Annotated in this window: 49 protein-coding genes and 1 tRNA gene (1 of these 50 running past the window's edge); 24 read left to right on the forward strand and 26 right to left on the reverse strand. The window is 61.1% G+C overall.

All coding sequences use genetic code 11. The annotated features are described in order from the left end of the window. Positions 1 to 336 precede the first annotated feature (336 nt). Positions 337 to 1,146 (reverse strand): Ntn hydrolase family protein, encoded by an 810-nt coding sequence (locus tag EPY72_RS13475; protein WP_135806750.1) that lies wholly within the window; start codon positions 1,144 to 1,146, stop codon positions 337 to 339. Positions 1,147 to 1,308: 162 nt separating this feature from the next. On the opposite strand from EPY72_RS13475, the gene EPY72_RS13480 reads away from it, so the two are divergent. From EPY72_RS13480 to EPY72_RS13500, 6 genes are all read left to right on the forward strand, one after another. Further along, the gene (locus tag EPY72_RS13480; protein WP_135806751.1) at positions 1,309 to 1,497 is read left to right on the forward strand and encodes a Sec-independent protein translocase subunit TatA/TatB; all 189 of its coding nucleotides are present in this window, start codon (positions 1,309 to 1,311) and stop codon (positions 1,495 to 1,497) included. Beyond that, on the forward strand, positions 1,484 to 1,660 hold the full coding sequence (locus EPY72_RS19485; RefSeq protein WP_168216042.1) for a hypothetical protein: 177 nt from the start codon (positions 1,484 to 1,486) through the stop codon (positions 1,658 to 1,660). The genes EPY72_RS13480 and EPY72_RS19485 overlap by 14 nt, the downstream gene beginning before the upstream one ends. A gap of 153 nt (positions 1,661 to 1,813) precedes the next feature. Further along, positions 1,814 to 2,533, forward strand: coding sequence for a recombinase family protein (locus EPY72_RS13485; RefSeq protein WP_135806752.1), 720 nt, complete (start codon positions 1,814 to 1,816; stop codon positions 2,531 to 2,533). A gap of 849 nt (positions 2,534 to 3,382) precedes the next feature. Further along, entirely contained in the window at positions 3,383 to 4,612 is a 1,230-nt protein-coding gene (locus EPY72_RS13490; RefSeq protein ID WP_135806753.1) for an AAA family ATPase, read from the forward strand. Then, positions 4,612 to 6,369: a 5-methylcytosine restriction system specificity protein McrC gene (locus EPY72_RS13495; RefSeq protein ID WP_135806754.1), complete on the forward strand. Its 1,758-nt coding sequence runs from the start codon at positions 4,612 to 4,614 to the stop codon at positions 6,367 to 6,369. Before EPY72_RS13490 ends, EPY72_RS13495 begins: the two co-directional genes overlap by 1 nt. Before the next feature lie 7 nt (positions 6,370 to 6,376). Beyond that, on the forward strand, positions 6,377 to 7,015 hold the full coding sequence (locus EPY72_RS13500) for a hypothetical protein (protein ID WP_135806755.1): 639 nt from the start codon (positions 6,377 to 6,379) through the stop codon (positions 7,013 to 7,015). A 60-nt stretch (positions 7,016 to 7,075) separates the two neighbouring features. On the opposite strand, the gene EPY72_RS13505 is transcribed toward EPY72_RS13500, so the two are convergent. The 4 genes from EPY72_RS13505 to EPY72_RS13520 all read right to left on the reverse strand — a co-directional run bounded on the left by EPY72_RS13505 (position 7,076) and on the right by EPY72_RS13520 (position 11,525). Next, entirely contained in the window at positions 7,076 to 7,459 is a 384-nt protein-coding gene (locus EPY72_RS13505) for a DUF8076 family protein (RefSeq protein ID WP_135806756.1), read from the reverse strand. A 67-nt stretch (positions 7,460 to 7,526) separates the two neighbouring features. Beyond that, positions 7,527 to 8,063, reverse strand: a complete 537-nt coding sequence (locus tag EPY72_RS13510; RefSeq protein WP_135806757.1) for a hypothetical protein — start codon at positions 8,061 to 8,063, stop codon at positions 7,527 to 7,529. 392 nt (positions 8,064 to 8,455) lie between these two features. Next, a complete protein-coding gene (locus EPY72_RS13515; RefSeq protein WP_135806758.1) occupies positions 8,456 to 11,122 on the reverse strand; it encodes a DUF1156 domain-containing protein in 2,667 nt (888 codons plus the stop codon). Between the two features lie 121 nt (positions 11,123 to 11,243). Then, positions 11,244 to 11,525 carry a hypothetical protein gene (locus EPY72_RS13520; protein ID WP_135806759.1) on the reverse strand — a complete coding sequence of 94 codons (282 nt, stop codon included), beginning with the start codon at positions 11,523 to 11,525 and terminating at the stop codon, positions 11,244 to 11,246. Between the two features lie 509 nt (positions 11,526 to 12,034). Between EPY72_RS13520 and EPY72_RS13525 the strand changes: the two genes are divergently transcribed. Further along, entirely contained in the window at positions 12,035 to 12,247 is a 213-nt protein-coding gene (locus tag EPY72_RS13525; RefSeq protein ID WP_135806760.1) for a hypothetical protein, read from the forward strand. Between the two features lie 11 nt (positions 12,248 to 12,258). Here EPY72_RS13525 and EPY72_RS13530 read toward each other — a convergent pair whose 3' ends face one another. Beyond that, on the reverse strand, positions 12,259 to 15,465 hold the full coding sequence (locus EPY72_RS13530; protein ID WP_135806761.1) for a DUF499 domain-containing protein: 3,207 nt from the start codon (positions 15,463 to 15,465) through the stop codon (positions 12,259 to 12,261). Positions 15,466 to 15,607: 142 nt separating this feature from the next. Here EPY72_RS13530 and EPY72_RS13535 point away from each other — a divergent pair, with 142 nt between their 5' ends. The 3 genes from EPY72_RS13535 (at position 15,608) to EPY72_RS13545 (ending at position 21,368) form a co-directional block, all read left to right on the forward strand. Beyond that, positions 15,608 to 17,362, forward strand: a complete 1,755-nt coding sequence (locus EPY72_RS13535) for a DEAD/DEAH box helicase (RefSeq protein WP_135806762.1) — start codon at positions 15,608 to 15,610, stop codon at positions 17,360 to 17,362. Further along, entirely contained in the window at positions 17,355 to 18,521 is a 1,167-nt protein-coding gene (locus tag EPY72_RS13540; RefSeq protein WP_135806763.1) for a hypothetical protein, read from the forward strand. Before EPY72_RS13535 ends, EPY72_RS13540 begins: the two co-directional genes overlap by 8 nt. Before the next feature lie 306 nt (positions 18,522 to 18,827). Then, the gene (locus EPY72_RS13545; RefSeq protein ID WP_135806764.1) at positions 18,828 to 21,368 is read left to right on the forward strand and encodes a DEAD/DEAH box helicase; all 2,541 of its coding nucleotides are present in this window, start codon (positions 18,828 to 18,830) and stop codon (positions 21,366 to 21,368) included. A 147-nt stretch (positions 21,369 to 21,515) separates the two neighbouring features. On the opposite strand, the gene EPY72_RS13550 is transcribed toward EPY72_RS13545, so the two are convergent. Together EPY72_RS13550 and EPY72_RS13555 are read right to left on the reverse strand one after the other, a co-directional pair. Continuing rightward, the gene (locus EPY72_RS13550) at positions 21,516 to 22,328 is read right to left on the reverse strand and encodes a hypothetical protein (protein ID WP_135806765.1); all 813 of its coding nucleotides are present in this window, start codon (positions 22,326 to 22,328) and stop codon (positions 21,516 to 21,518) included. A gap of 48 nt (positions 22,329 to 22,376) precedes the next feature. Beyond that, positions 22,377 to 24,008: a PKD domain-containing protein gene (locus EPY72_RS13555; RefSeq protein WP_168216043.1), complete on the reverse strand. Its 1,632-nt coding sequence runs from the start codon at positions 24,006 to 24,008 to the stop codon at positions 22,377 to 22,379. A gap of 240 nt (positions 24,009 to 24,248) precedes the next feature. Between EPY72_RS13555 and EPY72_RS13560 the strand changes: the two genes are divergently transcribed. Together EPY72_RS13560 and EPY72_RS13565 are read left to right on the forward strand one after the other, a co-directional pair. Next, positions 24,249 to 25,022 carry a helix-turn-helix transcriptional regulator gene (locus EPY72_RS13560; protein ID WP_135806767.1) on the forward strand — a complete coding sequence of 258 codons (774 nt, stop codon included), beginning with the start codon at positions 24,249 to 24,251 and terminating at the stop codon, positions 25,020 to 25,022. A 409-nt stretch (positions 25,023 to 25,431) separates the two neighbouring features. Beyond that, the gene (locus EPY72_RS13565) at positions 25,432 to 25,620 is read left to right on the forward strand and encodes a hypothetical protein (protein ID WP_135806768.1); all 189 of its coding nucleotides are present in this window, start codon (positions 25,432 to 25,434) and stop codon (positions 25,618 to 25,620) included. A gap of 675 nt (positions 25,621 to 26,295) precedes the next feature. Here EPY72_RS13565 and EPY72_RS13570 read toward each other — a convergent pair. The 3 genes from EPY72_RS13570 to trmY all read right to left on the reverse strand — a co-directional run bounded on the left by EPY72_RS13570 (position 26,296) and on the right by trmY (position 27,461). Further along, positions 26,296 to 26,368, reverse strand: a tRNA-Pro gene (locus tag EPY72_RS13570). A gap of 47 nt (positions 26,369 to 26,415) precedes the next feature. Next, the gene (locus EPY72_RS13575) at positions 26,416 to 26,862 is read right to left on the reverse strand and encodes an SLOG cluster 4 domain-containing protein (RefSeq protein ID WP_134671428.1); all 447 of its coding nucleotides are present in this window, start codon (positions 26,860 to 26,862) and stop codon (positions 26,416 to 26,418) included. Positions 26,863 to 26,864: 2 nt separating this feature from the next. Continuing rightward, positions 26,865 to 27,461, reverse strand: coding sequence for a tRNA (pseudouridine(54)-N(1))-methyltransferase TrmY (gene trmY, locus EPY72_RS13580; RefSeq protein ID WP_135806769.1), 597 nt, complete (start codon positions 27,459 to 27,461; stop codon positions 26,865 to 26,867). A 273-nt stretch (positions 27,462 to 27,734) separates the two neighbouring features. Between trmY and EPY72_RS13585 the strand changes: the two genes are divergently transcribed. Beyond that, entirely contained in the window at positions 27,735 to 28,898 is a 1,164-nt protein-coding gene (locus EPY72_RS13585; protein ID WP_135806770.1) for a tubulin/FtsZ family protein, read from the forward strand. A gap of 106 nt (positions 28,899 to 29,004) precedes the next feature. Here EPY72_RS13585 and EPY72_RS19490 read toward each other — a convergent pair whose 3' ends face one another. Both EPY72_RS19490 and EPY72_RS13590 read right to left on the reverse strand, forming a co-directional pair. Then, a complete protein-coding gene (locus EPY72_RS19490; RefSeq protein ID WP_167599459.1) occupies positions 29,005 to 29,169 on the reverse strand; it encodes an HVO_A0556 family zinc finger protein in 165 nt (54 codons plus the stop codon). Positions 29,170 to 29,242: 73 nt separating this feature from the next. After that, positions 29,243 to 29,674 (reverse strand): GtrA family protein, encoded by a 432-nt coding sequence (locus EPY72_RS13590; RefSeq protein ID WP_135806771.1) that lies wholly within the window; start codon positions 29,672 to 29,674, stop codon positions 29,243 to 29,245. A gap of 321 nt (positions 29,675 to 29,995) precedes the next feature. Here EPY72_RS13590 and EPY72_RS13595 point away from each other — a divergent pair, with 321 nt between their 5' ends. From EPY72_RS13595 to EPY72_RS13620, 6 genes are all read left to right on the forward strand, one after another. Further along, a complete protein-coding gene (locus tag EPY72_RS13595; RefSeq protein ID WP_135806772.1) occupies positions 29,996 to 31,705 on the forward strand; it encodes an ABC transporter substrate-binding protein in 1,710 nt (569 codons plus the stop codon). A 36-nt stretch (positions 31,706 to 31,741) separates the two neighbouring features. Further along, positions 31,742 to 32,683, forward strand: coding sequence for an ABC transporter permease (locus tag EPY72_RS13600; RefSeq protein WP_135806773.1), 942 nt, complete (start codon positions 31,742 to 31,744; stop codon positions 32,681 to 32,683). A 1-nt stretch (position 32,684) separates the two neighbouring features. Continuing rightward, a complete protein-coding gene (locus tag EPY72_RS13605) occupies positions 32,685 to 33,611 on the forward strand; it encodes an ABC transporter permease (protein WP_135806774.1) in 927 nt (308 codons plus the stop codon). Between the two features lies 1 nt (position 33,612). Then, on the forward strand, positions 33,613 to 34,641 hold the full coding sequence (locus tag EPY72_RS13610) for an ABC transporter ATP-binding protein (RefSeq protein ID WP_134671435.1): 1,029 nt from the start codon (positions 33,613 to 33,615) through the stop codon (positions 34,639 to 34,641). Next, positions 34,638 to 35,639, forward strand: a complete 1,002-nt coding sequence (locus tag EPY72_RS13615) for an ABC transporter ATP-binding protein (RefSeq protein WP_134671436.1) — start codon at positions 34,638 to 34,640, stop codon at positions 35,637 to 35,639. Before EPY72_RS13610 ends, EPY72_RS13615 begins: the two co-directional genes overlap by 4 nt. A gap of 112 nt (positions 35,640 to 35,751) precedes the next feature. Next, positions 35,752 to 36,963: a M24 family metallopeptidase gene (locus EPY72_RS13620; protein WP_135806775.1), complete on the forward strand. Its 1,212-nt coding sequence runs from the start codon at positions 35,752 to 35,754 to the stop codon at positions 36,961 to 36,963. A gap of 116 nt (positions 36,964 to 37,079) precedes the next feature. Here the strand turns inward: EPY72_RS13620 and EPY72_RS13625 are convergent, their stop codons facing one another. The 5 genes from EPY72_RS13625 to EPY72_RS13645 form a co-directional block, all read right to left on the reverse strand. Then, a complete protein-coding gene (locus EPY72_RS13625) occupies positions 37,080 to 37,556 on the reverse strand; it encodes a DUF7384 family protein (RefSeq protein ID WP_135806776.1) in 477 nt (158 codons plus the stop codon). Positions 37,557 to 37,757: 201 nt separating this feature from the next. Beyond that, positions 37,758 to 39,569 (reverse strand): LEA/WHy family protein, encoded by a 1,812-nt coding sequence (locus tag EPY72_RS13630; protein WP_135806777.1) that lies wholly within the window; start codon positions 39,567 to 39,569, stop codon positions 37,758 to 37,760. 93 nt (positions 39,570 to 39,662) lie between these two features. Then, complete coding sequence (locus EPY72_RS13635) at positions 39,663 to 40,499, reverse strand: RAD55 family ATPase (protein WP_134671680.1); 837 nt, start codon at positions 40,497 to 40,499, stop codon at positions 39,663 to 39,665. Between the two features lie 54 nt (positions 40,500 to 40,553). Next, on the reverse strand, positions 40,554 to 41,522 hold the full coding sequence (locus EPY72_RS13640; RefSeq protein WP_135806778.1) for a beta-ribofuranosylaminobenzene 5'-phosphate synthase family protein: 969 nt from the start codon (positions 41,520 to 41,522) through the stop codon (positions 40,554 to 40,556). Positions 41,523 to 41,573: 51 nt separating this feature from the next. Beyond that, positions 41,574 to 42,533 carry a glycosyltransferase gene (locus tag EPY72_RS13645; RefSeq protein WP_135806779.1) on the reverse strand — a complete coding sequence of 320 codons (960 nt, stop codon included), beginning with the start codon at positions 42,531 to 42,533 and terminating at the stop codon, positions 41,574 to 41,576. Between the two features lie 175 nt (positions 42,534 to 42,708). Between EPY72_RS13645 and ilvD the strand changes: the two genes are divergently transcribed. Then, on the forward strand, positions 42,709 to 44,418 hold the full coding sequence (gene ilvD / locus EPY72_RS13650; RefSeq protein ID WP_134671683.1) for a dihydroxy-acid dehydratase: 1,710 nt from the start codon (positions 42,709 to 42,711) through the stop codon (positions 44,416 to 44,418). A gap of 88 nt (positions 44,419 to 44,506) precedes the next feature. On the opposite strand, the gene EPY72_RS13655 is transcribed toward ilvD, so the two are convergent. Further along, positions 44,507 to 44,785 carry a hypothetical protein gene (locus tag EPY72_RS13655; RefSeq protein WP_134671684.1) on the reverse strand — a complete coding sequence of 93 codons (279 nt, stop codon included), beginning with the start codon at positions 44,783 to 44,785 and terminating at the stop codon, positions 44,507 to 44,509. A gap of 64 nt (positions 44,786 to 44,849) precedes the next feature. Here EPY72_RS13655 and EPY72_RS13660 point away from each other — a divergent pair, with 64 nt between their 5' ends. Continuing rightward, a complete protein-coding gene (locus EPY72_RS13660; protein ID WP_134671685.1) occupies positions 44,850 to 45,044 on the forward strand; it encodes a glycine zipper 2TM domain-containing protein in 195 nt (64 codons plus the stop codon). Positions 45,045 to 45,085: 41 nt separating this feature from the next. On the opposite strand, the gene EPY72_RS19835 is transcribed toward EPY72_RS13660, so the two are convergent. After that, on the reverse strand, positions 45,086 to 45,466 hold the full coding sequence (locus tag EPY72_RS19835; RefSeq protein ID WP_135806780.1) for a type IV pilin domain-containing protein: 381 nt from the start codon (positions 45,464 to 45,466) through the stop codon (positions 45,086 to 45,088). A 599-nt stretch (positions 45,467 to 46,065) separates the two neighbouring features. Further along, positions 46,066 to 47,292: an MFS transporter gene (locus EPY72_RS13670; protein WP_168216044.1), complete on the reverse strand. Its 1,227-nt coding sequence runs from the start codon at positions 47,290 to 47,292 to the stop codon at positions 46,066 to 46,068. Positions 47,293 to 47,562: 270 nt separating this feature from the next. Here EPY72_RS13670 and EPY72_RS13675 point away from each other — a divergent pair, with 270 nt between their 5' ends. Further along, positions 47,563 to 47,838, forward strand: coding sequence for a hypothetical protein (locus tag EPY72_RS13675; protein ID WP_134671688.1), 276 nt, complete (start codon positions 47,563 to 47,565; stop codon positions 47,836 to 47,838). 154 nt (positions 47,839 to 47,992) lie between these two features. Further along, positions 47,993 to 50,131, forward strand: a complete 2,139-nt coding sequence (locus tag EPY72_RS13680; protein WP_135806782.1) for a hypothetical protein — start codon at positions 47,993 to 47,995, stop codon at positions 50,129 to 50,131. Here EPY72_RS13680 and EPY72_RS20175 read toward each other — a convergent pair whose 3' ends face one another. Together EPY72_RS20175 and EPY72_RS13685 are read right to left on the reverse strand one after the other, a co-directional pair. Beyond that, positions 50,132 to 50,266, reverse strand: a complete 135-nt coding sequence (locus EPY72_RS20175; protein WP_280633727.1) for a DUF7503 family protein — start codon at positions 50,264 to 50,266, stop codon at positions 50,132 to 50,134. It abuts the gene before it with no gap. Between the two features lie 252 nt (positions 50,267 to 50,518). Then, positions 50,519 to 50,920: a type IV pilin domain-containing protein gene (locus tag EPY72_RS13685; protein ID WP_135806783.1), complete on the reverse strand. Its 402-nt coding sequence runs from the start codon at positions 50,918 to 50,920 to the stop codon at positions 50,519 to 50,521. Between the two features lie 336 nt (positions 50,921 to 51,256). On the opposite strand from EPY72_RS13685, the gene EPY72_RS13690 reads away from it, so the two are divergent. Next, positions 51,257 to 54,889, forward strand: a complete 3,633-nt coding sequence (locus EPY72_RS13690; protein ID WP_135806784.1) for a PAS domain S-box protein — start codon at positions 51,257 to 51,259, stop codon at positions 54,887 to 54,889. A 78-nt stretch (positions 54,890 to 54,967) separates the two neighbouring features. On the opposite strand, the gene EPY72_RS13695 is transcribed toward EPY72_RS13690, so the two are convergent. The 3 genes from EPY72_RS13695 to EPY72_RS13705 all read right to left on the reverse strand — a co-directional run. Next, entirely contained in the window at positions 54,968 to 56,179 is a 1,212-nt protein-coding gene (locus EPY72_RS13695; protein ID WP_135806785.1) for an ABC transporter substrate-binding protein, read from the reverse strand. A 184-nt stretch (positions 56,180 to 56,363) separates the two neighbouring features. Beyond that, positions 56,364 to 56,585, reverse strand: coding sequence for a hypothetical protein (locus EPY72_RS13700; RefSeq protein WP_135806786.1), 222 nt, complete (start codon positions 56,583 to 56,585; stop codon positions 56,364 to 56,366). 233 nt (positions 56,586 to 56,818) lie between these two features. Then, positions 56,819 to 57,671: the 3' portion of a tyrosine-type recombinase/integrase gene (locus tag EPY72_RS13705; RefSeq protein WP_135806787.1), read on the reverse strand. It continues 272 nt past the right edge of the window; only the last 853 of its 1,125 coding nucleotides appear in the window; its start codon lies beyond the right edge, outside the window; the stop codon is at positions 56,819 to 56,821.

Here is a 57,671-nt window from a genome sequence, read left to right on the forward strand (position 1 = left end):
TGTCATAGAAATAGCCACAGCCGACTCGATGCGGTGCAAACGGATGGGGCGATATGTTGGACTGAGTATGATTACAGAAGGCAGTGCAAGATATAGAGAATCTATTCAGCAGATGTCAGCACTCGTTTCTCCGCTAATCAAATGAATTAACTGGCAACACAGACTGTGGAAGTGAAAACCTCTACTCGCCGCCGACAATTTCCTCAAGTTCCTCTCGCAGCGCTTCTAACTCCTTATGGCTTGAGTCGCTAATCTCTGAATTCGACGAACTCTCTTGGAATTGCGGCGTGTAGTCTGGGTCGTCCTCGGACGGCCAGTTTGGGGAAACCATATCTTTCACCTAAGTGGATCTATGTCGGCATCGTTGATAGTATTTTCCCGAGCGGTACGTTCTGCCTCACGAACGTCTTCGATTACATTTTGGATGGTTTTGATACGGTCGGTGTCAAGGAAACTAACCTTATCGCCAACTACCGCAATGTCCATTTTGTCGCCTACACCCTGCGCTTCACCGGCCTGATTCTTTGCATCAGCTGCCAGCATTAGTGCATCCTCAAGATTTTCGGGATCGTATCCATTCCGCATGAACGTCAGACTCGCAGAGCCGGCACCCGAACCAATACACTGAAATCCGAGTGAACGGTGTCGGGTAAGACTCCCGTCTCGAAGTTCGAGTATCTGAGCGCCATGATCGTCATCGACGCCTGCGATGAGCATATTTGTTCCTCCCTGAATGTCCTGCTTAAGATCACTGATCTGTGACATAAATTCAGTGACCATATCGTCGCTCAGTGGAACACCTTGATTCGTTAATTGATTTAGGGTCAGGTCGTAGTCTGCCAGAATCTTATTGTTCGCCTCGTCACGAACAATCGCGTGAATCTCGTCAACGAAGAGTTCACCAACTGCTTGAACTGTATCAGGCGATTCCTCAATGATTCGATTCCCTACTCGATAGTAAAGTTCGTCTGCGTATGAGAGCGTTCCTGCAGCGACAGCTGCCACAGCGGGGTTTCCAGCGGACACCATCTCAAGTTTGCCGTCAGAATGTTCGTGCTCAACCGCCCCTGTCGTTACCATTCGGTCTGCTATTAATACTACAGCTGGATCATCGCCGTTGTATGCGGCACCAATTCCAACAGTCATTGTATATTATGTAAAAGCCAACTTAGTTAAATATGGCTTCTGAATTAACCGATTAACTTGTCCTCGGTACTGACCGATACGCGCCCTGTATCTTGCACGCGAGTCCTAACAAGACTGGGACAGGAACTGCGTGCGAAGCTTTCTATGACACGCTATGAGAGTATGCAACCAGGGTTCATTGGGGGAATCCCCGGGAGAATTGAAATAGGAGGAGTGTTGATTCTCGGAATATTACTCTTCGGTGCAGATCGAATCCCACGGCTCGCTCGCAGTGTAGGCGAATCGATAGGCGAGCTCCGATGCGGGCGGGAGACGATTGAGGATGAACTGCAGGACGATGACGAAGACTGAGGCACCGGTGTTGTTGTATCTGGAGAATACTGACGGGAGAGCGACGACTGGCGATATCGTTGATAACCTCCCCATCAACAAGCTCACACTACACTCGATCCTCCCCCACATGGAAACTGACGGTAAAGTGGGATGGCAGGGAGACTACGTGCGCCTGCAGTGAGGCGCGTAACACGTAATATGACCGCGGTCCGGATTCGTGTTACCCCTTTCGGAGTTCCGGACACACCCCCTCCCTGAGACAAGGAAAACTAATCTATTCCATACCGGCAAGGAAAGTGCCCTCTTTGATAAGAGCACACCGGTTAGATTGGGTATGGCCGAAACACCCTCCCAGAACACTGCAGCCTACGTCCGAGTCAGCACAGCTGACCAAGACGCCGAACGCCAACGCGAATCAATCCTCAACGAATACGACGAAGACACGATCGACTGGTTCGTGGACATCGAGTCCGGGGCGTCACTCTCCCGTGACCAATACAACGACATGCGCGAGTCCATCGATGACTACGACGTCATCACCGCAACTGAGATCGACCGGCTCGGCCGATCGTTCAGCGAGCTCGCATCTTTTGTGGAAGAGCTCCGGCAGAAAGACATCGGGCTCAACCTCACACAGCAACCCATCGACACGACTAACGAAGACGACTGGATGGCTGATATGTTGTTGAACATGCTGATAGTGCTGGCAGACGCTGAACGCAAGATGATTCAGGACCGCGTGCAGCAGGGTGTGGATAAGGCGATGCGAGATGGGAAGCGCGTTGGCCGCCCACCGTTCGGGTACGACGTCGAAGACGGGTTTATGTACCAGGACCCAGCAGAATACAACCGCGCCCAGAACTTCATCAGGGAAGTCAAGAAAGGACGTGCGAAGAGCACGACAGCGGATTATTTCGAAATTCCCCAGTCCGCGGTACAGTCCATCTTGAAGCGTTCACATCAAAACTACGAAATCCCGTTCGACAACGACTTGTGGACGATCGAACGAGCGAAGGTCGAAGCCGGGGAGAAACTGTTAGAACCGCTCGAATAGGACGACGACTCAGGCCAGGATCCACTTCTATGTGGAGACGAAGGGCCCGTGCCCGTAGATAATATAACACGAGGCCGGCCCGTCAACAAGCTTACTCTGGCCCCATTTCTCACTAATATGGTCGATGACGTGCCCGTCCATCCGTTAGTCCGACATCCATGGCTGACACACGCACGTACGTAAGGACGCGCGTACGTGATGATGTACGTGATCACGTACGTACCTGAGTACGTATGTCGATCTACCCGGACGAACCTACCTGTCTCGGTATTTACGAACACAAAAGAACAATCGAGTCTGTGCGTAACAGACACTGTACCGCAGCTACCCTGTTGAGTACGACGGAGAAAGCATGCCAGTTTGATGTGTCGAGGTACGTCAGTCTCATAAATCCAAGACTGGCCGTCGTGGTATGTAGTGTACGCTGAACCTATCGACCCACTAAGCAACTGAATATGCTACCTTTGAAGGCAGTAGGAGCGCGTCGACAAACTGCCGCCCGTAGGGGCGGCGTTCCCGGAAAGAGAGAAAGAGAGAGAGAGAGAGAGAGAGTGAACGGGTTCCGGTCCGTGGTGGGGCCGTGACCCACTCCCGGCCGTAATGGCGTGCGGCCAGTCACTCATCACTGCTCTCGAAGCAATCCGTATGGTTGGGACTGGATCACCTACCGTGAAGTGGAGGACGAACTGGATATTGCCCCATCAACGATGTCTGGTATAATCGACAGGAGGGAGCAATATCTCAGCGTCAATAAGAACGGTTAGATGAATATTGGCACCTGCGGGCCAATAGGAATCTGCGTGGCTCTTAAACGGGATTTTATATACTCAGGACTACCTGTATCCGATAATGAGTGACTCGTCGGACGACTATACGCTTGAGGATGCACAAGACGAAGTCGGAATTCTTCGCCGTGTAACCGACGACGTCGTCGAAGCGATCCAGAATGCAGAGAACGAAGACGTACTGGAGTTCCTGATCGAAGACGAGAAACTCGACGTGATCCACGACGGGAAGCGTGGGCTGGGTCGGGTTCGATGTGCTGTGCTTGAGTCCCCACTGGCTTCAGACCGCCTCAAGCGCGTCGTGAGCCTCCGGGGTGACGAAACACCTGCAGAGATACTCGTCCCAAACGACGTTGAGCGGAACGCGAAAGTCGCGCTGGAAGCGGGCAAGCCAGTCGTCCTGTATGGGCCAACCGGGACAGGGAAGACGACGTTTGCTAAGCAACTCGCTCGTGAAACCGGAATCGGATACACCCTCAACACTGCCACTCCCTCGTGGACGCCGTCGGACATCATCGGTGGAATTAGTCCGGATTACACCGGCGACTCGCTAAGCTACCGGACGAAACTCGGTTGCGTGTCCGAAGCCGTTCAGCGTGCTCGCCGGTTCGATGTCGAATACGGCGTCATCCTTGATGAGATTACGCGAGCAGACATATCGAAGATATTTGGTCCACTGTACACCGCCATCGAGAACCCACACCAAACCATCTTTGAGACCGACGAAGGTGAGACTATTGAGCTGGACGAGCGGGTGAACATCATCTGTACGATGAACATGTCCGACCGGACGGTGAACGAACTCGATAACGCCATCACCCGCCGGTTCGCCATGATTGAGGTTAACGAGTACGAGGAAGACAAGCGCCGACAGCTGTTCAAAGATTGGATCACCACGCACGTTACCGACCACACGGACCTCGGTGAAAGCGAGATCCTCCGCCTGTTCGAGCGGGACTACCAGGGAATCAATCACGGCCACGAATCGACGTCGCAAGGATCGATTATGCGGTTCGGTCCGATGCACTACCGCGACGTCGCCGTCTTCCTCGGCGTCGGCTGTCGGGAAGGTGGAGAGTACGAGTACGACCAGACAGACGCAGTCGGACAGGCATTCCGGACATACATCGTGCCGCGACTCCTGAACGCCGCCGCATTCCCACAGATCGAGCGGATCGCGGAACACTACCGCGCGATGAATGGCGAGTTCGAGGAGTTCGATCTCGCCCCTGCTGCCGAGCTCGCTGAACGGGAACTCGAACAGGAACGACGTCAGATGGGCTCCTACGAGTAATGAGCACCGTTGACGAAGTCTACGAGTACGGGCAGGACACCTTCAACGTCCCCGAACGCGGGGAGATCCGCATAGAAGGCTGTCCGTCGTCCATCGGGGACCAACTTCGTCGCGCGTCCTTCACACAGGAAAGTCCCGGCGTCTTCACGAAGAGCCAAGCAGCACTCGATGGCGAGCAAGAGTACGAGGTCGTCACGGTCACCGTAGACGGCGACCAAAACGAAGTACTCCACGTTGAAGCGACAGACATCATCGGCGTCGTGAGTCTCACGCCGTCGTCGAAGGTACAGGTCGATCCAAAAATCGACTGGGAGCACATCTTCGACATGCTGCTGGCCGTCTACGACCAGAACCGTTCCATCGAGTATCACGGGATTCCGCTTCAGGACTTCCTCTCCGACGACATCCATCTCGACGACGTCTTCGTGGTGCTGGCGATCAACTACCTCGACGGGTTAGAAACGATTCACCGGCAGGGGTACATCCGCGACCTGGTGATCCGTCGGCTCGACAGTCTCGATGGGCGTGGGGAGATCGACGTCGAACAAACGCTGTTGAACCACGGGCGTGGGACGTTGGAGCCACACTGGATCCGAAACGAGACCGAGTACGACAACGCTGCGAACTCGCTCCTCCATTACGCAGGGAAGACACTCCTTCGACTCTTCCGACAGAACTCCCACGAGAACGACCACCCTGCATACGATCGAATCTTCTCCGAAGTACACCGCGAAGTGGAGCGTCTGGAGAGTATGGGTGTCAGCAGCGGGTTGGATCGGATGGAAGAGTATCGACGCCTCTCGCTCAGCGACCTTCCGAAGCAGCGACGGTACTACCAGAAGGCGTTCGATGTCGCCAAGGCGGTGATGTCATCGTCGCTCGGCCAGCAACTCCGTGACGGCCCACGAGAGCTGGTCGTGGACTACGTCCTGAATATGGAGTCGCTGTTCGAGCAATACTCCCAGGTCGTCATCGAGCGCGAACTCTCGTACATCAAGTCCTACGACCACCTCGGCGACCTCGACGACGTGACACCCGTCCGGTCACCATCGGTGAACCCGTTCGAGGGTGAAGGGCAAATATACCACGAACCGGACCACGCGCTACAGGAAGGTGACGAGACACTGGCTGTACTGGATTCGAAATACTACGCAGAGGGTCACGATCCCGTGAAGGAATCGCCGTCCAGATCACGGCTCTTCAGTTACGCGTATCTGCTCCACTCCGATCGACTCGCGTTCCTGTGTCCGCTTCTCGAACCGAAGCGTCGGCGAGTCACACAGACAGATGCCGAGCTGCAGATCGTTTCGCCCGAGCAGGAGTTTACGTTGAGTGGGTACGGCGACGTCGTCCACGACTATCTGCACGACGTACTCGTTCGCAAGTCTGCTGAACTCGAAGCCTTCCGGGCTGTCGCGGAAAACCGACTGTGTCTCGATGGCGTCGAAGAGACGGACCTGAGCGACGCGAAGTCGATGAGCGGTCCGTTCACGTTCAAGGATGCTCGGGATTTCTCCTTGCGTGTGCTCAAGGCTGCTGCCGACGAACACTCCTGGGAGGTCCGAAACCGGTACGACCTAGAGCAAGATGGCGACTGGACACGAGAGCAGATCGAAACGCGGTGTGAACAGCGCTACGAGCATACGACGACGTGCGTACCGGTGTTCTGTCGTGAACAGGGACAAGAGTGGATTGACCTCTACTTCCTAGGCGGAGGAGGAGACGTTGAGAAGGAAGGCCCATTGAAGCTTTTATAGAGATAGTATGTACCAAACACCGTACCGGTGGACGACCAACGAAGGAACGACACACGTCTTCTACGACAATAATCTGCCTCCGAGCGAAGGATTCGGCTGGAATAGTCTCTGTGGTGAAGAGAGAATTCCCATTGAAGGAGAGCACTTCGAACTCCAAGAGGAGGTTACAGAGGAGTCGATAACGTGCGAACGTTGCCGTGACCAGCTCGGCAAATCGTACGTAGGTCTTGGTGACGATGATATCTCAGGTATGCGAAGTTGCTTGCTTAGAATTCGCCGGGATGGTGAGGGGGAACTCATCGGGGCTCGCCGTCTCTGTCAGGGGAGACCTCTCCACTATGAAATCTCGTTCGAGCCTACGTCATTTACTGGTGACCTTCAGACAGAGATGGACGAGGTTTGCGAAGACTGCTGGCAGAACTACGTTGATCGCCAGTGGAGCGGCGATGTCGAAGGAGGAGAGCTTCAAGTCGAATGCTGGGTAGATGGTGAGAAAGAATCCTACTATGCAGCATCCGTTGAAGCAGTTAATACGGGCCCGAAAGCGAAGCTTCGACTGACCAGTGAGAACGGTCTCAAACAGGAACTTGCCAGAGAGGACATCGACTCAATCACACTAACGCCAGCACAAATCGTGGACTACTGATTCCGTCAGTCGGTCAGTTTCTTCAGAGAGGCTATTGGTTCTGTGGTTCAGGGTTTCTGGTCAGAAGGGTGCCACGAGCCACTTGCCATCTTCTTTCCGTTCAAGTTGGGGGCCGAAAACCTGCTGGAGAGAGTGAAGCCCGTCCTCGTACCGGAGATCGTACGTTTTTCCACTTCGATGGAACGAACCTTCGACGACGAACTGCACTGTCGGACTTTGGTACTCTAAATCGTTTGCGCGTCGATCCATTTCATGGGCCAACTCATTCGCCAGATCCTCATCAGCCAAGGCATCTGCGAGACCAACAACACTCACACTATCCGGAACATCGTCTTCTTGGAGTCGCTGTACAAACTCTTCCACAGGAATCTGATGCTCGAAGGTCTCATACGCACCCTCGATAACAAGATTGTAGCGTCCGGGTATCTGTCCGGGGCCTGCCATTACGGATACAACGTCTCCGAAGGGACAAAAATGGATACGGTAGCGTGAGCTCACTCGTGGTCAGCGATTAGTCCGAAGTGGTGAACTGTAACAAGGTGGACTGTTGTTCGCTTGTTCCTTGGTGGGTGGATCCATCCTGACAGTCGATTGTCGTCGCAGGAGTGATCGTGGGATCGAGATCCTCTAGAAGATGGTGGCCATCCGGCGAATCAATCGTTGCGAGGCACTCGCTACAGACCAATACGAGATAGTAGTCATGGAAATCGAGCTGCCGGTCGGCAGAATCGCCACACCAGTGACACTCAGGAGTCGCCGCCCGGAATCGATCCAAGAGATCGTCTGAGTCCATCACCTGGGTAAGGAGGGTGGACAGATTCGAGTGGTCCGATATATCAAGCTGAAGTATCGAAACGGGCTTCTCAATCACGGGCCGCAGGTTTTGCAACCACGTCGCTACACTGTCCCTGGTCGGATCTGAACGTTGCTTGTCCATCTCTCTGGTCACATTCCGAAGGAGGGTATCTCGTTCATTCTGAGAGATCGGGAACGTGCAGTACGGTTGGATGGACTCCACAAATATGACGCGATGATCAGTGTCACTCATCACAACCACCACTCCTTACGCGCGAGAAAACGACTGATCGAGCTCTTCGATTCAGAAGGCGGGCAGAGTCAATTCTTGACCACATTCGCGGACGGCCCGCCGTTGCGAGGTGTTGTTTTGCTACCATTCTGGGAATGGGTCAAATAACCAGGTGCGTAAAAACCTCTGCCCAGAGAACACCATGGTATCGCCCCAATAGCGCCTATATGGCCAGTATTCGGATTGAAAGACCGGGGAGTAGACTCACAGCACGACCATATCGCCGACTCGCCATAGACAGACCGTAGGGGGATGGGCTACCGCAAGCAACGGAGGCACTCTCAGCAAGAGTCTCGAAATGGATTGTCGAAAATCGCCACCTGGAGTTGTCTTCGCGTTCAGCTTCGGGGTTCCTATTCGCCGTAGCTCGTGATGTCCCGATCCCCGAGCACGCGCGTGTACGTGTCGTCGCCGGTCACGTCGGCGAGCCGGCCGGCGAGTTCGCGCAGGTCGTCATCGACGTCCCACTTTTCGACGTAGTTCTGGACCGCCTGCCCCTTCTCGTAGCGATACCGCAGGAACTGGAGCTTATCGAGGTTCGAGAGGTGGTCGCCGCCGTCGCCGTTGACGCGCTCCTGGATGTAGGCCCGACGTTTCTCATTGTCCCACGTTCCGAGTTCGAAGCCGTCGTCCTGGTTGTAAAGGCACGTCTCTTTGAGGTCGTCTGGGGAAGCGTTAGTCCCGCGACAGAGCTTGTTGACGTCATCAAAGGAGGGATTCGACGTGTCGAGCAGGTCGATGAACACGTCCTCGACGCCGATGTCGCTGGCCTCTTGGATGATGCCGTAGATCTCCTGGACGACTTCCTTCGCGCTCATGATCTCGCCGTCGCGCTGCACCTTCCCATGGTGTTTCGAGTACTCGCGGAAACACGCGCCCATCTCCATCACACCGATGTCGCCGCGCGAGAGATCACGGTTCTCTTCGAGTTGCTGGCGGGTACGGCGGGCGGTGCGGTAGATGTCACGACGGAGTGAGTTCCACGAAGCTGATCTGGTCTCACTCAGGGGGCGTGCGACCACAACAATGTCGAAGGAGACTGCTTCACCGGTGATGAATTTGTTAATGTCCGCACTGATGGGGTACGTCGCAGTTACTTCGAACCCAACGTCACATAGTGATTCCAGTAGTTCCCCCCACGACTCGGAGTCGGAATGATGGTACGTGAACGTGAGTGACCCGTCATCTTTGAGCGCTCGTTTGATTACCGAAAATGATTCTTCAAGCTCCGATTCGAAATCCTCGGTGGTCTTGTCCAGGAATGGATTCGTGACGATGGATTCAGCGCGCGGGGTTTTTTCTTGGTCAAATCCAGGGTATTCGTCTTCAAGTAGAATCTTCTGCCAGACGTAAAAGTAGTCTGCCACCTCCGAATACATGATGTTGTCATAGTATGGAGGATCGGTAATGACAGCGTCAAACTCATTCTCAGCATCTATTTGGCGAGCATCACCGTAGAGGACTTCAGAATCTTCGCCAATTGGCTTGCTGAATGCCTCTGTTTCTACGGTCTCCCCATCCGATACATAACGCTCTGTAGGTGCATTTCCGTATTTGACTCCACGTTTAATTAGGTCAAACATCGACTCAAATGTTCCCCGACCAAATTCGGCACCCCAAACATTACCTTCCGTAGGTTGGCTCGGTGGATCAAACGAATTCGATTTGAAGAGGTGCTGTATCTTATTGTAGGAGTGATCGTAGCCAGTATAGGAGTTGTTTGTGCAGAGTGTATTGCTGAACGCGAGAAGGAAATGCTCCCTAATGTTCTTATTTTCAATATCACCTATCCGCTTGAGAAGAGTGGATAGAGTAAGCAACTGCCTCTGGTTGAACATATCTGTCCACTCCTCATAACCGTGATCGAACACCGGATTACGTTCGGAGGTCATATGTCCCGGCGGAATTTCCTCATCTGGGACATATTCGTGGAGGTCTTCACTCTCTTCCCACTCACGCTTGGCCTCACGGAATAACTCGTGATCTACCTCTTCTGCTTGTTTGTACCCTTTGTGCTTGGATTTGGGCTCTCCGGCGTCGTCGCATTCTTCACAGTAGTACTCAAGAGCATAGAGTCGAAGATCGTACCCGCCCTGTTCCTGAATTGCGTCCGTGATTGCGTACTTCTGCCCACAGTCGGGACAGTTGTACTTCCCACCCCGTGAGACGTTCCCCTCTTTCGGTACGAAGCCATTCCCACAGTCGTTACAGACGCTCTCTGACTGCCAGTCGTCCACCAGCGTCACCGCGCCGCAGTCCGGACATAGGACATTGTACTTATCGTCGTTCTCGTAACGACCAGCAGCAACACGGTAATCCTTGAACAACGGAACCGTGTTCCCGCAGGAGACGCAGTCCAACTCCTTCACCCAGAAGTTGTACATCACGTCGGCGTCGTGGTCGCCGTTCGGGCAGGACGTCTTGTAGTACTGCATAATCTCGTCGGCGACATCCTCTTTCACCTGCTCGAAGGATTTCTCAAGCTCTTCGACGTCAGTCTGGCCGGCTTCGAGTTCCTTCTTCGTGACGAACCACGCAACAGGGTTCAGATCGTTGCCGACGACTTCAGCGCCGAACCGTGACGCCTCGACGAGTGACGTGCCGCCCCCCATAAACGGGTCGAGGATCTTCTTATCCTCAACGCGAACGTCCTTTGGGTAGAGCTCCCAGAGGCTCTCCGGATCAGTCATGTCCACGCGTTCGAGCAGCGACGCAACGTCGAGATCGGATTCACCGTCGGCGTCGTCGCCGTAGGACGCGAGCGTGCTGCCCTCGTGGCCAGGCTCGAACACCGAGACCTTCTCCGGGTCGTCCAGCAACGTGTAGAGCGAGATAGTGCGGAAAACACAGCCGAGGCGTCGCGCCCACCACTTGTGCATCGTGTAAATCGGGCGGTAGTGCATCTTCGCCCGGCCCTCTTTGGCGGCGATCTCGTTCACGCGCTCGATGGGGAACCCGCGTTCGATAGGGAGTTCGGTCCGCTCCTGCCGGCCCTGTGAAGATCCAGATTGTTCAGACATTATTCAGTATGTAGAAGCGATACGCCACGAGCCACATAAGTGTGCGTTCTTCGCAGTAACATCTCAGTGAAGCGAGCTTCGTTGGGTGTCTCGAAAGGAGACGGAACGTCGAAGAAGTTGCCTACTCGTCGTCAGAGACGAGCGTTTCGAGGTCAGTCACGTTCTGGATGGCGTCGGATGCCAGGTCGTCATGGCCTGTCTCAATGGCGAAGCCGGCCGCCTCAGTCATTGCTTGTACCATCTGTTCCACGAACATCGAGTCATCCGTGACGTACTCTCCAGCCACCTGTAGGGCTCGCCGGCTGTCTGTCAGCGGTATTCCGACCACGTCTTCGATCTTAGCGATTATCTCTAGCGATTCGTCGATCTTCTTCGCGCGGTTGATCGTTTTTTCTGTCTGCATAGTGGATTGGACCCGAACAACTACAACCGCCACCCGGTTTTAAAGGTAAGCCCCGGAGAGGATGGGATTAGTTTGGTACTCGTTTCCCGAATCGCTACGGCCCGGCAAAGTGCTCAGAGATACATTGCTTTGCGGGATAAGACGACTGTGCGCTCCAGAAGAGGTGGACAAGAAGACACACAGAGTTCTGAAATCGTCCCTGTTTCTAACAGTGGTGCGAAGCTGTTCGACGCTATATCTTGATGGGCTCTCAATGAATTGTCTGTGAATACACGACGGAGCGGAGGTTTGCCTCCAAAGCGTATCAACGCGAGCCATGCCACGGATTCATTAGAGAATCGCACGATTGCTGAGCGTGGCAAGTGGCTCGCAGAGCAAGCGAGTGAGGGATGGCCCGCACCGGGTTCAGAGAACTGGGACAGGTAGAATCGCACCACCACCGTTTCCCACCGAACACTGAGTTAGGCGGCAATCGAACAGGCTATCCAGCGTGCTGAGGATGGTTCGATATGGCCGATTTGCTGGAAGTACGAGAAGATGGAGACTCCGTGATTTCTGGAACAGTAAGCAGAGATGAGCTTGAAGCGGAACTAACACCGCTGAACCCACGCAGTTTGTTCGATAGACGACTGAAGACCGCTCTGAGGGATATGCTGGATGAGGCGGACGGTGACGAAATTGTCGTCGAAGCCTTAGTCAGAAACGCGGACGCCGACCAGTAGAAGAAGCGGAACTACTTCTGGAAGGTAATCTCGATCTTCAGGCTTGACGCCTCCTCGGGCATCCGCTCGAACAGGTCCTGGACCTTCGTGTAGTCCTGTCCGGATCGCAGCGTCAGGCTGACTTGCGTCCGCTCGACGTCGGCGGTCCCCTGAAGAGCACCGGGAACACCCTCCCGGTCGGGCAGCATGAACGTGACGTCGCCGTAATCGACACTTCCCGTCTGGTGGTTGTTCCGCCACTTGCTCCGCATCGCGGCGACGTCGTCGCCGTTGTACTCGAAGCGCCACGTGGGAATCTCCGTGTCGGCCTTCCGGAACGGGTACCCGGGAACCCAGTCGGAGGCTTTCTCCGAGCCGGTCGTATTGACGACGTACTCGGGTTCTTCGTCCTTTCCGATGTTCTCCAGCAGGTACGTCCGCACCATGTACTCGGTAACACTGCTGTCGAACCGATCCGTGACCTTGTTCACCGTGAACTGGTCTCCCGGTTCTAAGTCCTCGATGTACTCCAGGATCTGGTCGCCGATCCGTTCGGGTACCGTCGGAACGATCTTTACCGTCGTCGGGTCGCGGTCGCCGAGCGATCCAAGATACCGACCGCCGGCTTCCAGAACGTAGTCGTCTACGAGGAATTCATTGACTGCTTCGCGGGCGACAGACTCGGTCTCGTCCGGCGGGAGGAACACCGACTCCTCGGCACGGACCTCGCCGATAATTGTGTCGAGGTTCGCGTAGCCGTCGTCGTCGATGTGCGTCTCGATGCGGTCTACGAGGGACGATGCACCGACAACCTCCGCGCCGCCGACGTCTCGGACCGTTGCGTCGGATTGTGGTTTATCGAGGATCTCGTTCCCTTTGACAATGACGTACTGCTCCTCACGAGCGAGCCGACCGATGGCCCGCATCACGACGTCGTGGCTGTCGCCGTCGATCCAGATCTCGCCGTCTTCGACGAGTTCCAGTTCGAAGTCACCGATATCGAGCGCGGTCGTTCCGCTCCCGAACCGCTGACGCAGTTCCTGTTCGACGTCATCGACGCCCCATACGTCCACATCGTCTTGCTGGACGAGGACGGTGTCCAGCGAACTGCCGGAGAGGTCGTCGCGGAACCCACCAGTGTCACGGGCGAGCACCGGTTTGTCCGAGAGCGCTTTCACCGTCGCATTTAGCACGTCGTTCGCACTGCCGGGGATCGGAAGCTCCGGGTCGCGGAGGAATTGCTCGTAGATGTCCTCAACCGAGATCTCCCCGCGTCGCTCCAGAAGGTCCTCAGCGATAGCCCAGACGTCCGACTGAAGGTCAAACGGATCGGCAGATGCTGAGTCCGCGATGTTCGACGCACTCAGCTCTGCCTCATCGTGAACGTAGACGTCGAGTTCCATCGGCGTCATCTGTCCCCAGTCGTTGAGCAGGTCGTTCCCGTCAAGCACCTCTCCGTACAGGAGCTGGAGTTCTTCGCGGAGTTCGTTTTCCTCCTGCTCCCGCATACCCTTGATCGACGTCCGGATTTCGTCATCGAGAGATTCGTCGGCGAGGACCTGCCGTGCGCCCTCGATGTACCGCGCCTTATCGATGTACCGTGTCCCAGACTCGATGGCCTTGTCGCCCGAGGGTTGGACGAACACGAGGGTGTTACGCCACTCCCGGCCACGCCCATCGTTCGTGATGACTTTCTCGACCTCCTCGTTCGTCCACTGGTCGTCTTTCACGACGACCTTGACCTCGCGGTCGTCCGGGATGTCCCGCATATCGTTCGTCCGGAATCCGACCGGGTGTGCGTTCGACCCGAAGATATCGGTGATGAAATCCGCGACTTCAGCCTTCGCCGATGTCTCGGAGACGTCTACGGCCGCGTTTCGGATGAGCGCGTTCGGGTTCTGCCGGTCGCGGATCGCGTACTTTCCGTTCAGCTTGTGGAGATGCCACGCGACACCGTGGAGACGTTCGAGGTTGAGGACAACGTCTGAGACGAGATCGCCTGTCTGGTAGGCACCCATGACGATCTCCGAGACCTCCGCGCCCTCGCCCTCGCTCGGCTTCAGCGAGTACAGGAGGATCGTGTTCAGAATACGTCGGCCGTGGGGAACATCGTCTTCATCGATGCGGCTTTTGATGTCGCCCGTCGCCGCGTTCAACCGCTCGTAGTTAATCTTCGCCAGTTCGTCCTCGAACTCGATAGCATCGATATCACCGTGCGTGATCAGATCCGTCTGATCCTGCATCTCCAGGAGAACCTTCGAGAAGAGGTAGATCATCCCTCGCGTGTTCTGGTTATCCTCGTCAGCGTAGTACCGCGTCTCAAGCGCGTCCAGAAGCACAGGGTGGAACGGATACAGATCGTGCATCTCCGACAGCAGATCATCGGGAATGGAGACGTGATCGGACTGGTCGTACGCGTCGTAGTACCCATTGACGATCTCGCGGGCGGCGTTCTCGTTCACTGAATCGATCAGGCGGTGACGAAGGACCTCGCGTTTGTCCACCTGATTGTTCATGTTGACCTCAACCGCCTGTTCCCGGTTCAGGATGTCGTGGACCTCGGAGCCCTCTCGGAGTACCGAGACGATGGTGTATAGTTCGAGATCCGAGAGCGCGGTCGATTCAAGGAGCGACTGGAGGAAGGCTTTGTTTGCGCTCTTGCGGTCGCCCTGGAGTGTGTCGAACCAGTCTTCGAGTTCGTCCACGAAGAACGCGACCGTGTCGTCGCCGACGGCCTCCTGAATCGTCTGCATGTCGGGATATCCACCCGAGCTGTACGTTCCAGGGTCGTAATCGAGCGCTTCGAAGAACGGCTCCCAGAGGTACTCGTACTGCTCGTTCTGCATGGCGACCGTAATCGGCGTCGCCGATTCCGGGAGGGACGTCTCGAACCCTTCGACCGAGTCGCTTGCCCACGTCCCTGCTGCGTCGGGGTCGTCGAAGCAGTGGTACAGCGCCACCATCTGGTGGGACTTCCCACTGCCGTACGGACCGTAGAGGATGTGCGTCCCGCGCGGGTCATCGCCCGTGAGAGAATCGCGGAGAATCGAAATCGCCTCACGGAGCCCCTGGGTCATCAGGGTTCGCTCGAAGAAGAGTTCCGCGTCTGACTCGAACTCGTCATCGTCATCGACGTTGTAGAGCTTTACCTGACCGTCAATTTGCCCTTCTTCTCGAAGCTCACGGCTGAGGGTCACCGTGTCTTCGAGGGTATTCGACAGGGATCCAGACTGTGCCATCTTGATACTTAAACACACCTCTTGGCCACCCAATAAACACTATGGTCTTGCGAATACCTCCTCCCTCGGAGCCAAGCAGACGGATCGTCCAGTGTTTTCCGGTCACCAAACGTATTTGACGCGAACATGTCTCTACGAAACCATGGGAAGCTACGACCTCGTTGATGTTGAGGTCACACACGAGTCTGCGGACGATATTCTCGATTCATTGTCTGGAGATGGTGCAGAGGAGGATCATTTACAAACCATCCAAGCCGTTCGTCTCCAAGCGGGCCAGCCGGACTCCGAACTTCGGTCGCTGAAAGAACTAGACGAAAACTCCGTCAAGCTACTCGAACATCAGGTGGACGCCGCCTATCGGGCCCTCTTCGAGATGGACGGGAAAGCCCTTCTCGCGGACGAAGTCGGCCTCGGAAAGACCATCGAGGTCGGGATGATTCTCAAGGAGATGCACTTCCGAGAGACGGACGAGTCCGTCCTCATCCTCACTCCTGCACAACTGGCGAAACAGTGGCAGGCCGAACTCCGTGAGAAGTTCGGGCTCAACTTCGTCTGCAACTACGACGACGAGTTCGAAGACTTCGACGCCCACGACTACATCATCGCAAGTATCGACACTGCGAAGAGCGAGCGACACCGTCAGACCGTCCTCAACCGCGACTGGGACGTTCTGGTCCTCGACGAAGCCCACTACGTCAAAAACGAGGAGACGGACCGCTACGACCTGATTGACCGGCTCTCCTACAACTACGCGTTCTTTCTCACGGCGACGCCGATTCAGAACGAGCTGACCGACCTATACAACGTCGTCTCGCTACTCCGACCCGGACTGTTCGGCACACGCGACGTCTTCCACCAGTACTTCGTCAACAGCAATCAGGAGACGCTGGTGAATCGAGACGAACTACAGGACCGCCTAAACAAGGTTATGATCCGAAACCGACGGGAGGACACGGATATTGACTTCACGGACCGGACGATCGACACACGGACGTTCAATCCAACCCCGAAGGAACGCGAACTCTATCAGGCGGTTTCTGACTATGTGAAAGGTGCCTATAGCCAAGACCAGGGGCAGAAGCTCGTACTGATGCTCTTGCAGAAGGAGGTCGTCAGCAGCCCGGTCGCACTCAAGAAGACCATCGAGAAGCGACTCTACGACCAGTCGGAGCTCACGCACGCGGACGAACTGGAGTCCATTTTAGATCTGATCGATGAGATCGATACGGTCACCAAACAGGAACGACTTCTGGACATTGTCGAAGAAGCCCGTGACAACGTCGAGATGGGGCGAGTCATCGTCTTCACGCAGTTCCGAGCAACTCAACAGGATATTCTCGATAGGCTCGCTGCGGAGGGGTACACGGTACACGCGTTCCACGGTGGCCACTCCAGTAGCGAGAAGGAACTGATTATTGAGGACTTCGAGGAGGAGGGTGGGGTCCTCGTTTCAACTGACTCAATGAGCGAAGGCCGAAACTTACAGTTTTGTAACATGTTAGTTAATTTAGACTTGCCGTGGAATCCGATGCGCGTCGAACAACGTATTGGACGTGTACACCGGATTGGACAGAAACGGGATGTCTTCATCTTCAACATGGCGCTAAAGGATACTGTTGAAGAATACGTACTGGAGCGTCTCTACCACAAAATCGATTTGTTCCAACAAAGTGTGGGCGAGCTAAGTTCCATCTTGAGTCGGTTAGAAGAGTCAGGGACAAGCTTCGAGGACCAGATTTTCGACCGACTCGTCAATGCTGATTCAGAGGTTGATCTGGAGAACGACTTCGAAGCGATGGCCGTCGATCTGCAAGAACAGCGCGAGCTCGCTGACAAACTGGAGCAGTTCAACAACGGCGTCTTCGAAGGATTCGACTTGGGGGAAGGCGATGACTGACGAAGCACTCGCGGTCACGCAGTCCCTCGTGGAGGACTTCGCCGAACGCTACTTAGAGTCACTCGGCGGGACCATCGAGAAACGAGGGGATACCTGGGAAGTTACGATCCCAGACAATAACGATACAGAATTGCCGGCAGGCAGCCTATCGTTGCTTTCTGATGCGGGCAGAGACAAAGATAGTGCTGGAGAGCCTCTTCATCCAGAAAGTGAGTTTTTCCAGCGGATCCTCAGAGAGGCAGCTGAGCGTCGTCCTACCGGGAAAATACCAATAGAAGCCGATCGGGACGACGTAGCGATTCCACAGTGGATTAAAGAAGGCGACGTCGAAGTAAGTGAAATACAGTTCACGCCGTACTACGACCGTACCGCGATTGTGGTCCTTTTCGAGGTGAGTATCGAGACAGTCAGTGAATACCAACAAGAACTCCTTCGCGCCATCGCTATCGATCACCGCTCGGAACAGAGACTTCCGGCGTTAGAGGAGACGTTTCTTCAAATGACGTCGATACCTACGAACAGTTCTCCCACTACCACGGAACTCTCATTATCGAGATCAGACGCACGATCGCTTCTCGGCACAGCCCAAGATCAGCTGATGCAGAGCATCCAGAACGAAATTGATGAGGTTCATAATGAGGCATCCAGAGCAGCGGACGCAGAGGTCGAAGAGTACCGGCAGCTGCAACAACAACGGATCCAAGAGTTGGAGGAGGAACGTTCCAAGCTGTCCTCGAAGATTGATGAGCTGAGTGAAGCGATCAATAGCAGTGATCAGAACGATCGCGTGGAGGCACTGAAGAAACGGAAAGAGGCAAAAGCTGAGTATGAAGAGGTTGATTCCGAATTGAGAACTCTGCACGAACGGCGAGACCAGGGGTTTCCCCAAAAGCAGGAAGAAATCCGAAAGCGGCATGCGTTGGATATTCGAGTGACTCCTCTCACGGTAACACAGGTAGAGTACGAACGGGGAGAACTCGATATCGAACTGGTCGAACAAGGAGTTTCCCGAACGGTGACTCTCGGATACGGGAGCGGGATCGGAACTACGGACACCGTCCAGTGTTCTTCATGTGATAGTGTGTTGAGCGTAGATAACCCTCTGAAGACGGTCAAAGGCTCTCTTCAATGCAGAGCCTGCAGTTCTTCCAACGAATAGAGTACGACACGAATTGCAACTCAGACATCGGGAACCGGGTTTTCGAGGCCGACCCCACGGACTGGGCATTCAGAATTCGGAAAGACGTTCCACCCTGGGTAATGAAACTCATTTTGATCGTCGCCATCCTGATTGCCGGTCTTCAGTACTTCAACATCCTCTAATCACCATTATGCGGCCGTTTTGACGGTGATGAATTCGGTGGCTTCTCATCTGTTCCTCCAGGGAAGGTGTCTAACAAAGAGAGTTTCAACAGAGCCCTTGAATCGCAAAAGTTCACAAGTATCAATCTCCAAGAACCAACAGATGAAGGATCGACCCGGAATTGAAGACACCATCGAATGGTTGCGGGGTCGAGGTTATTACGAGGGACAGATCGCTCATCAGCAGATCGTAAAGGGCCAATCTGCGCAGACTGACGATCTCGCTGTTTCTGCCCCGCTCTCGTCTGCACTACAACAGGAAGAGATCACAAGCCTGTATTCACATCAGGTGGACGCTATTCAGGCGGTTCAGTCCGGGTCGAACGTTGTGGTGGCCACACCGACAGCATCTGGCAAAACCCTCACGTACGTCGTACCCGGTATTGAGAGAGCGATCGAAAACGCCGGGAAAACACTCTATATCGCACCGTATCGTGCGCTCATCAACGATCAGGCAGACACATTTGAGGTGTTTGATGATGAGTTGGGGTTCGATACTTCGATTGATATCGGCGTTCAAACAGGGGAAACATCCAAACCAGATCGAAAGGAAATCAGACAGACACAGCCCGATATTCTTCTCACAACGATCGACCAACTCCATCTTAGTCTCCTCCCGTACGCTCATGGGAAGAATCACTGGCGGTGGTTGTTCCAGCAATTGGATACCGTAGTTATCGATGAGGTCCACATGTACCGTGGAGTCTTTGGAAGCCATGCATCGCTGATCTTCCGACGGCTCAACCGGTTGTGTGACTACTACGATTCGTCGCCACAGTACATCTGTTGTTCAGCGACGATCGGAAACCCTGTTGAGCATGCGTCAACCGTTACGGGACAGAAGGAACCTACGTTCGAACTTGTGGATGATGACGGTAGTGCGTCGGGAGATCGACACTGGCTATTCTGGAACCCGCCACTCAAGCAGGACGCTGACCAGGATCAGTCGATTCCGGATCCAGCTGTCAGCCCGGACGGCACTGTCCGTGCTGGCCATGACGAACATCCGCCCGAGAAGAATGCAGCGGCTATCGATACCGAATCGAGTTCGACGACTGATACACAATCTGAAACAAGTGAGTCCTCGGATTCCCCTGACGAGGTTGCGCTCCCCTCTCATCAGGAAGTAGTCGGCGGAGAACGACGCTCACACCACGTTGAATCGGTGCGTTTGTTCTGTGATCTCGTAACCAGAGGATATCAGACGCTGGTCTTCACTGCTGCCAGACAGGGAACAGAGCAGTATGTGGATTGGGCGGACAGAATGCTGCGTAACCGGGGACAAGATGATCTCGCAGACAGCACCCACGCGTATCATGCCGCGCTGAATACCGGTCGTCGCCTCAAACTTGAAGAGGAACTTCGCAGCGGGGATGCTCGTGGTGTCTGGAGTACGAACGCGCTTGAACTTGGAATCGATATCGGGACACTCGATGTTGTTTTGCTTGATGGGTATCCCGGAACGTCAATGAGTACGTTCCAACGGGCAGGCCGAGCTGGGCGTGGCGAAGACACCTGTCTCGTTGTTCTTGTCGGAGCTGATGATCCACTTGACCAGTATACGATCCGGGATCCAGACGAACTGTTTGAGGGAGGTGCTGAACAGGCTGCCGTCAACCCTTCAAATAACTCAATTCGTCCGGACCACGTCGTCTGTGCAGCAAGTGATCACTTCTTATCGCCTCGTGATGAGGACTATTTCGGTGCCGACCTACCGGATATCGTCACAGAAGCAGAAGTGAATGATCGTCTTCGCCGTGTAGAGAGTGGCGACCGGATTCAGTGGCGCGCCACGGACTCTGACGTGCAATGGAATACAAATATTCGAGCGATCGATGACCGCGAGATCGATCTTATCGATCGAAACCGGGACGAGAAGCTCGCATCGCTTGAATTCGGTGCTGCAGTACGGGATGCACATCCGGATGCAATCTATCGCCACCAGAAACAAACATACCAAGTAGTCGAATTAGACCTCGAATCGGACCGAGCACTGCTGGAATCGACACCGACAGCAGCGTACACACGAGCACTCCGAGAAAAGTCCATTACTATCGAAGACACGTATGAGAGTTCGTCCGCTGAAACGCATGAGATGACCGTACAAGCTACACTAGGAGAATTTACAGTGGAGGATACGGTTACAGGGTACTTGCGGTACAGCGACCCCAGCGATGACACCCCTCAGGAGTGTGAGTTTGAGGAGCCGCTGGAGTCACAATCGATCAAGACAACAGGCCTGTTCATCACCGTCCCAGATGATGTTGAAGCTATGATTGTTGATCAGGCGGAGTCACAAGAGGAATATCTGAGTGCTCTCCACGCTATCGAACATGCATTGATATCGCTGTTCCCTATGGAGGTTTTGTGCGACCGAGGCGACATTGGTGGTCTTTCGACGCCAAGCCATGGCCAGACGTCTGGCGGGACGGTTTTCATTCACGATGGTCATCCTGGAGGTGCTGGACTTACACGTCAGGCTTTCGAGCAACTCGATGATCTTCTTGTGAAGACGCTCACGTTGCTTCAGGACTGTGGCTGTCAAGATGGGTGCCCGTCCTGTATTCACTCGCCCCACTGTGGGAATGCGAACCGAAGCCTCAACAAGCAGTTAGCAATACAGCTATTGGAAGAGCTACAATAGAAATTCGATTCTGGTCTGCTTGTATCGCAGATCTGTCTGATGATGTCTCTGGTTTTCAGTCAGCTAGCCATTCGTATTGCCAACAACATTCAAATAGCCAAAATTGGGAATTAAATAGAGATGGATGGCAACTATTGGCTTAGTAAGTTAGTTGGTGTTTGGACTGGATTCGGTGGTTGTATCCGTATTTCTATTCGTCTCCATGCGACTGTCTTCTTTCTCAGCAGCATCTGCGTTTGCTTGAATCACGCCTTGATTCCATAGAACAGCTAACGCCCCACCAAGGTACGTCGTGTTGAGAAACACGAGGGATCCAGCAATCACAGCTAATTCCGATCCCAGCAACTCTGGAAGGGGCAAGACAATGTTCAGAGAGACATTGAAGGCACTGGTGATGAGACCAGCTGACATCGGTGAAAGAAGTGCGATGACATAGAATGGACCACGTGGCGAATGTAGTAATAACTTGAAACTTCGATATGGGAAGTGAAACAGTTCATAGGCACCGTACAGCAACAGAAGTGCTACAACTAGCCCAATTACCATCTCGATCAGACCATTCGGTTCTGGGAAGGCATCATAAGCACCAGTTAGGAACATGATATTAACTGAAGACACAGCCCAGAACGCGTATGGGCCAAATGAGAGGTTGTCTTCAGTTCCGTTAAGGAAGGCGTCTGTCTTCTCAGTAGAATATGGGCTGAGCCAGGTAAACGGCCATCCTAAAAGTGCAACTGCCAGTGGGATGGTAACTGGGGGAAACACCATCAGGATCGGTCGAACGATACCGTAGATAAGGTTCCACACAAAGGAGAAGACTGAGAAAATAGCCCAGATAACACCGATAATTCCGACTATAACAGCGAATATAAGTACGAAGCCAGAGCCGCCACTACCTCCGCCACCACCGCGACCACCGGTCACCCATCGAAACGCTGCGTATTTGCCAAGAAATCCCATGTGTCTATTGTGTTTTTAAATTAGTTTGAAAACACTACGTGAGCTGGATTAGTCTTGTAACCGGTTTTTGAGTGAGTAGAGGCCTCCAGCAGCACTTGTCACAGCCACACCGACTCCAACGCCGGGTAACGTAATTCGTAGATCAGTGATGGTTTGTTGGTCAGCTTGTTTTCCCACAGTAAGTGTTGTCTCTGTTGTAGCTGTCCGTCCGTTATTATCGACTACACTGAGATTGACGCTGTGTTGACCTGGTTCTTCAAACCGGTGTGTTACCGTTTTACCCGCCGAAGTTTCGCCATTTGGGAACTCCCACGTGTACGCGAGGATTTGTCCACGACTGACTTCTGTAGAACTCGCATCAAACTCAATTGGCTCTCCAACCTCAGGTTGCTCAGTCGTATATCCAATTGTTGGTTCAATGCCAAGATCTTGGTTGAAGCTACTCACGTCCTCTCCATTGAGACTCCGCTGATGAAACTCCACGATATCCTCTACTGCTGGGCGAGGACTATGGGCAACCCCTTCGTATATTTTGAACTGTGCGTCAACACCGGCTTGCTCGTATGCAGACTGACAGTATGGGAATCGCTCCGCAACCATCTTTTCTCCATAGACCTCAAGAGCGATTTCCCGCATCTCTTCACTCCATGCATCATCGTACGGGATCGTATCGTTTGAATCCTCACCGCCCATAAAGAGGAACTGATTGACTTCACTGAGCGCATCTAAGTCAACCGGCTCTCCAGTAAGTTCCTCAACGTCTGCGATTCCGATATGGAAATTCAGCGTATGGCCCTTTGCTTCCTCAAGCGGAAGCATCGCCATCCCGTTCAATCCGCCAGCAGTGACAGATCGAACACGATCTGGATGAAGAACAGCAAAGCGATCAACAAAGTTTCCTGCAGCAGAAAATCCGTTCAGTAGAATCTGATCGTCAACGGTGTAGGACTGATCGGATAGCATCTCCTGTGCGTGATCCACCATCCGTAAGAGTTGAAGATCAACTCGTTCGAGAGGGCCATCCGAAATTTGCATCGTCTGGCGATCTAACGCATGGACGTAGTGTCGCCAGTCCACCGGATCTGTTTGCGGTCGGGGGAACACAGGAATAAGTAACGGCACAGATAGCCGTTCACTGACCGTTCGTGAGATTCCGTTTTCAATCCGGTTTCGTGCAGACTGCTTATGGGTATCGAAGTTGTCAGTTGTTTGACCGCTGTTATTGGGTTGAACGAGGATTGAACCGGGACTGCTATCGGTTGGTCGTGATGGTGCGTAGAGGAAGTATGGATAATTGAAACCCGCAGCAGGGTCTGCTTCAACAAGCGTGGGGCCGATCCCAGAAGCGAACTCTCCCGGATCTCCAACAGTGATTCTCGCGGTATCACGCGCAATATTTGAGCCGCTTGAGTCATAGAGATTCGCCGAAAGCGTTTCTGCTTCTGTGAGTTCCGTTGAGAGGTCTACTTCATATTCTTCAACGGCAGTTCCTGCGTCAAATGTAACCTGGCCGCCAATTCCATTCGAGTCTTGATCACGGATTATAAAACGTGCCTCGACCTCGGTTTCGATTTTCCCGACTGTGACTGAACTACCGTCTGATATCTGGTCATTGAATGTTATGGAAGCCTCCGGGTCCTCTTGCCCAGCAGATGTGCCAGCGGTACCGAGCATTGCCATCCCTACGATTCCTGTGCCAGTACGACGTAGTAGTCCACGTCGGCTCCAAAACGTGTTCATCTTAGCACTCACTCCCCTTCGAGCAGTAACGTAGGGTCCAAACTTCGTCCATTTCGTATGGCGATTGTGATATCTACAGTGTAAATGCATTCACTGGGAAAGTGACCATGTTCTGGATGTTCTCTCAGGTACTGGAAGAGAATAATCAGCCCTAAAAAGGCCAATTTGGTTTAGTACGGTATGACAGGTACGGAGGGAGAACAGTTGCGTGATGTATTTTCGAAGAGATACTGGCTCGTTGAAGCACTTTCTGGGGAGCCCAAAACGAAACCCGAGCTAGTGGAGGAACTGGAGTATTCCAGATCAACGATCAACCGGGCAATGGATGAGCTTCTCGATGTCAGGTGTGTCGAACCAACTCAACCAGCAGGACAGCAGTTCCAATTAACAGTGGCAGGACAGGCAGCTCTTCAATTTCACCGAGATTACCGGACGGACACTAAGCAGGTTCAAAGCAATACTGCATTGTTAAACACCCTGCCCTTAGATTCGCTCGATAAAGCGTTCCTCGCTGATGCAGACGTCTATTCATCAGTCCGTACGCCAGATATAGCTCATCAGCCTGGCACAGAATTACTGGAAGAGGCAAGCAGCATGATTGGAACTGCACCCGTTGTCCAACGCGAATATTTCGACTACCTTCTGGAACGTCTACGAGATGATGACTTCGAATTGGAGCTAATTCTCGAAAGTGACCTTCTGGAAGCGATAGAGCAGAATTATGAAAACGAATTCGAATCCCTCATAGAATCAGACACAATCCAGATATATGTTATAGATGAGCCGTTTCCCTATGCGCTCTGGCTGATTGAACACGGGACATGTGAATACGCAGGGATCACACTGTACGAAAATGGGGGAGTGAACGGTACAATTGTCAACGACACGGCTTCTGCGATTACGTGGGCGAAGGCCCAGTACTCTGAGTACCGCGAATCAGCCTCGGAACTATAACGGTCTATCTGACGGCAGCGGTACTCATTCTCAAATTCCCCGGAATCTTTCTATGACACCTTCTTCCTGCTTACCCTTCCAATCATGAAGGATATATTATACTCGGGGCTCGCGCGCTGAAACGCTGTTTTATGTTGGGTTATCGTCTGGGAAACGCGCACTGTAACGGGGGGTGTCCGGAACTTTTTCGCGGGCATGAGGGTGAGCCTGGTACTCTATCCTTGAGGTATCCATTGGGTGTCCCGTTTTTCTGATGTCGCGCCAGATGTCCAGACCGTGAATCGCGGGCACGCGCCGGCAACCCCAGCGAGGTGAAGCTCCCGGTACAGACTGTTAGCGACACGAGAAGCCGAGTGGTTGAATACTGACGACGCACGCTTTCTTGTCACCGAGAGACGTACGGTTCTACATGGACGACGACAGGCGCGAACCGACCGACGAGGACCTCCGACGACGACACGCCGCCAGTCTCGCCCAGCTCAAACGGATGTTAGACCACGCAGAGGGTGAGTGTCACGCGGAGGGCGAGTGTCACGCTGACCCGATAGATGAGGAAGCCCTTGACGCCGAACTCGATGAACTGGAAGAGGAGCAGTAACACCCAGTAACGATACTATCGATCCTGTCAACGCCAGCGGACAGGAACAGTGTCACCCCAGTAACCTTGATCACCCACTGTTGCCTCTCACAGCGGTCAAGAAGTGTGATTGCTCACAGTGGCCGCGCAGTGTTACCGTACGGTGTTATCGCCCAGAGCCAACACGATAAGTGACCACGAACACAGGGAACCACTGTCCACACGACCATACTACCCGGTAACGCAAAGCAGCAACCCTGTACCCCCAACCACTGCGGTCAGGATCTGTGTTCTCCCCAGCCACCCACGGTGAGCAACCACGGTGACCGGAAAGTGTTATTGCCCACAGTGGCCGCGCAGTGTTACCGCGCAATGTTATCGCCCCGAGTTAACACGATGAATGAGCGCGAACACAGGACACTAACAGAACGAATCACGGACTGCCAGCACGACCATACCGCCATTAACGCAGAGTAGCAGCCCTGCACCCCATGCCCGCGGTCAGGTTCAGTGTTACCCACTTCTCAACAACCACCGAACCCCCACTTTCACTACGCCGACTCTCTGAAAACCGCCAGCAAGCGCCACCCGCAACATGAGTCATGTTCGACTCTCCCAGCCCAAACCGGTGATCGAACACCTGAACCCCAAGCTATACGGGGATTATCCTCGACTCTCAGAAAACACGGGCAGAAGTGGGCCGGCGCGAATTCGAATCGCGGTTACGGCCACCCGAAGGCCGAAGGATACCAAGCTACCCCACCGGCCCGCAGGTGAATCGTGGGGCGCGCCGCGTTTAATAGTTCCGAAATAGGGTCACTTCTCGGTCGCGGATTCGACGTACTCCACGGCGTCGCGCGGGGTCTCGACCGGCTCGACGCCCGGGGCGTCGTGGGTGCCCAGCCCCGCGATCGGGCGGTCGAAGACGCCCGCGAACCCCAGTTCCGAGAGCGTGCCCGAGCCGCCGTCGATCGCGACGACCGCGTCGCCGTTCAACACGACCAGCCCGTTGCGTGCGTGGCCCAGTCCGGTGGCGACGGCCACGTCGACGTCGGGGTTCGCGCTCGCGCGGTCTTCGCCCGGGAGGATGCCGATCGTCGTGGCGCCGGCCTCGCTGGCGCCCCGGCAGGCGGCCGCCATCACGCCGCCAAGCCCGCCACAGACCAGCGTGTGCCCGCGCTCGCCCAGCAGTCGGCCGACGCGCTCGGCCCGCTCGGCGGTCGCGTCGGGGACCGCGCTCCCGCCGATGACGCTGACCCGCACCGTCAGTACCTCTCGAATCCGTCGGTGTCGAGGTAGTTGTGCGCGACCGTGATCGCGTGGTCGGCGTGGAGCAGCGCCGGCCCGAGCCGGACCCGTTCGTCGGCGGTCTCGTCGAGCAGTGCCGACTCGTCCGCGGTGAAATCGCGGTGGTCCGAGAGGACGAACACCGGATCCTCGGGCGGCCTCACGTCGGCGACCGGGTCGCCGTCCTCGTGGAGCTGGACGACCGTCCCCGAGCGAGCGGCCTCCGTCAAGACGGGCTCGACGCCGCGCTTCGAGAGGTGGACGCCCGGCGAGCTCTCGACCGCCATGTGGCCGACGGCCTCGTCTCTCTGTTCGAGCGCGTTCCGGATCAGGGCGGCCGTCGAGCGCTCGTCGGGGTTGAGCCGCCGGAGCTCGCTCCCCTCGAACCGGATCGCCACCTCGTCGCTCAACACGAGGACGACCCGCACGTCCTCGCGGATGTCGTGCGAGAGGAAAAACGCGGAGTTGACACACCGACAGAGCACGTCGAGGCGCCCCGCGGCGCCCGCCAGATCGTCGAGCGAGAACTCCGGGCTCGTCGGCGCGTCGTGGCCGAGCACGATGAACTGTCGCATGCCTCGGCGTTCGTCGGTGAGGAATTTACGCCCGTCGAACCGGCCCGATCGCCGGGTTCGCGGTCGGACTCGCCGCCCGCCCGCGGTTTCCGAGCGTTACAATCGGCGTCTGACTCTCCGAGGCGCGGTTCGTGGGTCGGCCTGAACGCTCGTGTGCCGGCGCATAACAATGTGTGTGTCCGCCTACGGTTGGTGGTACGAGCCGATAACGCGACGCTAACCCGCGGATCGAGCGAGGTAGCGTCGACGTATCGGCAGTAGGACTACACAAACATGAAGCTCGCAATGATCGGCTTCGGGCAAGCAGGCGGGAAGATCGTGGACAAGTTCGTCGAGTACGACCGCCAGACCGGGAGCGACGTCGTCCGGTCGGCGATCGCGGTCAACACCGCGGAGGCCGACCTCGCGGGGCTCGAGGAGATCCCCGAACGCAACCGCGTACTCATCGGTCAGGCCCGCGTGAAGGGCCACGGCGTCGGCGCCGACAACGAACTCGGCGCGGAGATCGCCGAGGCGGACGCCGGCGAGATACAGGGGGCGATCGACGACGTCCCGGTCCACGAGATCGACGCGTTTCTCGTGGTCGCGGGGCTGGGCGGTGGCACCGGGTCGGGCGGCGCGCCCGTCCTCGCGAACCACCTCAAACGGATCTACACCGAACCCGTCTACGGGCTGGGCGTCCTGCCCGCACAGGACGAGGGCGGCATCTACACCCTGAACGCCGCCCGGTCGTTCAAGACGTTCGTCGACGAAGTCGACAATCTGTTGGTGTTCGACAACGACGCGTGGCGCGAGACCGGCGAGTCGGTCCGGGGCGGCTACGACCGGCTCAACGAGGAGATCGTCCGGCGGTTCGGCGTCCTGTTCGGCGCCGGCGAGGTCGGGCGCGACGACGCGATCGCAGAGAGCGTCGTCGATTCGAGCGAGATCATCAACACGCTCGCCTGCGGCGGCGTCTCGACCATCGGCTACGCCGCCGAGGAAGTCGCGGCGACCGACGGCGGACTCCTCGGGCGCTTCACCGACGACGAGATCGACGCCACCGAGACCACCAACCGGCTCACCAGCCTCGTCCGGAAGGCCACGCTCGGTCGGCTCACCCTCCCGTGTAACGTCGAGAGCACCGAGCGCTCGCTGGTGGTCACCAGCGGGCCGCCCGAACACCTCAACCGGAAGGGCATCGAGCGCGGGCGCAAGTGGCTCGAATCCGAGACCGAGTCGATGGAGGTCCGGGGCGGCGACTACCCCATCCGGGACGCCGGCCGGGTCGGCGCGGTGGCGTTGCTGTCGGGCGTGAGCGACGTGCCACGGGTGAAAGAGCTTCAGGGCGTCGCGGTCGAGACCCGGGACAACATCGAGTCGATGCGCGAGGAGAGCGACCGGAACCTCCAGCGACTCGTACACGACGAGGCCGAAGAACTGGAAGCGCTGTTCTGACGGCACGCGGTCGGGTCGCTCGGAGGGACCGACCGCCGTCCGGTCGGCGGTGTTTTCGGAGAGCGACGCGACGAGTGGGCGAGACCGACCGAACCGTTCCGAGGGCTCACCAGACGCGGACCGCGGGGGTCTCGCAGTCTTCGCACACCACGGCGTCGTCTCCCTTGAATCGCCCGCGGACGAGCGTCCCGGAACTACACCAGTCGCAGTCGTCGCCCGCGAGGGTCGCCAGCACCGAGTCGGTCGCGTGTCGAGCGGAGGATCGCTGCATCGTTTCGAACCCTACGGCGTCGGCGTATGAAAGTGTCGGTTCGGGAAGTGATCCCGGAGGCGCGCCCGTCGGCTCACATCTGGATCTTCCACGTCCACCGCGAGTCGAGGTAGTACCGGTAGATGCCGCTGAGGAAGATCGCGATGCCGTTGCCGAGCAGGTACATGAGCCCGCCCCACGTCACGAACGCGTAGAGGAGTCCGACCTGCAGGGGGATCGCGGTCCCACGGACGATGTTCGTCCGGACAAGCCCCACTAGATACTGGACCCGGGAGGTGTGCTGGGCGTGCTGGAACGTCCAGGCGTTGTTGACGACGTACTGGAGGAGGATGGTGGTCTCGATCGAGAGCGTCGCCGCGACCAGATAGTTGAGCCCCGCGAACTCGACCAGCACCCAGAGGAGTCCCGTCTGGACGAGTGCGGCCCCCGATCCAACGAGGACGAACCGGTAGAGCCGGACGATCGTCGGCTTGTCGACGAAGTCCTGAACGCTCGAGTATCCCATCGTTAGCTGTCTCTCCGGAACTCCGGGTCCGCTCGGTCGCTCCGGCCCGCGTCGATTCGTCGGGCGACCGTCGGCGTCGGTGCGTAGCGTGCGATGGCCCGATGTCCGGGCGCCGCGAACTAAAGTCGTTGGCTTTCGCGCGCACACTACCGTCGGACTGACATTTCTGGGATGACGAAATTTTACTACGATCGTTGTATCACGAGGACTGCTTTGAATACGGATAATTTATTAAAATTTAACGTCGGTCTGGCCCACATTCTCACGGAGACGATAGGCAAATGTTTATTTATGTTCGATATAAACACCGACTCAAGCTGTATGACTGGAGATGACAACCACGCTTGGCTCGACCGGCGCGACTACCTGAAGTACGTCGGTGCAACGGGCGTCGGCGGCACGTTAGCCGGCTGTACGAGTGGCGGCGGATCGAACGAGGACGGGGAGACGACCACGTCCGACGAAGAAACCGAGACCGAAGGGGCGGACGGCGGCGACGGCGGGGACCCGTCGACGTTCGTCGTCGGGATGAGCAGCAAGGCCTCGACGCTCGACGTCCACTCCGCGACGCGTCGGCCCGAGAACACGATCGTCTCGGCCATCAACGAGACGCTGTTCCGACTCGACGAGGACACCGAACCGGTCCCGCACCTCGCGAGCGACTACTCGCGCAACGACGACGCGACCGAGTTCACCTTCCAGCTCGAAGAAGGCGTCACCTTCCACGACGGATCGACCTTCGACGCCGAAATCGCAAAGTGGAGCTACGAGCGGTTCCTCGAGAACTCGCCGAACTCGTATCTTCTCGGTCCGGTCGACACCATCGAGGCGACCGGCGACTACGAGCTGACGATCACCATGGAGGACTCGTACCCGCTTCTCCCGCGGTATCTCACCAACTGGTCCACCGCGTTCGTCTCGAAGGCGGCGGTCGAGGAACACGGCGACGACTACGGACAGGCCACCGCGGTCGGCACCGGCCCGTATCAGTTCGACACCTGGGAGCGCGGTACCGGGGTCACCGTCACGAAGTTCGAAGAGTACGACTGGGGGCCGGAGTTCGCCGAGAACCAGGGGCCCGGGAAGGCCGACGCGTTCGAGTTCCGGCTGCTGCCCGAGGCGACGACGCTCCTCCAAGAGCTCACTAACGGCGACGTCCACGGTTCGTCGTACGTCACGCTCAGCGACGTCGAACAGGTCGAGAGCTCGAACAACACCGAGCTCCTCCGCAAGGAGTACACGCGACCGGGCTATCTGGCGATGAACGTCCAGAAGGAGCCGACCGACGACGTCCGGGTCCGCCGGGCGATCAACCACGCGATTCAGAAACAGCCGGTCATCGACGCGGCCCTCGGCGGCGAGGGGTATCCCATCTGGAGCATCGTCCCGTCGATCGCGGTCAACGGGCTCAGCGAGGACCGCTCGAAGGAGCTCGGCGAGCAGTACGACCCCGAGAAAGCCCGCTCGCTCCTCGAGGAGGCAGGCTGGACCAACAGCTCCGAAGGCGAAACCCGCTCGAAGAACGGCGAGGACCTGGAGCTCACCTTCTACGCGTTCACCATCCCGCGGTACGCACAGATGGGGAAGGTCGTCGCGCCGATGCTCGGCGAGGTCGGCATCAACGCCAACCTCGAAGTGCTCGAAGCCGGCACCCTCTACAACAACCTCGAATCGGGCAACCACCACCTGACGACGATGGCGTACGGTGGCAACTGGGCGACCAACGCGCTCGAACCGATCCTGAAGGGCGAGAACACCGCGACCGAGGGCGGCACGAACTACTCGCTGTGGCAAAACGACGAGTTCGACGAACTCCTCAAGACCGGAAAGACCCACCCCGACGCCGAGAAGCGCGATGAGGCGATGGTCGACGCTCAGGAACTCGTGCTCGAAGAAGTCCCCGTCGCGCCAATCTGTGCGTTCAACAAGGTGTACGGGTACAAGAGCGACATCGAAGGCATCGACAACTGGACCGAACACGAGTGGTGGCCGGACCAGGAGTGGCTGAACCGCCTCGAGTTCGACGCCTGAGATCAACACCCACCCCGATATCGATACTTTCCAACCGTGTTTCAGTACGTAGTCCGACGGTTACTCGTCATGATCCCCGTTCTGATCGGCGTGACGCTGGTCATCTCGTCGGTCGTCTACCTCTCGCCGGGGAACCCGGCACAGATAGCGCTCGGTCAGAACGCGAACCCCGAGGCGATCGAGGAACTCGAAGCCGAGATGGGGCTGAACGACCCGCCCCACGTCAGGTACCTCGACTGGCTTGCCGGCGCCGCGCAGGGCGATCTCGGAACGTCGGTCCGGTCTCAACGCCCCGTCTCGGAGATGATAATGGAGCGGTTACCGGCGACCCTAGAGTTAGCGATAGCGTCGATGGCGTTGACGCTCATCATCGCGCTCCCGCTGGGGGTGATAAGCGCGGTCAAGCAGTACACCTGGGTCGACTCCCTCTCGATGGTGTTCGCCATCTTCTGGATATCGATGCCGTCGTTCTGGCTCGCGCTCATCCTGATCCTGTTGTTCTCGGTCAACTGGAGCATCTTCCCCATCTCGGGGCGGGCCACCCCGGTGTTCACCGCGACGTGGCTGATGTCGCTCGCGCTCCCGGCGATCGCGACCGGTACCCGGCGGGCGGGACTGCTCACGCGGATGACCCGGTCGTCGATGCTGGAGATACTCAACGAGGACTACATCCGCACCGCCCGCGGGAAGGGAATCGGCGACCGCGCGGTCATCTACACCCACGCGATGAAAAACGCGATGATACCGATCATCACGCTCATCGGGCTCCAGATCCCGCTCATCTTCTCGGGGGCGGTCATCATCGAGACGGTGTTCGCGTGGCCGGGGATGGGGCGGCTCCTCGTAAACGCGGTGTTGAGCCGCGACTACCCCGTGGTCCAGGGGACGGTCCTGGTGTACGCGGTCATCGTCATCGCCGCCAACCTCGCAGTGGACGTGGCGTACAGCTACTTCGACCCCAGAATCAAGTACGATTAACATGTCAGTAGGACACTCAGACAGCGACGACGACGAGGGCGATGGGACCCCGAAGGGCGGTCAAGGGTCTCGCGTCGCCACCGGACAGCTCGCCCGCGCGCGGACTGTCCTCCGTCGCGTCATGCAGAATCGCTTCGCGGTCTTCGGGCTCGTCGTGGTGGTGGCGTTGCTGGTCACCGCGGCGTTCGCCCCGTGGATAGCGCCCTACGAGCCGACCGAACAGAACTACGACGCGCTGAAGGAGCCTCCGAGCCTCGAACACCCGTTCGGGACCGACACCTACGGCCGGGACGTGTTCTCCCGAGTGGTGTTCGGCTCGCGGTACGCGGTGTTCCTCGGCGTCGTCATCGTCGGCATCGAGATGCTGATCGGCGTCTCGCTCGGGCTCCTCGCGGGCTACTACGGCGGCTGGACCGAGGCCGGAATCATGCGGCTCGTGGACATCAGCCTCTCTATCCCGGCGATCGTCCTCGCGCTGGCCATCGCCGGGATGCTCGGGGGTGGTCTGTTTCCGCTGATAGTCGCGGTCAGCCTGGTGGGCTGGCGCGGGTTCGCCAGGCTGGTCCGGGGCGACGTCAAGAGCGTGATGGAAGAAGAGTACATCGAATCGGCCAACGCCGCCGGGCTCAGCGACTTCCGAGTCATCACGCGGTACGTCCTGCCGAACGCGGCGTCGAGCATCATCGTCTACGCGACCCTGACCATCCCGACGGTCATCCTGTGGAGCGCGGGACTCTCGTTCCTGGGGATGGGCGTCCAGCCCCCGAAGCCCGAGTGGGGCGCGATCCTCGCGGCGGGTCGCGGGGACATCGACTCCGCGTGGTGGATCGCGACGTTCCCGGGGCTGGCGATCATGCTCACGGTCATCGGCTTCAACGGGCTCGGCGACGGGCTCAGAGACGCACTCGACCCGAGGCAGGTGAGATAACGTGACGGACCCACTACTCGAAATCGACGACCTGCACGTCCACTTCCACACCGAAGAAGGCACCGTCGAGGCGCTCGACGGCGTCTCGCTGACGGTCGAGCGCGACGAGGTGGTCGGCGTCATCGGCGAGAGCGGCTGTGGGAAGAGCGTGACCGCCTTCTCGACGATGGGACTGTTGCAGTCCCCGCCCGCAGAGGTGGTGTCGGGGTCGATCCGGTACGACGGCCGCGAGCTCCTCGACCTCTCGGACGACGAACTCGACGGCATCCGGGGCGACGACATCACGATGATCTATCAGGACCCGATGTCGTCGCTCAACCCGGTGTTGACGATCGGTCACCAGCTGACCGAGCCGCTGTTGGCCCACCGCGACATCTCGAAGGCGGCCGCCCGCCAGAAGGCGATCGAGATGCTGGAGGCCTGCGGACTGGCCGACGCCGAGCGGCTCATGGACGAGTACCCCGACGCGCTCAGCGGCGGGATGCGCCAGCGGGTGGTCATCGCGATGGCGCTCATCACCGAGCCGAAGCTCCTCATCGCCGACGAGCCGACGACCGCCCTTGACGTGACGATTCAGGCCCAGATCATGGACCTCCTGCGGGACCTGCGCGAGGAGTTCGAGATGAGCGTCCTGATCATCAGCCACGACCTCGCGGTCATCAGCGAGATCGCCGACCGGATGGCGGTGATGTACGCCGGCAACGTCGTCGAGACGTGTTCGATGCGCGAGCTGTTCGAGGCCCCGCTCCACCCGTACACGCGGAAACTGGCCGAGAGCATCCCGTCGCTGGAGACGTCGGTCCAACGACTGCCGACGATCGAAGGGACCGTCCCCGAACTCATCGACCCGCCCACGGGGTGTCGGTTCGCCAGCCGGTGTCCCGACTACATCGGCTCGGAGTGCGACGAGATCGACCCCCAACTCGCCGAACCCGAGGGGATCCGGGACCACGAGGTCGCGTGCCACTACTACACCGACGAGAGCGACGCCGAACCGCCGTGGCAGATACAGGGAGTTGAGGATCAATGAGTCTCCAACGAACTCAGGACGCCGAGAGCACAGACGCGCTCCTCGCGGCCGAGGAGGTCCAGAAGTACTTCCCGATCCGGTCGGGGATCCTGAAGCGCCACACCGCCGACGTGAAGGCGGTCGACGGCGTGAGCTTCGAGATCCGACGCGGCGAGACGCTCGGGCTGGTCGGCGAGTCGGGCTGTGGGAAGTCGACGCTCGGCAAGACGATGATGCGGCTACTCGACCCGACCGGCGGCCGGATCTACTTCGACGGCGAGGACATCACCGACGTCTCGCGCAAGCGGCTCCGCCAGCTCCGCCGGGACATGCAGATCATCTTCCAGGACCCGGGGTCGAGCCTCAACCCCCGGATGAACGTCGCCGACCTCATCACCGAGCCGATGCGGTCGCTGACCGACTGGGACAAGACGAAGCGACAGAACCGGCTGTACGAGCTCATCGAGGAGGTCGACCTCCAGGAGAACCACCTCACGCGAGCGCCACACGAGTTCTCGGGCGGCCAGCAACAGCGCATCGCCATCGCGCGCGCGCTCAGCGTGAACCCGAGCCTCATCGTCGCCGACGAGCCGACCAGCGCGCTCGACGTGAGCGTGCAGGCGAAGATCCTGAACCTGATGGAGGACCTCCAGGAGAAGTACAATCTGACCTATCTGTTCATCTCCCACGATCTCAGCGTCATCAAACACATCTGCGACCGGGTGGCGGTGATGTACCTCGGCGAACTCGCGGAGGTCGCGCCCGCCGATCGGCTGTTCGAGACCCCCAAACACCCCTACACCCGGGCGCTCCTCTCGGGCGTTCCGCGGGCGAACGCCGAGCGGATGGACGACCGGATCATCCTCGACGGGAGCGTCCCGAGCCCGGAAGATCCCCCGTCGGGCTGTCGGTTCCACACCCGGTGTCAGGAGTACATCGGCGACGTCTGTGAGACGTCGGATCCGGAACTCGACGCGGTCGGCGACGGCCACGTCTGTGCGTGTCACCACTACGACTGACGGTGCGCGCCAACCCATCGGCCCTGCGCGCTCGCCGGGTTTTCTGATCGCGCCCGGGCGTGTAGATTTCCCGTTGGCCCAGACTTATTATGACCCGTCGACAGCTTCAGGTATGGTACTGACAACACTGCCCACCGAAGAGTTCGAAGCGCGAATCGCGGTCGTCCGCGACGAGCTCGCGGCGAACGACTACGACGCGCTGTGTCTGTTCTCGGCGACGGACATCGAGTGGCTCTCGGGCTTTCACCACCTCCAGACCGAACGGCCGGTGTGTCTCGCGGTCACTCAGGACGCGGTGGCGGTGACGGTGCCGCGGCTCGAAGCCGACCGCGCGGACAGCGACGAGTTCCCCGCCGTCGAGTCGGTCTACACCTACTACGACTACCCCGGCGACGGCGAAGGGACCTACTACGAGCACCCGAGCCGGACGCCCGAGGCGACCATCGCCGCGATGCTCGACGACCTCGGCGTCGAGACCGTCGCGGCCGACGCCAACGGCGCGCCGGGGTTCTGGGGCTACTCCGGGCCCGCGCTCGACGAACTCGCGGCCGTCTCGGTCGAGACCGTCGACTGGATCCCCGAGCTCCGAAAGGAGAAATCCGAGGCCGAGTTCGACCTCATGCGCCACTCGGCGAAGTGGGGGAACCTCGCCCACCGGAAGCTGGCCGAGTACGCCGAACCCGGCGCCCACGAGCTCTGGGTCGCCAAGCGCGCCAGCCTCGACGCCTCGATGGCGATGCTCGACACCCTCGGCGACCGGTACGACTCGCACCTCCGGGGCGGGTTCCCCGCCAGCTGTGGGTTCCTCTCGGGGGAGAACTCCGCGCTCCCCCACGGCCTGACCGAGAACCGCCGGCTGGAGGAAGGCGACGTGCTCGTGACCGGCGCGAGCGCGAACGTCGGCGGCTACAAGAGCGAACTCGAACGCACGATGTTCGTCGGCGATCCCACCGACGAGCAGGCCCACTACTTCGAACTGATGCTGGAGGCCCAGACGATCGGCATCGAAGAGAGCGGTCCGGGCGTCCGGTGTTCGCGCGTCGACCAGAAGGTCCACGACTACCTCGACGAGCAGGGCGTGCTGGAGTACGCCCAACACCACACGGGTCACAACCTCGGGATGGAGGCCCACGAGCGGGAGTTCATCGACCGCGGGAGCGAGGAGGTCATGCGCCCGGGCCACGCCTACTCCATCGAGCCCGGCATCTACCTCCCGGGCGAGGCGGGCTACCGCCACTCGGACACCATCCTCATCACCGAGGACGGCGTCGAGCAGATCACCTACTACCCCCGAGACCTCGAGAGCAACGTCATCCGGTGGTGAGCCCGGCGTCGCCGGGCCCGAGGACCGAGACGAGTGTCGGCTTTCACCGAGGGGCGACGTAACCCACGGTTAGGGCGCGTGGAAGCCGGTCGGGGTCGCGACCGACGACTGATTTTTCACCCCCGGGCGTCGGTGTCCGGACCGGGGTACTCCCCGCCCTCGACCGCCTCGTAGAGGCTCGCGGCGTCGAACAGTCCCGCGAACCCCGCCGGCGTCTTCACCGAGACGTCGAGTCGCGAGCCGAGCTCGGCCCCGGCCTTCGCGTTCCGCAGGTCGTCGTCGTAGCTCAACAGGTGGGCCGCTCCGCCCCGATACGCGCTCGCCAGCGCGGGGTGGTCGCCCGGCGGGTGGTCGACCGCCACCCGGAGGTCCTCGATGCGGTCGCGCCACGCCCGGGCGAGGTCCTCGTCGGCGAGCGCCGCGACGACGGCCTCCGCGTCGTCGAGCAGGGGGTCGCTTGCGACCAGTTTCACCCACGAGTGGGCCCGGACCGCGTCCAGCGCCTCCCGGGCCGCCCCGCCGACGAGCAGGTCGGCCGCCAGCACGTCGGCGTCGGCGACGATCCGGGCGGGGTCGGTCTCACGCTCGGCCATCGCCGCCCTCCTCGGTGGCCCGGCGGGCCGCGAGTCGGTCGCGTATCGCCGCCACGTCTGTCCGGTGGGTCGCCCCACGCTCGAAGAGTTCCGCCCAGTCCATGTCGGCACTCGGGGGCGCGCGAAGAAAAATCCTCTCCCGGGGCGTTCGCCGCCGTCCGGACGGCGCTCGCTTCGGTGGGCGTCCGGCGATCGGCCGCGCTACTCCCCGAAGGCGTTCGTCTCGACGGTGTCCTCGTAGCTCATCGAGTCGAGTTCGACGGTGAACGTCTGGCCGGCGTACTCGACCACGACGTAGTACGAAACCGACAGCGCCGACCGCTCGCCGTTTTCGAGGTGGCTGACCCACCACTCGGGAATCTGGTCGGTGTCGAGGTAGCCGGTGGTCGAGACCTCGCGAGTGGTCCCGCCCGGGATGGTCGTTCCGACGGCGCTCTCGTTGTCGGCCAGCACCACGTCGTTCATCCGGATCTCGTAGCCGAACGTCTCGACGGTCATCGGGCCGGTCCGCTCGTTTGTCACGTCGCCGGCGATCGCCATCGGCGTGGCGTTCATCGTGGGTTCGCCCCACTGGGCGTCCATGTTTTCGAGCGTGGCGGTGTGTCTGCCCCGGATCTCGACGCGCTCCTCGCTGCCGTCGAAGCCGCCGAGGAGGTCGGTCTCGAACGCGGTCGAGCGCTCGGGCACGTCGACGGGGACCGCGGCGAATCCGACGTCTGCGGTCACGTCGGCCGCGGTCGTCAGCTCGGTCCGCTCGCCGCGCGTGACGTGACTCAGCCACCACCGCTTGACGGTGTCGTCGCCGACTGCGCTCTCGAAGCTGATCTCGTTGCGCCCCTCGGTGAGCGTGGCTCGCTTGCGGTCCTCGATGAGGGCCACGTCGTTGAGCGACACCCGGTAGTTCGCGTCGAGCGCGACCTCGCCGAGCGTCCCGTTCGCGCCGTTGGGGTTGTCGACGACCACGGTCGTCCCGAACCGCGTGCCGGCCTCGGTGTTCGTCCACCCGCGCTCTACCGACTCGACGGTCGGGGCCGCGAAGTCGGTGTCGGCGCCGGCGTCGAGTTCGCGGGCCGTCGCCTCGCCGCCGCCGAGGATGTCGGTCTCGAAGGCGACGCGCTTGCTCATGAACGACAGCGGGATCCGTTCGGTGCCGTCGTCGGTCTCGACCTCCGCGAACGCCTCGACCGCGAGGGTGGTCTGCTCGTCGTTGCGGACGTGGCTGACCCACCACTCGTCGAGCTTCCGGTTGTCGAGCACCGACTGTATCCGGATGGTCTCGGTCTCGTTGGCGCCGATCTCGACGCGCTCGCCCGTCGTGCCCTCGGCGACGGTCACGTCGTTCATCGAGACGGTGTATCCGATCGTCCCGAACTCGATGGGCTCGCCGTTGGGGTTGGTGACGGTGCCCGAGAACCGGAGCGGGGTCTCGTCGGTCGTCGCCGTTCCCCACGAGGCGTCGGTCTCCTCGACGGTCAGGAGCGTCCGGCCGCCGGCTTCCACCGACTCGGCCGAGTCGCTGTCGAACGCCGCGAGCAGGTCCGTCGAGAAGGTCCGCTCTTGGGCGTCCAACTCGGTGGAGAAAAGCGGCGCGTTCACCGACGGTCTGATCGAGACCGTGGTCTGCTCGCCGTCGTTGATGTGGCTCGCCCACCACTCGGGGATCTTCCGGTTGTCGATGTCGGTCCGGAGGACCAGTTCGTTCTGGCCCGACGAGAGGCTGACCGCGCCGCTGGCCCCCGACGCGACGGTCACGTCGTTCATCGCCACGTCGTAGGAGACGCCCGCGACGCCCGGTATCCCCACGCCGTTGGGGTTGTTCACGACGACCCGGGTCTCGACGCCGGTCGTCTCGTCGGTCACCTCGCCCCACTGGTTGTCGATCGATTCGACGGTCGGCGCCTCGGGGCTCACGACGCCGGTCGTCAGCGCCGCGCCGACCCCGACGGCCGTGACGACCAGCCCGGCCGCGAGCACGGCCGCGACCTTGCCGAGCGTGCCGCCGACGATGCTCATCGTTCCGCCTCCGTTCGCCGTTCGCGTGCCATGCGAGGCCGTTTCGAGACCACCCCTAAGTATGTTTCCCGACTCGCGGCGAGCCCACCGGCGCTATCGGATCTTCCGGACGTTGCTGATGTCGAACCCGGCCTCGTGGATCTCGGTCTCGAAGCGGATCACGTCCTCGGCTTCGAGCCGCGAGAGCACGCCGCGAAACTCCCGAACGTACATCACTCGGTCGCGCTCGCTCCCGCCGGTCTCCCACTCGAAGGCGATGGTGCCGTCGGTCGCGCCCATCAGGTCGCCCATCTCGACGTCGGTGAGCGCGTCCTGGTTCACCAACACGAGGATGAGCCCGCTCCACGCCCGCGAGGCCTTCTGGAGGCCCTTCATCAGCAGGGTCACGTCGCTCCAGCCGAGATGTTCCTCGGGCGCGCGAGTCAGGTCGGTCAGCGAGTCGATCACGACGAGGTTGTTGGCGGCGTTGCGGTTGAGATGCTCGCCGACCGCCTCCAGCACGCCCCGGCGCTCGCTCCCCTGTCCGAGGTCGGTGATGGTCTGGGTCCGGCGGGTGTACCACTCCCGGGGGATCGGCGACAGCTGGAAGTACTCCTGGCTGAAGTCGGCGAACGTGACCGCATCGAGGGCCGACTCGACGATCTCCTCGTCCATCGTGTACTCGACTTCCCGGCGGAGTTCGTCGCCGCTGGCGGTGAACGAGACGTAGTGGATCTCCTCGGGGACCGCGGCCCGGTCGTCGACGTCGCCGTAGTGGAGGTCGAACTGCTCGTCGTCGGTGTGGGCCAGCCCGTTGATCGCCGCGCTGGTGTAGAGGAACTCGCGGGCCCCCGCGCCGGTCTCGCCCGCCAGCAGGACCACGCTTCCGGGCGGTGCGCCGCCGCCGATGATCGAGTCGAGCCGGGAGACGCCGAAGGGGATTCGATCCATGCGCTCGTCTCGGGTCGTCTCGGCCGGGGCGCTTGGGTCTTTCGTCTGTCGGGCCTACCGATCGCCGATCCGGGCGCCGCGGTTTCGGGGTTCGGCGACCAGCACCTCGCCGTCGACGCCCGCGGCCGCGAGCGCCTCGCGGGCGACCTCGCGGGCGGGCTCCGAGCGATCTCGCGCCGTGACCCCGTACACCGCCGGGCCCCACGACGACTGGCCCGCGCCTGCGATCGCCGGCGACTCGTCGAGTCTCGCGACCACCTCGCCGACCGGCGGGCGGTAGACGCCGCCCTGCTCGTCGGCGTACCACGCGCCGTTGAGTCGGCCGACCTCCGCGACCGCCGCGCCGAACGCCGCGCGGTCGCCCTCCGCGATCGCGGGGAGGACCCGCCGGCTCACGAGCGCGGCGATCCGATCGGCGACGGCCGGGTCGGCGCGCTCGACCACCGAGCGCATGCTGTCGTCCTCGTCGTCCCCGTTCCGACCCGGCTCGGCGTCCGGGAGCGCGAGCACGAACCGCCAGTCGTCGGGCACGGGGCGGCGGGCCGCGACCGCCGGCACCGACCACTCGCCGCGGGGCGGGCGGTCGGCGGTGAACCGCTCGGTCGGGTGGCCGGTGTCGAGGACGAACCCGCCCGACTCGAACGCCGCCACCCCGACGCCCGACCGGCCGCCCCGTCCGAGCCGGGGCGCTCGCTCGCGGACCCGGGGCTCGGTACCGGTGGCGGTCGCGACCGCCGCGAGGACCGCGAGTGCGAGTTGGGTCCCGCTCCCGAGTCCGACGTGACGGGGAAGAGTCTCCTCGACGGTCACCGACGCCCCGGGCGCGTCGAGCAGGTCGACGGCGCGCGCGGCGTACTCGCGGGCGGTCGGGTGGTCGCAGTCGACGCGGTCGGCGGGCTCGGCGGTCACGACCGCTCGCGGGCTCTCGAGCGCGACCCCGAGCGAGCCGTAGAGACGCTCGTGAGCCAGCGAGAGGTTCTGGAAGCCAAAGTGGAGCCGACCCCCGACCGAGACGCGCACCATACCACCGATTACGGGGGCGTCGGGTTCCCGGTTCCGACAGTGGCAAAACTGTCAGGCCAGCCGATCGACGACGTGGTCGGCGACCCGGTCGACGCCGTTGTCGTGGCTCGGCGAGTCCGGCGGGTGGCGGACCGCCCGGGCGACGTGGGCGATCGAGTGTTCGACCTGAAAGCCCCGGACGCCCCGGCGTTCGAGCACCCGGGTGACGCCGTGCTGTTCGTCGGTGAACGGGTAGACCACGCAGGGCGTCCCGCCGACCGCCGCCTCCATCACCGTCGAGTAGCCCGAACACACCACCACGTCGGCGGCCCGAATCCAGGGGAGGAGCGCGGGGACCGCCTCCCAGGCGTCGGTGCCGACGAGCGTCACGTCCCGGCCCTCGGTCCGGAGGGTCTCGGCGAGCACGTCGAAGTTCGTCGAGTAGACGCTCGGGACGACCAGCACGCCAACGTCGACGTCCGGCCCCGAGGAGTCGGTGGGGTCGAGCGCGATCGGCGGGACGTGCTCGACCCCCGGCGGGTCGCCCTCGTCGGGAGGCCACACCGCGGGGTAGAGAAACGACTCGGCGACCGAGAGCTGATAGCGGTTCAACAGCCAGGTGAACACCTGCTCGACCGCGGCGTCGTAGTAGGAGGCGGCGTTGTGGGTCACGACGTACACGGGCGTCCCGGTCAGCGAGGCCGCCATCGCTCCGAACATGTCGTCGGTGACCAGCGCGGCGGGCTCCTCGCGGCGAAGCCACCCCACGAGGTCGACGACTCGCTTGGCGCTGTACGGCAGGCTTTTGGTCAAAACGCGGCCGAGCGATCCCTCCTGATAGTCGCCGATGTAGTCGACCGGGGCGGCCCGGAACACCTCGTAGCCGTTGCACTCGATGAAGCGCGAACCGGGACCGCCGCCGGCGAGCACGACCTCGACACCCGCGTCTTCGAGCGCCTGCGCGACCCCGAGCATCCGCGTCGCGTGGCCCGCTCCCTCGGGGTAGTGCGCGACGGCGACCGTCCGGTCCATGCGTGTGCTTCGACGGCCGCTCGAAAAGTATGTTCCCCTTCTGGAATATCGCTGACTCGTCGGCGGTCGGCGGGCCGGCGACCCCGCCGCGTCCGGGCGACCGACCGCCGTCGGATTCGACAGCAACGATTGTCCGAGCACGACAACTTAAGCCGCTCCGGGCTCACCGTCGCGTATGTCCGAGAAACCGGCTGATCTCCGGAGCAGCGAAGTCACCGAGGGCCCGGACCGCGCCCCGCATCGGGCGATGTTCCGCGCGATGGGCTACGACGACGACGATCTCTCCTCGCCGATGGTCGCGGTGGCCAACCCCGCGGCCGACGTGACCCCGTGTAACGTCCACCTCGACGACGTCGCCGAGGCCGCCTACGACGGCGTCGACGAGTCGGGCGGGATGCCCATCGAGTTCGGGACCATCACCATCTCCGACGCCATCTCGATGGGAACCGAGGGGATGCGAGCCTCGCTCATCTCCCGGGAGGTCATCGCCGACTCCGTCGAACTGGTCGCGTTCGGCGAGCGCGTCGACGGCCTCGTGACCGTCGCCGGCTGTGACAAGAACCTCCCGGGGATGATGATGGCCGCGATCCGGACCGACCTCCCGTCGGTGTTCCTCTACGGCGGCTCGATCATGCCCGGCGAGCACGACGGCCGGGAGGTCACCGTCCAGAACGTCTTCGAGGGGGTCGGCGCGGTCGCGCAGGGCGAGATGTCCGAAGACGAACTCGACGACCTCGAACGCCACGCCTGTCCCGGCGCGGGCTCGTGTGGCGGGATGTTCACCGCGAACACGATGGCGTCGATCTCGGAGGCGCTCGGGCTCGCGCCCCTCGGGAGCGCGGGCGCGCCCGCCGAGTTCGACGAGCGCTACGACGTCGCCGAGCGCGCGGGCGACCTCGCGGTCGAGGCCATCGAGGAAGACCGCCGGCCCTCCGACATCCTCGACAAGCGCTCGTTCGAGAACGCAATCGCCCTCCAGGTCGCGATCGGCGGCTCGACCAACGGCGTCCTCCACCTGCTCGCGCTCGCGGCCGAGGCCGGCGTCGAGTTGGACATCGCGGAGTTCGACGAGATCTCGCGCCGAACCCCGAAGATCGCCAACCTCCAGCCCGGCGGCGAGCGCGTGATGTACGACCTCTACGAACAGGGCGGGGTCCCGGTCGTGATCCGGCGGCTCGTCGAGGCGGGCCTGTTCGACGGCGACGCCGAGACGATCACGGGTCGCACGATCTCCGAGGAGCTCGCGGAGCTCGACCTCCCCGACGACGACGAGATCGACGCCGACTTCGTCCGGCCGGTCGAGGATCCGTTCCACGAGGAGGGCGCGATCAAGATCCTGACCGGCAACCTCGCGCCCGACGGCGCGGTGCTGAAGGTGACCGGCGAGGACAACTTCCACCACGAGGGCCCCGCCCGGGTGTTCGAGTCCGAGGAAGACGCGATGGCGTACGTCCAGGAAGGCCGGATCGAGTCGGGCGACGTCATCGTCATCCGCAACGAGGGCCCGCAGGGCGGCCCGGGGATGCGCGAGATGCTCGGCGTCACCGCCGCCGTCGTCGGCGCTGGCCACGAGGACGACGTGGCGCTGTTGACCGACGGCCGGTTCTCGGGCGCGACCCGGGGGCCGATGATCGGCCACGTCGCCCCCGAGTCGTACGTCGGCGGCCCGATCGGTGCCCTGGAGGACGGCGACCACGTCGTCGTCGACATCGCCGACCGGACGCTCGCGGCCGATCTCACCGACGCGGAGATCGAGTCCCGGCTCGACGCCCGCGAGGAGCCCGAGCCCGCCTACGACGACGGCGTCTTGGCGAAGTACGGCGCGACGTTCGGGTCGGCCGCCGAGGGCGCGGTGACGAACCCGGGCGTCAAAGGCGACGACTGAGGCGGCGGGCCGGGCTCGCGGTACCCAGACCGGACCCCGCTCGCCGGCGCGACGACGCCACGCGGAAGCTCTCGGCGGGTCGGCGCCGCTACTCCTCGCGGAGCGCGCTCGCGATCGCTTCGAGTTCGGCCTTCCGGAACGGGCGGTCGGCCTCCGTCGGATCGGCTTCGTCGGACTCGCCGAGCGCCCGGAGAATCCCGGCCCGCATTCGGGACTTCGACGGCAACCGATTCCCGTCGATCTCGTGGCCCACGGCGTCACAGATCGCCGCGAGGGCCTCTTTGGTGAACGCGGTCGACTCGATTCGGTCGTGTCGTCCCACACTGCGTCGGATCTCGTTTCGGAGGTCGTCGACGGTCGGTGACATAGCTCGTCTACCGTACGGTCGTGTCGTCGGATACATTTATCTGCGTACTCGTCGAACTACGATCATGCGCAATCGTCTCATCCGAACGATGAACCGGGCCAAGTACGCGGCCGTCGGCGCCGCGGTCGGCGGTGCCGTGGGCGGGGTAATCAGCAGGAACGCCGCGAGCACCGCGGCCGGTATCGGTGCGCTCGTCGGCGCGACGGTCGGCGAGAAGCGGGCTTCGGTGCGGACGCTGGTCGAGGAGAACAGAAATTAAAAAGGGCGTACGGTGACCTTTGTGCCGGGTGTAAGTTTTAACTAACTACCGAAGGTGAAGACGGTAGCGTTTTGAGCGTTCCCATCGACATTGTAGGCTACCACGGAGTTGGAACTACCACTGCAAGTGATGGTCTGACCGACTTGAGTAGTGTGTTTAGTTGCCCAACCAGAGTCACCGGGACCATCTACGGCCGAGCATTTGATTCCAGTCGTACTGGGGCCAAGTGAATTAAGCGTGACTTCGTTGGTGCCACTAGCCGCCGAAACGCCTGCTGAGGCGTTCTGGTTGACGTTCTCGCCGAGGCCGAGCACGAACGTGCCGATGACGGCGGCCAGAATCACCGTGATGGCGACCATCAGGATGACCCCGATCACCGGGCTCACCGCGTCGTCGTCCGTGAGTAGTGTTTTGAAGTTCATGAGTTGTGTTTCTCGTTTGGCACGGTATCATCTCTGAGAAGTGGCCGCACATTTTATGCCGAACGACCGAGTACTTTGGTCCGTCGGCGGGGAGAGCCTGTCGAAGCCGCCCCACGTCCGACACTTCTCTGTAATGATACGTGCTTAGGTGAGCGTTAAGCTCACGAGTATATAAAAACTTCTCTACCTAAACGTATGGTTATATTATTCGCTCTTTTCGTTTCCCATTATCCCCCAACAGATAGCATTAGGGCTGGTTAAAACGGGTCTAAGCCGTCCCATAGAAAAATCAACCGATGGCGAGAGACTACGAGGATCCTTATCTCGAAATCTATGTTGAGCGATTTGGTGAGAGAGTGAGCGCGCTCGAAACCACCGTCCTCGACCCCGACGACATCGAGATAAAACAGTACACCGATCGCGACTCCTCAGAACTCCGGCGAATCGTCCAAGTCGAACGCGAGTCGGGACTCGATCCGGCTCTCGCGACCGGACCAGAGCCTTCGGCCCACCGCACTCGCGGCGGGTCTGCACCCCGAAAACCGTCGTCTTCGTCGAACTCGACGCGCCTCGGCGCGCGCTCTCGGGACCGCATCGGCTCACCCGTCGTCCCAGAACAACAGGCCGATCAGCGCGCTACCGAGCGCGCATCCCGCCAACAGCACGAACGCCTCGTCGAACCGACCTCGGTCGCCGAGCGCGCCGACGATCGTGGGGGAGGTCGCCGCCAGCAACAGGTACCCGGTCCTGAGCAGTCCGAACCCGGTCCCCTGCATCTCGGTCGGCAGGCTGTCGACCACGCCCGCCTGCGCGATCGGCCAGAACCCGAGCTGTGCGCTCGCGAGGACTGCGAGTACCACCAACAGCCAGACCTCGTCGGTCGCGAGCAGGAGCGCGATCGCGCTCGCCGACAGGAAGCTGAACCCGAGTAGGGTCGGCCTGTCGCCGACCGAGTCGGCCAACACGCCGGCCAGCGGCTGGACGAGGATGCCCGACGCGAAAAACGCGCTGTAGAGGAGCGCCGCCGAGCCCTCCGAGAGCCCCTTTATCGACACGAGGTAGGTCGGGAAGAAGCTCGTGAACCCCTGATAGACGATCGACATCAGGAGCATCGCCGCGGTGAGCACGAGGGTCTGTCGCCCGGTGACTTCGGCGACGAACCGCCGGAGGGCGTCCGCCGAGAGGTCGTCGGCCACGCTCTCTTGGCCGGAGGTGCGGGCGGGCACGGCGACCCAGAGTCCGACGGCCGCCAGCGCGAACAGCGGCGTCGCGGCCGCGAACCCGAGCCGCCAACTCGCGGCGCCGGCCACGACGCCCGCCCCGGCCGGCAGGAGGACGGTCCCGAGGTTCCCGGCGGCCGAGCTGACCCCCATCGCCGTCGCCGTCCGATCGGGATAGACGTCCGCGAGCGAGGTGAATCGGGTGGTCGCGTAGACGCCGGTCGCCGACCCCAGCAGGACGAAGCCGGCGAACAGCGCGAGCGTCGACCACGCGAGCGCGCTGGCCGCGAGCGCCACGATCGCGAGCGCCGAACTCGCCACGAGGACGGCCCGTTCGCCGATCCAGTCGCCGAGGACGCCACCGGGGAACTGCAACAGCGCGTAGGTGAACCAGAGCGTGCTCAAGAGCAGTCCCGCGGTCGAGAGTCCGATCCCGAAGTCCGCGCGGATGTACGGAACCAGCGTCGGCGCCGAGAGCCTGACCCCGAGTCCGAGAAACCAGCCGAACGCGATGGTGAACAGAATCCGTCCCCGCCCGTCGCTCGCGAGATCCGACGCGACCGCACGTACGCGAGCGGAGAGTCCGGAGGAGCCGAACGGAGTCACGTCGCCACACTGGTCCGAGTAGCGGCTTATCTGTTGGCATCCCGGAGAGGGACGGCGCCTTTCTCCGGGCTCGCCGCCGAGACCGTGCGGGCTGGTAGCAATGGTCGGAAAATGTTAACACTGTAACACCTGTACGATACGATCCCCATGATGGACGACCAGCACAGTTGACCCAGCGCCCAGTCAGGGAAGTACGTACCGCGTACATCCGTGGCGGGGCCTCCGAACCCGTTCGCCAGACACGCCGACTACCACCCACTCACCCCGCCAATGAACGAACAACGAGATCCGCACCGATCGACACGAACCGCCCGCCCAGAGTACCGCGCGCCCCGGACGTGGACCGGCCTCGCCCTGTACGTCGGGTTCGGCGCGCTCGTCCCGCTGGCGCTGTTCGCGCTCGCGCATCCGACGGCCGTCGCGGCCGCGATCGCCGGTCTCAGCGTCGGCCTGCTCGCCCGACCGCTCGGTCACCGACTGACCCGCCGGTCGGGTCGAGTCGAGCGTCCGACCAACGCCGTCGGACGCGCCGCGTCCGAGGAGTGACCGCCCGCTTTTTTCGAGGACGCCGCCGACGGCCGCTCGGCTTCGGAACGTGGCGCTGTTTCGATTCGTCGGACGCGTCGGTACACGATAACTGATACCGCCGATTTCAGTACCCGGGGTTTTTTCAATTTGGTTCGGAAATATTCCGCGTGTGATGAACAGTTTGGGAGGTGAGCGCTCCGCGTCTCCGGACGAGACCGCCGTCGGCACGCTCTCTTTCGAAGTCGACGCGGGCGACTGCGGCGTCACCGTCGTCGACTCGATAGAGCGACACCGCTACTCGGTCGAGACCTCCCGCCCGGTCGCTCCCACGCCCGTGGACGTCGACGACTTTCTGTTTCCCGCGGATGCGGGTGTCGCGATAACGACCGAGAGCCTCACGCTCCCGACGGTCGTCCCGGTCTACGTCAGGGATCAGACCGGCGACATGCTCGCGGAGGCCGAACACTTCGCCGACGAGGCCTTCGACGAGGGCGTCTACAGCATCGAACTCAACGCCCCGATCAAGCTCTATCTGAACGTGAGCGGTCCGCTCGCGGTTACCTCGGACATGGAACACATGCAGTTCGAGTTCGGCTCGGAGACGGAGGTGTTGCTCGGCGCGCGCTCGCACCACGAGCATCCGGCCGCGACCGTCACCACGACGGCCGACCCGACCGATATGATGGCGGCGGTCTCGACGTTCGGCTCCGCGCTCAAGACCACGAGTTGCGAGCGGTCGTATCCGACCCTCCGGGGCCATCCGCCGACGATCGAACTCGGAGACCAACTGGAGATTCCCGACGAGCTGACCGTCCCCGACACCGGAATCCGGATCGAGATCCCGCCGACGTATCGCGCGGTCTACGTCGCGGCGCCGCTGGCCTACTATCTCGGAGCCACGGTGGTCGAGGGCGATCGGCCGCGGGTCGTCACCGAGACGGGGTTCGAACACCCCCTCGACACCGAACGGGGCGTGGAAGCCGAGGCCGAACGGCTCCTGAAACAGACGTTCTTCCTCGACTGTCTGACTCGGACGGAAGGCTACTATCAGGTCGATCTCCACGAGCGGGGCGCGATCGAACCGAGAGTCGATCTCGATTTCGAGCGACTGTACGAACAGTCGCCGGCCGAGCAGTTGGAGGCGTATCTCACGGTCCCGTTCTCGGTCGTCGAACCCGAGATCCCCGAGTGGAAGCTGACGTCCCACGTCGAACCCGTAGCGACCAGCATCGAAACGCTACCGTTCGTCGTCGAGGATCTGGCCGTCGTTCACACCCCGAAAGAGCGCGAGCCCGCAGACGCGACACAGGAAGCGGCGGCCGTAGAAGATTTCTTCCGGACGGGCGCGACCGACGAGGCCGCCGAGTTCACCCGGAGCACCGATCGGACGACCCCGACCGACGAGTCCTACGTCCAACCGGAGTCGGCCGACTCGCTCGAACAAACGTGGGTCGGCGACGGAACGCCCATCGGCGCGAGCAAGGCGACCACCGCGGCGTTCCGCAACCACCTCAACCGGACGCCGACCGAGGGCGACATCGAGATCACGGTCGTCTGCAACGACCGACAGATGAACGAGGAGCGCGACGCGGTCGACGCCGGCTACGGCTCACGCGAAACGCTCCCGTTCGACGTCACCGTCCACCACGATCTGACCACGACCGAACTCCGCGACGTCCTCGCTCGCCAGACCGACTTCCTCCACTACATCGGCCACATCGACGGCGGCGGCTTCGAGTGTGCCGACGGGAAGTTCGACGCGACGACGCTCGATTCGGTCGGCGTGGACGCGTTCTTGCTGAACGCCTGCCAGTCGTACGCACAGGGGATGCACCTGCTCGAGGCGGGAAGTATCGCCGGCGTCGTCACCCTGAGCGACGTGATCAACACCGGTGCGGTCCGGGTCGGCCGGACGATGGCTCGCCTGCTCAACGCCGGATTTCCGCTTCGGGCGGCGCTCACCATCGCCCGGAACGAGAGCATCGTCGGGGGCAAGTACATCGTGGTCGGCGACGGCGGCCTCTCGATCGCACAGGCCGAGAGCGGGACGCCGAACCTCTGTGAGATCGAACGCGACGGCGACGCGTTCACCCTCCGGATGGAGACGTACCCGACCGCCCAGACCGCGATGGGGACGCTGATAATCCCTTACATCGAGCAAAACGAGACGCACTTTCTGACGTCGGGGGTCGACGAGGAGTTCTCGATGCGGGAAGACGAACTGCGTCGATTCCTGAGCCTCGAAGAGGTTCCGATCCGTTTCGACGGGGAACTGCGGTGGAGTACCGACCTCTCGGTCGAGCAGTTGTGATCAGGGACCGGCGGTCGAGCCCAGATTCGCGGCCGCCGAGTTGCCCGCTTGTGTCAAAAGTAGACAGATCGTAAAGAGGACGCCGGCCATTCTCGGATTCTGTGCGATGTAGTCTGCGATGTCTGTTTTGGACATTGCACGACATACTCTTGGATAAAAATATGTGAAATTTTCTAAACAATACTGACAGATAAAATACTGACTTTATTATTGTGAATGTTTTATATAAACGAACGAGTTTGAGAGTCATTACATAACACGGTCGGTGGGGTGTAGAACGCTCGTCGGGTGCAATCGCCCGCTTTTCGAAGCCTATCTTCGCTCTCACCGCGACGAACACGCCGGCACTGCTCGCGGCGTCACACTCACCGTCGAGAGCGCGAACCGCTACCCGTCGAAGGTGTAGACCACTGCGTCTCCGATTCCGTCGCCGAAGGCCACGACGGAGTTCGCGTTCGAACTACAGGAGATCGAATCGCCGACGGTCTCGGTCGCTCCGGGGCGGTCGCCGTCGTCGTACCGGTCGTTCGACGAGTCCAGATCGTCCCCGGTCTCGTCGGCGTCCGAACACCGAACGCCGTCCGTGTTCGGACCGACCGAGTCGAGCGTCACCGTCCTGTCTCCCGTCGGGGAGACCCCCGCGGTGGCAGTTTGGTCGACGTCTTGACCGAGTCCGAGCACGAACGTCCCGATGAGCGCGGACAGAACCGCGGTGGTGGCGACCAGCAGGACGACGCCGATCACCGGCGAAACGCCGGTCTCGTCTGCGAGTAACTGTTTCGGGTTCATCGTTTGGGTCTCTCGGCACTGCATCGGCGCCGACACGCGGTGGCGTTCGCCGACTCGCGGGGTCGATTTCGATCGGCGCCGATACGTGCTCGGACGCTACTTCCCATCCGCTATACATAACCTCTTTGCCATGTAGGTGCCCTCTGGCCGGAGCGGGGGCCTCGAAACCGAGGGAAATCGGCTCTGAGAAGGCGGCTCTACCGACGGTGTTCGTCTCTGACCGGTGGCCGGCGATGCGAACCATTCAGAGCGCTTACTGGCTCTCTCGGACGTATCAAACACGGGAGCGATGCCGGCGGCGGAACTCCTTTAGCCTCCGCTCGCCTCCTACTCGGTATGTCTGCCCCCGGGCCATCCGAGGGAATCTACGCCGAGACACTGGCGGTGTTCGGCGAGTCGACACACACACCAGAACCCCTCAGTACCACCGAGGTCGCCGACGCCCTCGACGTTCCGCGGCGGACCGCGTACAAACGACTCGATACCCTCGCCGAGCGTGGCGACGTCGCCACCAAGAAGGTCGGCGCGAGTGCCCGCGTCTGGTGGCGCCCTGACGCGTCTCGGCCGACCGCCCCCTCCGAGACCACTGCTCCGAGGGTCGAGTCGATGATCGACGTCCTCGACGGCGCCGGGGTCGGCGTGTTCGTCCTCGACGCGGACTTCGAGGTCGCGCGGATCAACGACGCCACCGAGCGGTACTTCGGACTCGACCGCGAGGACGTCGTCGGTCGCGACAAACGCGGGCTCGTCGAGGATTCCATCGCGGACCGCGTCGACGACGCGACCGCGTTCGCCGACACCGTTCTCGCGACCTACGACGACAACACGGACACCGAGTGCTTCGAGTGTCGGGTCACCCCGGGCGCGGACCGCGAGCCCCGGTGGCTCGAACACTGGAGCAAGCCCATCGACGCCGGCCGGTACGCGGGCGGGCGCATCGAACTCTACTACGACATCACCGACCAGAAACACTCCGAGCAGGCGCTCGCTCAGGAGCGGAGTCTCACCGACCGCCTGCTGGAGACCGCGCCGATTCGCCTCGCCATCTTCCGGCCCGACGGGTCGGTCGAGCGGATGAACTCCCGGGTCCGTCGGGAACTCGGCCTCGAGGACGCGGACCTCTCGGCGTTCGAGCTCGGCGACTTCGACGTGTACGATCCGGACGGCGATTCGTTGCCCGTCGAGCGCCACCCCGTCTCGCGCGTGCTCGAAACCGGCGAGCCGGTCCGAGGGGAGGTGATCCAACACGAGACCCCGGACGGCGACCGGCGGTGGGTGTCGCTCAACGCCGCCCCGCTGTTCGACGCCGACGGCGACCTCGAACGCGTCGTGGTCACCGGCAAGGACATCACGGCGCTAAAACGGACCGAGCGAGCGCTCGCCCGGCAACGCGATCAGCTCCAGCTCGAACTCGACGACGTGTTCACGCGCATCACCGACGGCATGCTCGCGGTCGACCTCGACTGGACGGTCACCTACGTCAACGACCACGCCAAGCACCTCCTCGGCCGTCCCGACGCAGACCTCCGCGGGAAGAATCTCTGGGAGGCGTTCCCGGAACAGGTCGGCTCCGACGCGTGGGAGCGGTATCACGAGGCGATCGAGACACAGCGACCGATCACGTTCGAGACCCGGTCGGCGGAGGTCGGCGGGTGGGTCCAAGCCCGCGCGTACCCCTCCGAGACCGGGCTCTCGATCTACTTCCGGGACATCACCGAGCGCAAGGAGCGAGAGGCCCGACTCGAGGAGGCCCGGAATCGCTACCAGACCCTCGTCGAGCACTTCCCGAACGGGGCGGTCGCGCTCGTCGACGCCGACGAAGACGGGAGACTCCGGTACGTCACCGTCGGCGGCACCGCGATCGAATCGGCGGGGGTCGACCTCGAGGACCTCGAGGGCCAACCGCTCCGCGAGCGCCTGCCGCCCGAGATCGTCGACGAAATCGCCCCGCACTACGAGGCCGCGCTCGACGGCGAGCAACGCGTCTTTCAGTCGGCGTTCGGCGACCGCGTCCATCAGTTCCGGATGGTCCCGGTCCACACCGACGACGGCGAGGTGTTCGCCGCGCTCGGCATGTCCCAGGACATCACCGAGCTGAAAGCCCGCGAACGCGAACTCGAACGCTACGAGACCATCGTCGAAACGGTCGACGACGGCATCTACGCCCTCGACGACGACCTCGAGTTAACGATGGTGAACTCCGCGCTCGCCGAACTGATCGGGGACGACCGCGAGGACCTCCTCGGCACGTCGGCCCGAACCATCACCGACGACGTCTGGGACGGGGTGGCCCAACTGGAGGCCGAGATGAGAACCGGGGACCGCTCGTCGGCGAGCGTCGAGTGCACGCTCGAAGCCGCGGACGGCGATCGCATCCCGGTGGAGGCGACGTGGGTGCTTCGGTCGACCGACGACGCCGACGAACGCGTCGGTACCGTCCGGGACGTCAGCGACCGGAAAGCCCGCGAGCGAGAGCTTCAGAACCGCGTCCAGCAACAGCGGGCGCTCGCGGAGTTCTCCCAGCACGCGCTCGAAGATCGGTCGCTCGACGAACTGTTCGACGAGGCGGTCGAACGCGTCGCCGACGTCCTCGATCACGACTACTGCAAGGTGCTGGAACTGCTCCCCGAGGCCGACGAACTCCGGTTGCGAAACGGCGTCGGGTGGCGCGAGGGCATCGTCGGGGAGGCGACGGTCGCGGACGACCGGTCCTCACAGGCCGGGTACACCCTCATCGCGGAGGAACCGGTGGTGGTCGAGGACCTCGCGAGCGAAGACCGATTCAGCGGCCCGGCGCTCCTGACCGACCACGACGTTCAGGGAGGGATCAGCACCGTGGTCGGGTCCTACGACGAGCCGTGGGGGATTCTGGGAACCCACGACACCGACCGCCAGTCGTACGCCGACCACGACGTCCAGTTCGTCCAGAGCATGGCGAACATCCTGACGAGCGCCATTCGGCGCTACGAGCGCGAACAACAGCTCGAACGCTACGAGACCATCATCGAGACGGCCGACGACGGCGTCTTCGCGCTCGACGCCGACGAGCGGTTCGTCCTGGTCAACGAGGCGTTCTGCGAGCTGACGGGGTACGACCGACAGGAACTGCTTGGCCGCCACGCGTCGGTGGTCCACAGCGAGCGAGTCAGCAGGGAGGCCGCCGAGCTGAGCGAGCAGGTCGCCGACGGTCTCGGGAGCGTGACGGTGGAGGTGGAGTTCCCGACCAGAGACGGCGGAACGATCCCGGTCGAGAGTCGGTTCGGCCCGTACCGGTACGACACCGACACGGACGCTCGGGCCGGCATCGTCCGGGACATCTCCGAGCGCAAAGAGCGCGAACAGCGACTCCGGGCCCAAAACGAGCGACTCGAAAGCTTCGCGAGCATGCTCGCCCACGAACTCCGGAACCCGGTCACCATCGGCCAGATCTACACCCAGCAGTTGTCGACGGACCCAGACCCCACGGCCGTGGAGTACGTCACCGAGGCGTTCGACCGGATCGAGGATATGATCGACGTGATGCTCGTGTTGACGCGGGGCCGCGACGCCGTCAGCGGCGACGCGACGATCCATCTCGAAGCGGTCGCCCGGGAGGCGTGGGCCGAAGCCCAGACCCGGGACGCGACCGTCGACGTGGCGCTCGAAAAGACGATCGAGGCCGACGAGACGTACATCAGTCACCTGTTTCGGAACCTGTTCGAGAACGCCGTCGAGCACGGTGGGGCCGACGTTACCGTCACGGTCGGCGATCTCCCGGACGGGTTCTACGTCGCCGACGACGGCGAGGGAATCCCGGCCGGGGAGCGCGAGACGGTGTTCGAGGTGGGGTACACAACCGCCTCCGACACCGGCGGCACCGGGTTGGGGCTGGCGTTCGTCGCCGAGTTGGCCGACGTCTACGAGTGGACGGTGACGGTGACCGAGAGCCCGACGGGGGGCGCCAGGTTCGAGTTCCGGGACGACTCGTGAGCGGCCACTCACTCCGGCCGGGTCGACTCACGCCGCGCGCCCCACCGCAGGGAGCGTCGGACGCGTGGGTCGTTTCGGTCAGAAGTCGCCGTCGATGACGTTCGCGACGCGCTGTCGGTCGAAGAACCGTTCGTCTTCGGGAATCTCGGGATACGCCCCTTCGACGTACGTCGGCCACTCGCCGAACACGTCGGGGTAGAGCTGTTTGGCCGTCATCTCGAGCTGGAAGAGATTCACAATTGGGCCCTGATAGCGCGCGCCCTGCGCGTAGACCCGGCCGTCTTGCACCGCGGTGAGTTGCCCGCCGACCGAGTCGTTCTCGAGCGTCGTGCGGACCTCCTCCATATCGGTCTCGGGGTGCATCCCGCCGAACGAGAGGATCACGTCGGGGTCGGCTTCGAGCAACGCCTCCATATCGACCTTCGATCCGGAGGTGACGGCGTCCCCGAACGCGTCGACGGGTCGGAGGGGCCGGACGTGCGCGGTGAGAAACCCCGGCGTGTCGACGTTGTAGACGTAGGGCGAGGTCGGCTCGCTGAACCCGCCCATGACGACGCTCGGGCGCTCGGACGGGAGGTCGGACTCGATTCGTTCGAGCACGTCCTCGTGGATCGAGGCGAGCGCCTCGTACCGGTCGGTCGCTCGGAAGACCCGCGCGACCTTCTCGAACATCTCCCAGAGGGTGTAATACTCGTAGCTGTCTGCGTACTCCTCGGGAGGTTCGAGGTGGCGATTGCTGAAGTGGTTCCCGAACCACGGCGAGATCTGCTCGCGGATCTCCTCGATATCGTCTGCGTTCCACTCCTCGAGCGCGAGCACGCTCGCGGGGTCCGCGAGGTGGACGTCGCTGTCGAGGTCGTAGAGCTTCTCCTTCGACGCGTTCCACGAGGAGTACAGCCCCGACCAGTCGAGTTCGACGCCGGGGAGACGCGGGGTGTACTGGTTCCAGAGCGCGTCGTAGTAGTCGGGCGCGTGCATCGCGTTCACGTCCTCGCCCCGCCCGAGCGCGAACGCCATACCCGCCAGATGTGTGAGTCGGGTGAATATCGTCTCGGGCACCGACTCGAAGGCGACTTCGCCCATCGGCGCCATCGTCACCGAGTACGAATCGTCGCCGGCCGTGGTCGTCTCGCCCGCGGTCGCCTCGGTGGGTTCGGTGGTCGTCTGGGTTGTCGTCGACCCCTCGCCTCCCGTACAGCCGGCGAGCAGGCCACCGCCGACGATCGCTCCGCCGAACTTCACGTACTCACGCCGCGTCGGTCTCTCGTACTCGGAGTCGTCGTTCGCCATGGGATTTAGGCTAACCTAAAACGTCATAGTACTTCCGGTTTTTAGGCCGGCCAAAATCTATCGGTGCGTCGGTTGCGACTGCGTTCGTGAGAATCGGTGAACGAGCGACTGCCGTCGAGTAGTCGCTCGCTTCGTCCGGACGGAGTGGCGTCGGTCGATCTGGGACCCGCTCGGGATGCTTCGATCAACAGGGGCCGCCTCGGTCGGGCGACCACTCGCAGGCATCGCCCGTCGTGAGACCGTTCTCGTCTACGTACGACACGAGACACGCGTAGTTACAGAAGTACGCCGGCGACCCGCAGTCGTCGTCGCAATCACGGACACAGATCGGATCGTGGCCGAAGATTCGCGACCCACAGTACGCACACTCCTCGTCGTCGTCTGGCGTCCCGACGGTCGCGGACATACCGATGGTAGACGAGAGACGACCGAAAGCGTTTCGCAGATGGGGTGTCGAGTACCGGCCGACGATATTCGCCGAGGGAAGGCTCTGGCCGTCGAACCCCGACCGCTACGTACGTTCGACTCTCGACCGTCGCTTCGGCGTAAAATTCGTGATGGGACCGCTGAGTACCGCGGTACGGTCCGTTGCTATACCCATCCCAATTTCGAACGCGGGGGAGTTATCACTCATATCTCTCACTCAAGATCGTCGAGGTAGCTACGGCGCGATTCCATCCGCCGGAGCAGCTCCGGGTGATCGTAGTGCTGCCGAATCGTCTCCGGCGTCGCGTTCACCTTCTCAGCCAGCACCTCCGGCGGCCACCCGCAGTCGCGATGCCACGTAATCGAACCCGTCCGGATCCTGTGCGGCGACCGCGCCGACGGGCACCGCTGCTCGCGACCGTGGTCGAGCGCCTCGCACTCGTCCGGGTCGCGGTTGTGGGGGCAGGTCCCGTACCGACACGGCTGAGTCACGATGTAAAACCGCCGCCGAATCCCGCCCTTCGACATCCGTCCGCCGCCCTTCTCCGAAGCAAACAGCGGACGACGACCGTATTCGTCCTCGACGCTCGGTCGATTGAACTCGATGAAATCTCGCAAGATCCGGCCGAGCTCGTCGGTCAGCGACACCGGGCGCTCACCCTCGCTCTGGTTCTTCAACGGCGTATCCGACTCCGGGCGATGCCGGAAGAACACGAACGGGACCGAAACCTCGTCGGTCAGTCCGTCACCATCACCCAGATCGGCCTCCTTGAACAGGCCCTCCTCTTCGAGATTCTCCTCGTGGGCGAGCCGTTCGATGTCGCTCTCTTCCAGATAGCAGTCCCTGACGTCCAGCGCGTGGAGTGCGCCGAGGCGACAGCCCGTCTCCCACGCCAGCGCGAACAGCGCGTGGTCGACGCTCGCCCGCTCGAACCGTTCGAGCTTCTCCTGGATGGTCTTCGCGCGGCTCGTCGTGAGCTTCTCACGGTTCGCGCGCTCGGCCTTCGTGAGCGCCGGCACGTCGAGCGCCCGCGAGAGACCGTCCTCGACCGCGTCGATGTCCTCG

The organism is Halorussus marinus (assembly GCF_004765795.1).
GTDB lineage: Archaea > Halobacteriota > Halobacteria > Halobacteriales > Haladaptataceae > Halorussus > Halorussus marinus.

What these genes read in the sequence shown, in the direction of transcription:
- EPY72_RS13590 (WP_135806771.1), bottom strand. Translation starts at nt 29,674, where the DNA reads ATGGGATACTCGAGCGTTCAGGACTTCGTCGACAAGCCGACGATCGTC.
- EPY72_RS13560 (WP_135806767.1), top strand. Translation starts at nt 24,249, where the DNA reads ATGACAGGTACGGAGGGAGAACAGTTGCGTGATGTATTTTCGAAGAGA.
- EPY72_RS13550 (WP_135806765.1), bottom strand. Translation starts at nt 22,328, where the DNA reads ATGGGATTTCTTGGCAAATACGCAGCGTTTCGATGGGTGACCGGTGGT.
- EPY72_RS13480 (WP_135806751.1), top strand. Translation starts at nt 1,309, where the DNA reads ATGCAACCAGGGTTCATTGGGGGAATCCCCGGGAGAATTGAAATAGGA.
- EPY72_RS13520 (WP_135806759.1), bottom strand. Translation starts at nt 11,525, where the DNA reads ATGCAGACAGAAAAAACGATCAACCGCGCGAAGAAGATCGACGAATCG.
- EPY72_RS13540 (WP_135806763.1), top strand. Translation starts at nt 17,355, where the DNA reads ATGACTGACGAAGCACTCGCGGTCACGCAGTCCCTCGTGGAGGACTTC.
- EPY72_RS13500 (WP_135806755.1), top strand. Translation starts at nt 6,377, where the DNA reads ATGTACCAAACACCGTACCGGTGGACGACCAACGAAGGAACGACACAC.
- EPY72_RS13495 (WP_135806754.1), top strand. Translation starts at nt 4,612, where the DNA reads ATGAGCACCGTTGACGAAGTCTACGAGTACGGGCAGGACACCTTCAAC.
- EPY72_RS13510 (WP_135806757.1), bottom strand. Translation starts at nt 8,063, where the DNA reads ATGAGTGACACTGATCATCGCGTCATATTTGTGGAGTCCATCCAACCG.
- EPY72_RS13505 (WP_135806756.1), bottom strand. Translation starts at nt 7,459, where the DNA reads ATGGCAGGCCCCGGACAGATACCCGGACGCTACAATCTTGTTATCGAG.
- EPY72_RS13490 (WP_135806753.1), top strand. Translation starts at nt 3,383, where the DNA reads ATGAGTGACTCGTCGGACGACTATACGCTTGAGGATGCACAAGACGAA.
- EPY72_RS13585 (WP_135806770.1), top strand. Translation starts at nt 27,735, where the DNA reads ATGAAGCTCGCAATGATCGGCTTCGGGCAAGCAGGCGGGAAGATCGTG.
- EPY72_RS13690 (WP_135806784.1), top strand. Translation starts at nt 51,257, where the DNA reads ATGTCTGCCCCCGGGCCATCCGAGGGAATCTACGCCGAGACACTGGCG.
- EPY72_RS19490 (WP_167599459.1), bottom strand. Translation starts at nt 29,169, where the DNA reads ATGCAGCGATCCTCCGCTCGACACGCGACCGACTCGGTGCTGGCGACC.
- EPY72_RS13485 (WP_135806752.1), top strand. Translation starts at nt 1,814, where the DNA reads ATGGCCGAAACACCCTCCCAGAACACTGCAGCCTACGTCCGAGTCAGC.
- EPY72_RS13535 (WP_135806762.1), top strand. Translation starts at nt 15,608, where the DNA reads ATGGGAAGCTACGACCTCGTTGATGTTGAGGTCACACACGAGTCTGCG.
- EPY72_RS13645 (WP_135806779.1), bottom strand. Translation starts at nt 42,533, where the DNA reads ATGGACCGGACGGTCGCCGTCGCGCACTACCCCGAGGGAGCGGGCCAC.
- EPY72_RS13675 (WP_134671688.1), top strand. Translation starts at nt 47,563, where the DNA reads ATGAACGAACAACGAGATCCGCACCGATCGACACGAACCGCCCGCCCA.
- ilvD (WP_134671683.1), top strand. Translation starts at nt 42,709, where the DNA reads ATGTCCGAGAAACCGGCTGATCTCCGGAGCAGCGAAGTCACCGAGGGC.
- EPY72_RS13555 (WP_168216043.1), bottom strand. Translation starts at nt 24,008, where the DNA reads ATGGCAATGCTCGGTACCGCTGGCACATCTGCTGGGCAAGAGGACCCG.
- EPY72_RS13700 (WP_135806786.1), bottom strand. Translation starts at nt 56,585, where the DNA reads ATGTCCGCGACCGTCGGGACGCCAGACGACGACGAGGAGTGTGCGTAC.
- EPY72_RS13525 (WP_135806760.1), top strand. Translation starts at nt 12,035, where the DNA reads ATGGCCGATTTGCTGGAAGTACGAGAAGATGGAGACTCCGTGATTTCT.
- EPY72_RS13695 (WP_135806785.1), bottom strand. Translation starts at nt 56,179, where the DNA reads ATGGCGAACGACGACTCCGAGTACGAGAGACCGACGCGGCGTGAGTAC.
- EPY72_RS13625 (WP_135806776.1), bottom strand. Translation starts at nt 37,556, where the DNA reads ATGGCCGAGCGTGAGACCGACCCCGCCCGGATCGTCGCCGACGCCGAC.
- EPY72_RS13680 (WP_135806782.1), top strand. Translation starts at nt 47,993, where the DNA reads ATGAACAGTTTGGGAGGTGAGCGCTCCGCGTCTCCGGACGAGACCGCC.
- trmY (WP_135806769.1), bottom strand. Translation starts at nt 27,461, where the DNA reads ATGCGACAGTTCATCGTGCTCGGCCACGACGCGCCGACGAGCCCGGAG.
- EPY72_RS13640 (WP_135806778.1), bottom strand. Translation starts at nt 41,522, where the DNA reads ATGGTGCGCGTCTCGGTCGGGGGTCGGCTCCACTTTGGCTTCCAGAAC.
- EPY72_RS13685 (WP_135806783.1), bottom strand. Translation starts at nt 50,920, where the DNA reads ATGAACCCGAAACAGTTACTCGCAGACGAGACCGGCGTTTCGCCGGTG.
- EPY72_RS13595 (WP_135806772.1), top strand. Translation starts at nt 29,996, where the DNA reads ATGACTGGAGATGACAACCACGCTTGGCTCGACCGGCGCGACTACCTG.
- EPY72_RS13660 (WP_134671685.1), top strand. Translation starts at nt 44,850, where the DNA reads ATGCGCAATCGTCTCATCCGAACGATGAACCGGGCCAAGTACGCGGCC.
- EPY72_RS13545 (WP_135806764.1), top strand. Translation starts at nt 18,828, where the DNA reads ATGAAGGATCGACCCGGAATTGAAGACACCATCGAATGGTTGCGGGGT.
- EPY72_RS13605 (WP_135806774.1), top strand. Translation starts at nt 32,685, where the DNA reads ATGTCAGTAGGACACTCAGACAGCGACGACGACGAGGGCGATGGGACC.
- EPY72_RS19835 (WP_135806780.1), bottom strand. Translation starts at nt 45,466, where the DNA reads ATGAACTTCAAAACACTACTCACGGACGACGACGCGGTGAGCCCGGTG.
- EPY72_RS13635 (WP_134671680.1), bottom strand. Translation starts at nt 40,499, where the DNA reads ATGGATCGAATCCCCTTCGGCGTCTCCCGGCTCGACTCGATCATCGGC.
- EPY72_RS13475 (WP_135806750.1), bottom strand. Translation starts at nt 1,146, where the DNA reads ATGACTGTTGGAATTGGTGCCGCATACAACGGCGATGATCCAGCTGTA.
- EPY72_RS19485 (WP_168216042.1), top strand. Translation starts at nt 1,484, where the DNA reads ATGACGAAGACTGAGGCACCGGTGTTGTTGTATCTGGAGAATACTGAC.
- EPY72_RS20175 (WP_280633727.1), bottom strand. Translation starts at nt 50,266, where the DNA reads ATGTCCAAAACAGACATCGCAGACTACATCGCACAGAATCCGAGAATG.
- EPY72_RS13515 (WP_135806758.1), bottom strand. Translation starts at nt 11,122, where the DNA reads ATGTCTGAACAATCTGGATCTTCACAGGGCCGGCAGGAGCGGACCGAA.
- EPY72_RS13530 (WP_135806761.1), bottom strand. Translation starts at nt 15,465, where the DNA reads ATGGCACAGTCTGGATCCCTGTCGAATACCCTCGAAGACACGGTGACC.
- EPY72_RS13630 (WP_135806777.1), bottom strand. Translation starts at nt 39,569, where the DNA reads ATGAGCATCGTCGGCGGCACGCTCGGCAAGGTCGCGGCCGTGCTCGCG.
- EPY72_RS13620 (WP_135806775.1), top strand. Translation starts at nt 35,752, where the DNA reads ATGGTACTGACAACACTGCCCACCGAAGAGTTCGAAGCGCGAATCGCG.
- EPY72_RS13655 (WP_134671684.1), bottom strand. Translation starts at nt 44,785, where the DNA reads ATGTCACCGACCGTCGACGACCTCCGAAACGAGATCCGACGCAGTGTG.
- EPY72_RS13615 (WP_134671436.1), top strand. Translation starts at nt 34,638, where the DNA reads ATGAGTCTCCAACGAACTCAGGACGCCGAGAGCACAGACGCGCTCCTC.
- EPY72_RS13565 (WP_135806768.1), top strand. Translation starts at nt 25,432, where the DNA reads ATGGACGACGACAGGCGCGAACCGACCGACGAGGACCTCCGACGACGA.